The organism is Streptomyces sp. NPDC127092 (assembly GCF_042722475.1).
In the GTDB taxonomy this organism is placed as follows: Bacteria; Actinomycetota; Actinomycetes; order Streptomycetales; family Streptomycetaceae; genus Streptomyces.
Map to the genome: position 1 here is coordinate 56,057 of NZ_JBHXFE010000009.1, position 54,734 is coordinate 110,790.

Below are 54,734 nucleotides of genomic sequence, written 5' to 3' on the forward strand. Positions count from 1 at the left end.
GGCACGGGGGGCGCCGAGGTGGACGAGGAAGTCGTTGTAGCGGCGGACGCCGTAGAAGGCGTCGCGCACGACGAGGAGGGTCCACCGCTCGCCGACGACTTCGAGGGCGCGGGCGATGGAGCAGTGCTGGTTCGCGTAGTCCTTGCCGAGGGCCATGGGGACGAGTGTAGCGGGATGGGTTCAATGAATGAACCTGAGCTGTTACGGTGACCCGCATGCAAGGTTCAGTGAACGAACCCTCCGCACCTCCGCGGACTCACCGAAGCCGAGGTCCCGCTATGCCCAAGGCCGCCACCGACGCCACCGGCCCTGCTGACGCCACGGGCCCCGCTGACGCCACCGACGCCACGAATGCCGCTGCTGAGGGCGCAGGGGCAGGGCCGGCCGCAGGGAAAAGGCCCGGCCCCGGGTCAGGTCGTCCCGGGGCGGGTCGTCCCGAGGCAGGTCGCCCCGGCGCGACGCTCGCCGTCACCAGCGCCGCCACCACGCTCGCGCTGATGAACTACACGGCGCCGATGCTCGACCTGCCCGCCCTGGCCCGAGCCTTCGGCACCCCCGCCTCCGCGCAGGCATGGCTGCTCAACGGCACCCCGCTCGGCCTCGCCGTCGTCCTCCTCGTCGCCGGCAGCCTCGCCGACGACCACGGGCGGCGCCGGGTCTTCCTCCTCGGCACCCTCGGCCTCGGCCTCACCACCGCTCTCGGCGGCCTCGCCGGTTCCACGCTCACCTTCACCCTCGCCCGTATCGCCCAGGGAGCGGCGAGCGCCGCCGTGCTCGCCGCGAGCCTCGGGCTGATCGCCCACGCCCATCCCGGCGGCGCGGCCAGGATCAGGGCCACCGGGGTGTGGGGCGCGTTCGTGAGCGCGGGCATCGCGCTCGGTCCGCTGCTCGCGGGCGGGCTGGGCGGGCTGGCCGGCTGGCGGTGGACGTACGAGGCACTGGCGGCGGGCACCCTGCTCGTGGCCGCGTTCGGCGCCCGTACCCTCGCCGAGTCACGCGCCCCGCGCGCGGGGCGGCCCGACCTGGCCGGCGCGCTCACCCTCGGGCTCGCCCTGGCTGCCCTCCTCACCGCGCTGACCCTGGGCAGGGACGGCTGGCTGCGCCCGTCCGTGGGCCTGCTGCTGCTCGCCGCGGTGGCGCTGACGGCGGCCTTCGCGCTGGTCGAGCGGCGCGGCGCGGCGCCGATGATCGACCTGGCGCTGTTCCGGCGGCCGGCGTTCCGGGCGGCGACGGCGGGCGCGCTGTTCACGGGCCTCGCCGTGATCGGCTTCTTCAGCGTGCTGCCGGCGCTGCTCCAGCGAGGCACCGGCATGGCGCCGCTGACGACGGCGTGGCTGTTCCTGTTCTGGTCGGGCACCGCGTTCATGGTGGCGCTCCAGGTCCGGCGGCTCGCGGGCCGGATCCCGGCCGCGTACCAGCTGGCCCTGGGCTTCGTCCTGTCGACGGCGGGGGTGCTCGTCCTGTTCGGTGCGGTGGAGGGCACGGCGGACTGGCCGCGCCTGCTCGTCGGCCTGCTGGTCGCGGGGGCAGGCAGCGGCCTGCTGAACGCCGCCCTGCCCCGCCTCGCCGTCGACTCCGTACCGCCGGAACGGGCCGCGATGGGCTCCGGCGCGAACAACACCGCCCGCTACATCGGCTCGTCGGCGGGCGTGGCGCTCGCCCTGGCCCTGTCGACGGCGGGCCCGGACACGGCGCTGGTCGCGTCGGCGGCGCTGGGCCTCGCGGGGGCGGCGGTCACCCTGGCGGCGGCCAGGGGCTGACGGCTAGGAACCGGCGGCTAAAGGCTGACGGCCAGGGACCGACGGCTGGGCCTGACGGCTAGGGGCCGACGACGAGCCTGGCCCAGACGACCAGCCGGTAGGTGGAGGTGTACTCGGGCGTGCAGGTGGTGAGGGTGAGGTAGGCGCCGGGCCGGTCGTACCCGTAGGACGGCTTGTAGAGGGAGCGGGGCACGGGTGCGATGACGCCGGTGTCGCGGGGCGAGGTCTGCGGCAGGATCCGGTCGACGCGGTAGGTGTGGGTGCCCTGGCGGGTCCGCACGGTGATCCGGTCGCCGGGCTGGAGCCGGTTGATGTACCGGAAGGGCTCGCCGTGGGTGTTGCGGTGCCCGGCGAGTGCGAAGTTGCCGGTGCGGCCGGGCTGGGCGGTGCCGGGGTAGTGCCCGGCGTAGCCCTTGTCGAGCACGCTGCGCTTGCCGACACCGGGGGCGACGGGGACGGAGAGCCCGAGGCGGGGGATGCGGAGGACGGCGTAGGCGGAGGGGCTGTTGCGACCGGAAGAAGCGTCTCCGGACGGGAACGCGCCCGGAGAGGACAGCCCAGGGGACGCCCCCGAGGCCGAGTCGCCTCCTGGCGACGCACCTGGGGACGGGCCACCGGGAGGTGACTCCCCGGGAGGCGACTCACCAGGAGATGACTCGCCGGAAGATGACGGGACCGGAGGTGAGGAGTCCCACTGGCGCTCGAGGTTGCGCACCTGCTCGACCGCCCCGGCGCGGGCCTGCTGATTGGTCCACCACAGCTGGTGCACGACCAGCAGGAGTACGAGAACGCCGCAGGTGACGAGGGCTTCGGCGGAGGTCCACAGGACGCGGGTGACGGCCCCGCGCCGCCGGCGCGTCTGGACGACGACCGGAACCGGGCCGCGCACTCTCGCTCGCACGGCGGGCACGATAGGCGCTGGAGCGCCAACTCTCCAGGGCCGTACAGCAGTACGGTGTCGACATGCGCCCCAACACGCCTGCCGACCACACCACCGAAGCCGAGCGCCTGCTCCGCACCGCGGGGCGGTACCCGGAGGACCGCGAACCGCTGCTGCTGCGCGCGGCGGCCCACCTGGAACTGGCGGGCGAACGCGAACGGGCGACGACGCTGTACGACGACCTGCTCGCGGCCCCGTCCCCGACCGCCCCCCACCTGATCAGGGCCCTGAAGGCGGCGAACCTGTGGGAGTACGGCCACGAGGCCGAGGCGCGGGCGATCATCGAGGGCGTGCGGCGCGCCCGCCCGGAGGAGCCGGCGCCGTGGGAGATCGTGGCGGAGACGCTGGAGGCGCACGACGAGCCGGCGGAGGCCGAGGCGACGTTCACGGAGGCGGCACGCCTGCTGGTGGCGGGCGACGAGGTGCCCTACGCGGTGCAGTCCCTCCTGTCGGGCCGCCACCGGGTCCGCCGCGCGATGGGCCTGCCGCACGACGAGTGGGACACCCTGGCGGACCGCCTCCACACGGCGGACGTCCCCCTGGACGAGCTGCACGACCCGAAGCGCCTGTGGGCCCTGGGCTCGTCGGACCCGGCGGAACTCCGGGCCGAGATCACCCGCCTCCGCTCGGAGCTGGGCTCCTACCGCACGGCGCTCTCCCGCCCCTTCCCGGTGGCGGTCCTCCACTGGCCGGAACGGGAACTGGACGAGCTCCTGGCGGCGTACCCGGAACTGGAGGCGGAGTACCCCACCTACCGCGCCCACCTCACGGACATCGAGGCCTCCCTCCGCGAACTCGCCCAGTCGGGCACCCCGAACCTGGGCATCGTCCCGGCCACGGTCCCCTCCTACGAAGCCTTCGCCGCCTCGGAATCCTCCACCCCGGCAAACCCGGACCTCCTCCCCCAGTACGCAACAACCCTGGCAGCCCGCGGCCGCGCCCTGCCCTGGCCCCCGGGACGGACGGAGGCGTGCTGGTGCGGATCGGGTCGGACTTACGGGGAGTGCCACGGGGGCGAGGCGGGCTGAGACGTAGCAGTGCGGGGCAAGCTCGCTGCCGAGATGCCCCGTACTGCGCATCAGCAGAGCGAGAGGGTCAACGCTCTTCCAGCGATTCGATGATCTTCCAGAACCGGCGGTGAGCGCGAGCAAACCGCCCCTTGATGTCGTGCTCGGGATGTATCCATAGCGGGCTTGCCGCGGACGTCTCAGGCGTCGAAAACCGGTCAACAACCTGGAAGGTATCGGTCAGGTATATGGCCCCACGGTCAAGGCGGACATGACAGTTGGGGCACAGGCAGAGCACGTTGCCTTCGACGTCCGGACCGCCTGCCGGGCCAAGAGCCTGAATGTGGGCCCCTTCTGCGTAGCTCTTACCGTCGGGGCCTACAGGCAGCGCCAAGCGGCAGATTTGGCAGCGATGGCCGTACCACTGCTTCACACGGCGCCCAACTGCCGTATCCCGCACGATGCGCTCAACCGTCGCAGTCTTGCGCGGCGCCGCACCGTGAACGAGGTCGTCAACCTGCTGTTCAAGCGGGGTCAGCTCCTGCTGGTCATCCAGCAGCCGACGCAACTTGAACCTGAGGATCCGAAAGCCGGCACTGCCCGTCTCCTCAGCATGATCCGTCAGCCGATACAGCCCGTCATAGCGGTAACCAGACGCAGGTGAGTAGTCACGGTTTCCCTCCGATCCTCTGATCACTCGCACGGGGTGACCGAGTAACTCGCTGTTTCGGAGTCCGTCGTTCCCTGCGTTATCCCAGGTCTGGTCGGACTCCTGACGCCCCGTGTTGGGATTACGCCCGCCGGCTCCCGTATAGAGGATCTCGTCCCAATCGTCGCGATCGTCCTCGTATCCGTTGTTCAGAACGATTGCGTCGGCAACACGGCGGTGTTCACCATCCCGCCCCCACGAGATGCCCGCTTGCTCTTCCTTATGAAGGCCGGCCGCCTTGACGTGCTTACGCGACTCGAAGTGTGTGCCGGGAAGGATGTCACCGATGTGTCCGAAGACAGCTCTATAGGCAGCCATGCGAACATGTTGCCAATAAAGTGAACCCATTTGGTCGACTCATCGATCATTCGGCCATCCCTGGCCAAATATTGATCAGTCAGTGACGTTCGACCCTCCCGGCGAAAGGCGCCACCCATGCCCCGCACCCTCTCCCCCGTCATCGCCGCCGCCGGTCTCGTCGGTGGGTACGCCGTCGCTCGGTGGACCAAGAAGCGGCCGCTCGGGGGTGCGGTGCTCGCTGTGGCGGGTGGGGTGGCTGCGCGGGAGTGGCAGCAGGTGGCTGGTGGGAAGGCGGCGGCCGGGCTCACGGCCGCGTACGTGGGTGCCTTCGCCGGGTCGCACCCGCTCGCGAAGAAGATCGGGGCCTGGCCCGCGGTGTTCTCCGTGGCCGGGGCCATGGCGGGGACCGCGTACGCCGTGACGCGTAAGGCAGGCTGACGCGGGCCGTGGCGCCCTCGTCTCCCAAGCCGGGTCGCCCCACGGCCACCGAGGCCACTGAGGCCGCTCTAGCCCCCCGCCACCTTGCTCACCGTGTAGATCAGCAGCCCCGCCAGTGCGCCCACCACCGTGCCGTTGATGCGGATGAACTGGAGGTCGCGGCCGATGTTGGCCTCGATCTTCTTCGAGGTCTGGGTGGCGTCCCAGCCCGCGATCGTGTCCGTGATCAGGGACGTGATCTCGGTGCGGTAGGTGGTCACGACATAGGCCGCGGCCTCTTCCGCCCAGCCCTCGACCTTCGTCTGCAGGCGGTCGTCCGAGGAGAGGCGCTGGCCCAGGGAGATCAGGGAGGCGCGGGCGCGGCGGCGGAGTTGGCTCTGGTCGTCCTCCGCCGCGGCCAGGATCAGCCCGCGGACCGACGACCAGGCCGAGGCGATGATGTCCTGCACCTCCGGGCGGGCCAGCATGTCCGACTTGAGGCGTTCGACGCGGGCCCGCGTGTCCGTGTCGGCCTGGAGGTCGGCCGCGAAGTCCGTCAGGAACCGGTCGATGGCACCCCGCGCCGGGTGCGCCGGCATGTCCCGCATCTCCGTCACGAAGCGGAGGAGCTCCTTGTAGACGCGTTCGCCCACCCTTCGGTCCACGAAGCGCGGGGTCCAGCCCGGCGCCCCGCCCTCGATCGCCTCCATCACCGACGCCCGGTGCGTCACCAGCCAGTCGTGCCCCCGCGCACAGATCAGGTCCACCGCCCTGCGGTGCGCGCCGTCCACGACGATCTTCTCCAGCGTCTTGCCCAGGCCCGGGCCCACCTCCGCCGCCTCCGCCCGGCGGGTGATCGCCTCCCCCACCACCGCCTGGACGTCGGAGTCCCGCAGGACCGTGAGCGCCCCCCGCAGCGCCGTCGCCAGCTCCGACGTGACCCGGTCCGCGTGGGCCGGGTCGGCCAGCCACTCCCCCAGACGGCGCGCGATGCCGAAGCCGCGCAGCCGGCCCCGTACGACGTCGGCGGACAGGAAGTTCTCGCCCACGAAGTCGCCGAGCGACGCGCCCAGCTGGTCCTTCTTCGTCGGGATGATCGCGGTGTGCGGGATCGGCAGCCCGAGCGGGCGCCGGAACAGCGCCGTCACCGCGAACCAGTCCGCCAGCGCGCCCACCATGCCCGCCTCCGCGGCGGCCGCCACATAGCCCGCCCACGCGCCCGCGCCGGCGTTCTCGCCCCAGGTCGCCAGGGCGTACACCGCCGCCACCAGTGCCAGCAGGCCCGTCGCCAGGCGCTTCATCCGGCGGACGCCCCTGCTCCTCTCCTCGTCCGCCGCCGTGTACGTGAAGGTCACCATCGCGTCGCCGTCGCCGTCGCCGTCGCCGTCGCCGTCGCCGTCACCGTCTCCGTCGACCTCGATTTCGGCCTCGACCTCGACATCGACCTCGGCATCGCCCTCGGCATCGCCAACCCCATCGCCATCACGACCACCTCACCTCCTTACCTGACTGACTCCCCGGCCGCACGCGAAGTTCCTCCGTACATCTTCGCGATCACCGTCTCGATGTCCGGCTCCCGCACCGACAGGTCCACCAGCGGGTACGCCGCGGCCACCGCCGCCACCACCGGGGCCGCCGAGGAGGAGGACGGGAGGGCGAGGAACTGGCGCGGGCCCTCCGCCCGTACGAAACGCGCGCCCGGAACCTCGATCGGCGGCGTCTCGCGGGCCAGGTCCACCACGAGGACGCGTTCGCTGCCGCCGCCCGCCTCGTGCAGGCCGGCCGGCTCGCCGTCGTACATCAAGCGGCCGTGGTCGATGACCATCACCCGGCGGCACAGCTGTTCGATGTCCGTCAGATCGTGGGTGGTCAGCAGCACCGTCGTGCCCCGCGTCGCGTTCAGCTCCCGCAGGAACTCCCTCACCTTCGCCTTCGACACGACGTCCAGGCCGATCGTCGGCTCGTCGAGGTACAGCACCTCCGGCTCGTGCAGCAGCGCCGCCGCGATGTCGCCGCGCATCCGCTGGCCGAGGGAAAGCTGGCGCACCGGCACGTCGAGCAGGTCGCCCAGCTCCAGGAGGTCCACGCAGCGGGTCAGGTTCTCCCGGAAGCGGGCGTCCGGGATGCGGTACATACGGTGCGCCAGCGTGTACGAGTCCCGCAGCGGCAGGTCCCACCACAGAGTCGTGCGCTGGCCGAAGACCACGCCTATGCGGCGGGCGAGGCGCGTCCGCTCCCGCGACGGGTCGATGCCCGCGACGCTCAGCCGGCCGCCGCTGGGCGTGAGGATGCCGGTGAGCATCTTGATGGTGGTGGACTTCCCGGCCCCGTTCGGGCCGATGTAGCCGACCATCTCCCCCTTCTCCACGGCGAAGGAGATGCCGTCGACGGCCCGGACCTCCCGCCGCTCGCGCCGCAGGAACCCGCTCCTGCGGCGGACCGTGAAGGACTTCCGTACGTCGTCCACCTCGATGAAGGGCATCTCAGCCATCTCCAGTCGCCTCAGTCACCTCAGTCGCCTCAGCCATCTCCACTCACCTCAGTCGCCTCAGTCGCCTCAGCCGTCTCCAGTCGCCTCCATCACCTCAGCCATCTCCAGTCGCCTCAGTTCCCTCACTCACCTCAGTCGCCTCCTCATCCGCGCCGTCTCCGCCCCCCTCCTCAGCTTCCCGTCGAGCGGTACGAACGCAGGCCCCTCCGCCACGCCCAGCCCGCCACCGCACAGCACACCGCCGCCACCAGCGGTGACGCGAACGCCGTCCACCCCGGCACTCCCTCCGGCGTCGGCCGGCCGAGGACGTACAGGGCCGGCAGCCAGTTGACGAAGGCGAGCGGTACGACGAAGACGACGCCCCGCACCAGGTCCTGGGCGAAGATCGTCGGCGGGTACTGGAGCAGGTTGTTGCCGCCGTACGTGAACGAGTTCGTCACCTCGGCCGCGTCCTGCATCCAGAACAGCACCGACGCGCCGAGCACCATCACCGCGGCGAAGATCACCGCCCCGCTCAGCAGCATCACCGGCACCAGCAGCACCTTCACCGGCGTCCACGTCACCTCGTCGAGCAGCACCAGGCTCCAGACCAGGACGATCAGCCCCTGGGTGATCCGGCCCAGCCGGCGCAGCGCGAAGCGGTCGGCCGCGACCTGCGCGAGGACGGGCGCCGGGCGGAGGAGGAAGGTGTCGAGCGTGCCGTCGCGCACCCGCTTGCCCATCTTCGGCAGCGAGCCCATCACGAGGTCCGCCAGACCGAAGGCGGTCCCGCTCGTGCCGTAGAGGAACGCGACCTCGGCGAAGCAGAAGCCGCCCAGGCCCCGCACCTGACCGAACATCAGGAGGATCACGACGAAGTCGAAGAAGGTGACGACGAGGTTGGAGAAGAGGGTCAGCACGAAGGACGTGCGGTAGGTCAGGGTGGAGCGGATCCACATCGCCGCCACCATCCGGTACGTGCGCCAGCCCTCGGCCGCCGTACGGTACGGGCGCCAGGACGGGGACACCTCACGGCTGTTCGGGCGCCACGCCTCACCCGCCGTACTCAGCGGCTCAGCCACCCTGCACCACCACCTTCCGCGTCGCCGCCGCCTGCGCCACCCGCCCCGCCGCGAGCAGCACCAGCGCCCAGCAGGCCTGGAACCCGAACGCGCCGAGCAGCGCCCAGCCCTCGTACCGCCCCAGGTACACGTCCGCCGGCACCTGGAGCAGCGACGCCCAGGGCAGCACCCGCGCGACCTCGCCGAGCGTTCCCGGGAAGACGGCCAGCGGGAGCAGCATCCCGGAGAAGAACAGGCCGCCGAGCCAGGCGACCTGGACCACGCCCTGACCATCGAGCAGCCAGAAGGCGCTCATCGCGACCAGATACCAGACGGCGAAGCTCACGATCGAGCCGAGGGCCACGGAGCCGAGGAAGGCGAGCCAGGTCCAGGGGCTCGACGGGAGGGTGAGGTCGAAGGCGAGGGCGCCGAAGACCATCGGAAGCACGCCGCGGCCGAGCAACTGGTAGGCCGAACGGCCCAGATTGGCCGAGAACCACCAGGTCTGGAGGTCGGCAGGGCGGTAGAGGTCGACCGCGATGTCACCCGTTCGGATCCGCTCTATCAGCTCGTCCTCGAAGCCCCCGCCCATCAGTCCGCAGACGGTGATGAGCGCCTGGCCGATCCACACGTACGCGAGGGCGTCGGACATCGTGTATCCGCCGAGCGAGGGACGGGCGTCCCAGAGGGCTATGTATGTGTACGACAGGATGAAGCCGAAGACGGTGTTCGTGAACACTCCTGCCGCCGTGGCCACCCGATAGGTGGCATGGCGCCGGAAGCCACCCGCGGCGACGGTGGCGTACAGCCGCAGCATGTTCCGCTCCTTCTTCCTCGTCCAACCGCTGTTCCGCTCGTTCCCAGCCAGTGCATCCGCCGGCCCCTGGCACCCGGGTCCCGGCGCCCCCGACCGACGTACCCGCACCCCCCGCCCCCCTCACCCGCCCGTCGCCCGCCCGTCCGTCCGTCCGCCGTCCGCCCGCTCGTCCGTCCGCCCGCTCGTCCGCCCGTCGTCCGTCCGCCCGTCGTCCGTCCGTCCGCCCGCACCAAAGCGCCCGACCTTAGTGGGACGGACCCCGCCGAGTCGAGTCGTTTTGCAGACTTTCGACGTCGCACATGCAGGATGTAGTGTTATGTCCCCTTCATCCGGTATGCCCTCCGACACGAGCGAGGTCCTGCCACCCGAGCCGGCCGCCTGGGAGCCACGGGACCCGACCGTTCCCGCCACGCCCCCGAACCGCCGCCGCGGACGCGGACCCGGGCGCCCGCGCCGCGGCGGGCGCGTACGGCGCCTGCTGCGGCGGCTGTTCGGGCTCGCCCTGCTCGGCGCCCTGCTCCTGCTCGGCGGCCTCGTCGCCGGCTACCTCCTCGTGGACATCCCGGCCGCCAACGCCACCGCGGTCGCCCAGTCCAACCTCTTCCTCTACCGCGACGGCACGCAGCTCGCCCGGGCCGGCGAGGTCGACCGGCAGAACGTGAGCCTGGCGCGGGTCCCGCTCACCGTGCAGCGCGCCGTGCTCGCCGCCGAGGACCGCGACTTCTACACCTCGCCCGCCGTCGACCCCCGCGCGATGCTCCGCGCCACCTGGAACACCCTCACCGGCAAGGGCCGCCAGTCCGGCTCCACGATCACCCAGCAGTACGTCAAGAACTACTACCTGGGCCAGGAGCAGACCCTCACCCGCAAGGCGAAGGAGTTCTTCATCGCGCTCAGACTGGGCCGCGAGAAGGACAAGTCCGAGATCCTCGAGGGCTACCTGAACACCAGTTACTTCGGCCGCAACGCCTACGGCATCCAGGCCGCCGCCCGCGCCTACTACGGCAAGGACGCCAAGGACCTCGACACCGCCGAAGGCGCGTACCTCGCCTCGCTGCTCAACGCGCCGAACGCGTACGACGTCGCCACCCACCCCGAGAACCGGGCGCGCGCGCTGGCCCGCTGGCACTACGTCCTCGACGGCATGGTCACCGAGGGCTGGCTCTCCCCGGCCGAGCGCGCCGCCGCCGTGTTCCCCGCCCCGCAGCCGGCGCGCGCCTCCGCCGGCCTCTCCGGGCAGCGCGGCTACCTCGTCCAGGCCGTCGAGCAGTACCTCACCGAGACGGGCGTCGTCGACGAGAAGACGCTGGCCGCGGGCGGCTTCCGGATCACCACGACCCTGGAACGGGCCCGGCAGGACGCCTTCGTGAAGGCCGTCGACGAGGCCGTGACCTCGAAGCTCGACCCGGAGGGCAACCCCACCGACCGGTTCGTACGGGTCGGCGGCGCGGCCGTCGAGCCGGCGAGCGGCAAGGTCGTCGCCCTCTACGGAGGCATCGACTACACCCGGCAGTTCGTCAACAACGCGACGCGCCGCGACTACCAGGTCGGCTCCACCTTCAAGCCCTTCGTGCTCGCCGCGGCGCTCCAGCACGGCGCCCAGACCCAGGAGGGCGAGCGGATCACCCCCAACACCGTGTACGACGGCGACAACCGCCGCCCGGTGCAGGGCTGGAGCGGGGGCTACTACGACCCGGCCAACGAGGACGACACCAGCTACGGCCCCATCACCGTGCGCTCCGCCACCGACGAGTCCGTGAACGCCGTCTACGCGCAGATGGCGGTCGACGTCGGCCCGGCCCGGGTGCGGGACACCGCGGTGGCGCTCGGCCTGCCGCGGCGGACGCCCGACCTCACCGCCTCGCCCTCCATCGCGCTCGGCCCCGCCACCGCGAGCGTCCTGGACCTCGCGCAGGCGTACGCGACGCTCGCCAACCACGGCCGGCACGGCCCGTACACCCTCGTCGAGAAGATCAGCCGGGACCAGGAGGAGTTCGAGCTGCCGGGCGCCGAGGACTACGAGGGCACCGAGGGCTCCGACGGCGGCGACGGCTCCGACGGCGGCGAGCGCGGTACCCGGCAGGCCGTCACGCGCGAGGCCGCCGACACCACGACCTCCGTGCTGCGCAGCGTCGTCCAGGGCGGTACGGGCACGGCGGCCCTGGCGGCCGGGCGGCCCGCCGCGGGCAAGACGGGCACGGCGGAGGACGACAAGGCGGCCTGGTTCGCAGGTTACACACCGGAGCTCGCGACCGTCGTCGCGATGATGGGCCAGGACCCGGAGACGGGCCGGCAGCTGCCGCTGTACGGGGCGCTCGGACAGCCCCGGATCAACGGCGGCGGGGCGCCGGCGGAGATCTGGGCCCGGTTCACCCGCGAGGCGCTCGCCGGCATTCCGCCGAAGGAGTTCGACCTGAGGCTGATGGAGGGCGCCGAGGAACTGCCGCCGGAGCCGCCGCTGCCGAACGACCCGGACGCGGCGGAGGGGTACGAGGGGCCGGGCGCGGGCCTGCCGGGGCGCAGGCCGGCGCGGCCCCGCCCGACGGGCCCGCGGGCGACGGGGCCGGAGATCCGGGAGGCCGTTCCCGTACGCGAGGACGCCGCCGTACGGGAAGCGGTGCGGGAGTCCGTACGGGAGGCCCCGCGGCTCCCGGCCCAGGCCCCCGCCCCGGTGGGCGCCCCCGTGGGCGGCCCGGGAAACGGCCCGGCGGCGGGCCCGGCCGCGGGCCCGGAACAGGACCCGACCGCGGCGGCCGGGGCCCCGCAGCCGATGCGGCCCGCGGAACCGGGATGGCCGGGCGGACCGGGCGGGCCGGGCGGGCCGGGCGGGCCGCCGCCGGACGCGGCGCCTCCGGCTCCGCTCAGTGACCCGAGGTCGCCTTGAGGCCCACCACGGCCACGAGCAGCAGACAGACGAAGAAGATCCGGGCGGCGGTCGCCGGCTCACCGAGCACCACCATGCCGAGCACCGCCGCACCGGCCGCGCCGATGCCGACCCACACGCCGTAGGCGGTACCGATGGGAAGGGTCTTGGCGGCCTGCGAGAGCAGCATCATCGAGGCGACGATCCCGGCCGCGGTGAAGACGCTGGGCCAGAGACGGGTGAAGCCCTCGGTGTACTTCATGCCGATCGACCAGCCGACCTCGAGCAGACCGGCGACGAGGAGAAGAACCCAGGCCATGACGACGAACACCTCCGCGAGACGGATCAACAGGGGTGCGTCGTCTTGTCGTGAACCCGGTACGGCGCGTCTCGTCGGGGTGGCTCCAGAGTAGCAAAGAACGGGCAAAGGGCCTGGTGACGGCAGTCACCAGGCCCTTTGCCGTGCGGCTCGGAGCCGCGGATCTACAGATACAGACCGGTCGAGTCCGTGGCGCCCTGGAAGCGGTCCGCGGCGACCGCGTGCAGGTCGCGCTCGCGCATCAGGACGTACGCCACGCCCCGCACCTCGACCTCGGCACGGTCCTCGGGGTCGTACAGGACCCGGTCGCCGATCTCGACGGTCCGGACGTTCTGTCCGACCGCGACGACCTCGGCCCAGGCAAGGCGGCGGCCGACCGCCGCGGTCGCCGGAATCAGGATGCCGCCGCCCGAGCGCCGCTCCCCCTCAGGGGTGTCGGAGCGGACCAGGACGCGGTCGTGGAGCATCCGGATGGGCAGCTTGTCGTGGGTGTTCTCGCTCACGGTTCGAACCTACCTGCCCGGGCGTGTCGTCCGTACGCCGGACGGGTCATCCCTTGCCCTTACGGGAGGACACGGCGAGCAGCCCGACGAGCGCGACGGCGACCAGCGCCACCGGCACCACGCGCTCCAGGCGCGGCGCGCCGTCCTCGTGGGTGAAGCGGACCTTCACGTCGGACACGACGCGGTTCACGGCGACGAACGCGCGACCGGCGGTGTGGTCGACGTGGGCGGCCACCTTGGCCTTGGCGTCGCCGATGATCGTCTTCGGATGCATCCGAATGCCGATCTCGTCGAGCGTGACGGCGAGCTGCTCGCGCCGGCGGACGATGTCCGCCTCGATCTGCGCAGGGGTCCTGGCGTCCGACACCGCGCTGCCTCCGTAGTCGTGTTTCCGGTCGTTGACAGACAGTCTGTCAGCTTCCTCCCCCGCGGGTCGTCCCCGACCCCCATTAGGCTCTCATCGCGTAAGCGAGATTTCCCGAGGAGAGCCAGCCATGAGCGAGCGACTGCAGCCCGGCGACACCGCCCCCGCCTTCACCCTTCCCGACGCGGACGGCAACGAGGTCTCGCTCGCGGACCACAAGGGCCGCAAGGTCATCGTCTACTTCTACCCGGCCGCGCTGACGCCCGGCTGCACCAAGCAGGCGTGCGACTTCACGGACAACCTGGAACTGCTGGCCGGCGCGGGCTACGACGTCATCGGCGTCTCCCCGGACAAGCCGGAGAAGCTGGCGAAGTTCCGCGAGAAGGAGAACCTCAAGGTCACGCTGGTCGGCGACCCGGAGAAGAAGGTCCTGGAGGCGTACGGCGCCTTCGGCGAGAAGAAGCTCTACGGCAAGACGGTGACGGGCGTGATCCGCTCGACTGTCGTCGTCGACGAGGAGGGCAAGGTCGAACGCGCCCTCTACAACGTGAAGGCGACCGGCCACGTCGCCAAGATCATCAAGGACCTGGGGATCTGAACCCGGATCTGTGAGACCGGCTGCCCGGCCAGTAGCATGACCGGGCAGCGAGCGGCCGTGGTGGAATTGGCAGTCACGCTGGGTTTAGGTCCCAGTGGGGTAACACCCGTGGGGGTTCGAGTCCCCCCGGCCGCACTTATGAGAGCAGCTCCCGCACCACCGGTACCAGTGCCCTGAAGGCCTTGCCTCGGTGGCTGATGGCGTTCTTCTGCTCGGGTGTCAGCTGGGCGCAGGTCACGTCGTAGCCGTCCGGCTGGAGGATCGGGTCGTAGCCGAAGCCGTTCGTGCCGACCGGGGCGTGGCGGAGGGTGCCCGGCATGCGGCCCTCGACCACGCGTTCCGTGCCGTCCGGGAGGGCCAGGGCGGCGGCGCAGGCGAAGTGGGCGGCGCGGTGGGCGTCGTCGATGTCCGAGAGCTGGGCCAGGAGGAGTTCGAGGTTCGCCCGGTCGTCGCCGTGGGTGCCGGCCCAGCGGGCGGAGAAGATGCCGGGTGCGCCGTTGAGGACGTCGACGCAGAGGCCGGAGTCGTCGGCGACGGCCGGCAGTCCGGTGGCCTGGGCGAGGGCGTGGGCCTTGAGCAGGGCGTTCTCGGCGAAGGTGACGCCGGTTTCCTTGACGTCGGGGATCTCGGGGTACGCGTCCGCGCCGACGAGTTCGAGGTCGAGGCCTGCGTCGGCGAGGATCGCGTGGAGTTCGGTGATCTTGCCCGCGTTGCGGGTGGCGAGGATCAGACGGGTCATGCCCCGATTATCCGGGCCTGGGCGGGGTGCCTCCGGGCCTGGCGTGGGGTGCGCACGGGCCTGGCCCAGATACGTCCAGGCCTTGCCGGGGTGTGTCCGGGCCTAGCCGGGGGTGCAGACCTTGCCGATTTCGGTGGCCGCGTCCGTGACGGGCTTGATGTCCGGCGTGGTGTCGCCGTTCTTGACCGCCGTGCGGACCGAGTCGACGCCCTTGTTGAGGTCGTCGACGGCCTTGGAGAGGTCGGCGTTGTCCGTCGTGTTCTTGAGGTTGCCCAGCTCGGTGTCGATGCTGTTGAGGGCTTCCTCGATCTTCGTCGGGTCGTTGGAGGCGTCGTTGACGGCCTGGGTGAGCTTGTCGACGGAGGTGGCGATGGCGTCGGCGGTCTTGACGCAGTCCATGGCCTTGTCGAGCGCTCCGCAGCCGGCGAGCGTGCTGACTGCGAAGGCTGCCGTGGCGGCGGCGACGGCTATGGTGCGGCGGCGCTTCACGTTCGGGTCCCCCCTGTGTACGGACGTCGTGGCACTGCTGGAATGGACGGGGCGCACGGTTCGACCCGTGCGCCCGTATGCGTAGAGACGCGGCAGCGCGTCAGAGAGTTCCTTCGAGGGCCCTGCGCTGGATCTCGGCGAGGTCGGCGCAGCCGCCGGAGGCGAGGTCGAGGAGGGCGTTGAGCTCCTTGCGGTCGAAGGGCTCGGCCTCGGCGGTGCCCTGGACCTCGACGAAGCGGCCGTCGCCGGTGCAGACGACGTTCATGTCGGTGTCGGCCTTCACGTCCTCCTCGTAGCAGAGGTCGAGGAGGGGCACTCCGCCGACGATGCCGACGGAGACGGCGGCGACCGTGCCGGTGAGGGGCTTGCGGCCGGGCTTGACCAGCTTCTTGTTCTGGGCCCAGGCGACGGCGTCGGCCAGCGCCACGTACGCGCCGGTGATGGCGGCGGTGCGGGTGCCGCCGTCGGCCTGGAGGACGTCGCAGTCGAGGACGATGGTGTTCTCGCCGAGGGCCTTGTAGTCGATGACGGCGCGCAGGGAGCGGCCGATGAGGCGGGAGATCTCGTGGGTGCGGCCGCCGATCTTGCCGCGGACGGACTCGCGGTCGCCGCGGGTGTTGGTGGAGCGCGGGAGCATGGAGTACTCGCCGGTGACCCAGCCCTCGCCGCTGCCCTTGCGCCAGCGGGGCACGCCTTCGGTGACGGAGGCGGTGCAGAAGACCTTGGTGTCGCCGAAGGAGATGAGGACGGAGCCCTCGGCGTGCTTGCTCCATCCGCGTTCGATGGTGACGGGGCGGAGCTGTTCGGGGGTACGGCCGTCGATACGAGACATGCCTTGAGCGTAGTCCCATGACGGAGGGGCCCGTTCCCCTGCCGGAACGGGCCCCTCGTCGATGTGGGCGGCTGGTGTCAGCCGGTCACATCATGTCTTCGATCTCGGCGGCGATCGGGTCGGCGTCGGTGCCGATGACGACCTGGATGGCGGTGCCCATCTTCACGACGCCGTGTGCGCCGGCGGCCTTGAGAGCGGCCTCGTCGACGAGGGAGGCGTCGCTCACCTCGGTGCGGAGGCGGGTGATGCAGCCTTCGACCTCTTCGATGTTGTCGATGCCGCCGAGGCCGGCGACGATCTTCTCAGCCTTGCTGGCCATATGTCTCTCCCTGTCCGTTCTGCGCACCGATGGTCCGCGTTGTCACGGTAACCCACGGTTGGCCCAACCTCGCGAGCGGATGCGGCCGTTCTGCCGAATGATGACGATCACCGGCGGGCTGCCCCCGCGCGACCACCGGGACCCTACCGCAACTGGTCTACACCAGTATGCATCCGCAGACCCAGGGAGGACGCCGATGAGCAGCGCCAGCGCCAGCGCCACCGCCGGATCCAGGAGACCGACCTGGGGCGGTTTCTTCCAGGGGCTGCAGAAGATGGGGCGCAGTCTCCAGCTGCCCATCGCGGTCCTCCCGGCGGCCGGCATCATCAACCGGCTCGGCCAGCCGGACGTCTTCGGCGCGGACGGGCTCGGCTGGGACAACGTCGCCAAGGTCATGGCGGGCGCGGGCGGCGCGCTGCTCGACGGCAGTCTCGGTCTTCCGCTGCTGTTCTGCATCGGCGTGGCGATCGGCATGGCGAAGAAGGCGGACGGCTCGACCGCGCTGGCGGCGGTGGTCGGCTTCCTCGTCTACTACAACGTGCTGCGCCAGTTCCCGAAGGACTGCCCGACCGGTACGAAGGACATCAGCGGCGGCTGCCTCGGCGCGGACGACTCCTTCGCCGGTTACACGTACCAGAACCCGGGCGTCTTCGGCGGCATCATCATGGGCCTGTTCGCGGCCTATCTCTGGCAGCGGTTCCACCGCACCAAGCTGGTCGACTGGCTCGGCTTCTTCAACGGCCGCCGGCTCGTCCCGATCATCATGGCGTTCGTCGGCATCGCCTTCGCCTCGCTGTGCCTGTGGATCTGGCCGCCCATCGGCGACGGCCTGGAGAGCTTCAGCGACTGGCTGGTGGGGCTGGGCGCCTGGGGCTCGGGCATCTTCGGCGTCGCCAACCGCGCGCTGCTGGTCATCGGCCTGCACCAGTTCCTCAACGTGCCGATCTGGTTCCAGTTCGGCTCGTACACGAAGCCGGACGGCACGGTGGTGCACGGCGACATCACCATGTTCCTGGCGGGCGACCCGGACGCGGGCCAGTTCACCACCGGCTTCTTCCCCATCATGATGTTCGCGCTGCCGGCCGCGGCCCTGGCGATCACCCACTGCGCCAAGCCGCACCGCCGCAAGGAGGTCGGCGGCATGATGCTGTCGGTCGCGCTGACCTCGTTCGTCACCGGCATCACCGAGCCGATCGAGTACTCGTTCCTCTTCATCGCGCCGCTGCTGTACGCGATCCACGCGATCCTGACCGGTGTGTCGATGGCGCTGACCTGGGCGCTGGGCGTGAAGGACGGCTTCAGCTTCTCGGCGGGACTGATCGACTACGTGATCAACTGGAACCTGGCGACCAAGCCGTGGCTGATCATCCCGATCGGCCTGGGATTCGCCCTCGTCTACTACGTGATCTTCCGCTTCGCGATCACCAGGTTCGACCTGCCGACTCCGGGTCGCGAGCCGGAGGAGCTGGAGGAGGAGCTGGAGCGGGACAAGACGAAGGCGTAGCGCCCGGCGCCCCCGGCCGGGTCAGGTCCCGCGCCCCGGCCGGGTCAGGTCCCGCGCCCCGCCCGTACGGGCCTTTCGGCCTCCCGCCGGGCCCTTCGCAAGGCCCCTGGACCTCACCGTCCGGGGGCCTTTTGTCGTCGCCTGTCCGGCTATGGCTGAGCGCACAGAATTCACAGGTTCCTTATCTAAGTCTCACGTGCTACAACTGGTCTACACCACTCATTGGTGTAGACCACGCGGTCCAGACCGCGTTCCCCCGAAGACGCCGCCGTCACCCCCTTTCACTGTCCTCTGGCGGCGCCTTGCCCAACTGGAGGAAGTTGATGAGTACGGCCACCGCCCAGGCCGCCGCTCCCGCGAAGAAGCGCGGATCCGGCCTGTTCCAGGGCCTGCAGAAGGTCGGTCGCAGCCTGCAGCTGCCGATCGCCGTACTGCCGGCCGCGGGTATCTTGCTCCGTCTCGGCCAGCCCGACGTGTTCGGCGCCGAAGGCCTCGGCTGGGGCAAGGTCGCCACGGTCTTCGCCTCCGCCGGAGACGCGGTCTTCGCGAACATGCCGCTGCTGTTCTGCGTCGGCATCGCGATCGGCTTCGCCAAGAAGGCGGACGGCTCCACCGCCCTCGCCGCCCTCGTCGGCTTCCTGGTCTACCAGAACGTCCTGAAGGCCTTCCCGGTCACCGAGGCCGTCGTCAACACGACCAAGAACAACGGTGTCGACGTCGCCGCGACGTACAACGACCCCAAGGTCTTCGGCGGCATCGTCATGGGTCTGCTCGCCGCCGTCGTCTGGCAGCGCTACCACCGCACCAAGCTGGTCGACTGGCTCGGCTTCTTCAACGGCCGCCGTCTCGTCCCCATCCTCATGGCCTTCGTCGGCACCCTGATGGGCGTCCTGTTCGGTCTCCTCTGGGAGCCCATCGGCGGCGTCATCACCGACTTCGGCAACTGGATGACCAGCCTGGGCGCGGCCGGCTCCGGCATCTTCGGCGCGATCAACCGCGGTCTGCTCCCCGTCGGCATGCACCAGTTCGTGAACACCGTCGCCTGGCAGGAGATCGGCACCTTCACCGACTCCACCGGCGCCGTCTGGCACGGCGACCTGCCGCGCTTCTTCCACGGTGACCCGTCCGCCGGCCAGTTCATGTCGGGCTTCTTCCCGATCATGATGTTCGCGCTCCCGGCCGTCGCCCTGGCGATCACCCACGCGGCCCGCCCCGAGCGCCGCAAGGTCGTCGGCGGCATGATGTTCTCGCTCGCCCTGACCTCGTTCGTCACGGGCATCACCGAGCCCATCGAGTTCGCGTTCATGTTCCTGGCGCCGCTGCTGTACGTGATCCACGCGGTGCTCACCGCCGCCTCGATGGTCATCACCTCGGCCCTCGGCGTGCACCACGGCTTCACCTTCTCCGCCGGCGCGCTGGACTACTTCCTGAACTGGACATACGCGACCAAGCCGTGGCTGATCATCCCGATCGGCCTGGTCTTCGCGGCGATCTACTACGTGGTCTTCCGCTTCGCGATCACCAAGTTCAACATCATGACCCCGGGCCGCGAGCCCGAGGAGGAGCTCGAGGACCTCACCAAGGCGTGAGCCTCCGCCCTTCCGGGGCATGACATGACGTCGGCCTTCAGGACCCTCCCCCGGTCCTGAAGGCCGATTTCCTTTTCCCCACGGCAGCCGTGGCGGAGCGCCGGCCGCGGCCGCGGCGGCTCGCTCAGATCTCGTAGACGGCGCCCGCGTACGCCAGTTCCGCCGGGCCTCCGTAGACCTCGCGGGCGTCCGCCAGGTTGCGTTCGCCGTCCGTCCACGGCGGGATGTGGGTCAGCACCAGCCGGCCCACCCCGGCGCGGGCGGCGTGGGCGCCGGCCTCGCGGCCGTTGAGGTGGAGGGCCGGGATGTCCTCCTTGCCGTGGGTGAAGGACGCCTCGCACAGGAACAGGTCCGCGCCCGCCGCGAGTTTGTCGAGGGAGTCGCAGACCCCGGTGTCACCCGAGTAGGCGAGCACCCGGCCGCCGTGCTCGATCCGGATGCCGTAGGCCTCGACGGGATGGGACACCTTCTCCGTGCGGACCCGGAACGGGCCGATGTCGAAGGTGCCGGAGGCCAGGGTCCGGAAGTCGAAGACCTCGCTCATCGAACTGGACGACGGCGTGTCCGCGTACGCCGTGGTCAGCCGCTGCTCGGCGCCCTCGGGGGCGTACACGGGCAGCGCGTCGCAGCGGCCGCCCTCGTGCCGGTAGTAGCGGGCGACGAAGTATCCGCACATGTCGATGCAGTGGTCGGCGTGCAGATGGCTGAGGAAGATCGCGTCGAGGTCGTAGAGACCGATGTGGCGCTGCAGCTCGCCGAGGGCGCCGTTGCCCATGTCGAGGAGCAGCCGGAAGCCGTCGGCCTCGACGAGGTAGCTCGAGCAGGCCGATTCCGCGGACGGGAACGACCCGGAGCAGCCGACGACGGTGAGCTTCATGGAGCGTGAACCTCCGTGGACGGGTGCGTAAAGCGCGCTGAGAGGGGAGGTCGTGCGGTCTGTCGAGCGTACGGCGCGTGGCGGCCCGTCGCTCCTCCGTGGCGGCCCGTTGTGGGCGAACTCACGGGCCCTGTCACCGGTTCGGATGGATGGCGGGGCGTCGCGGCGCCGTCCCGTGCGCGGCGGTACGGTCTTGAGGTATGGACACGTCGTGGTGGCCCGCGCTCGTCGCGGTGGTGGTGCTCGCGCTCGTCGTGGCGCTCGTCGACGGCCGGCGCCGCTCGGGCCGCCGGCCCGCGGGCCGGACCCGGCCGCCCGCCCGGCCGTCGAGGCCGGCGGCGCCGCGCGGGAGGGCGCCGGAGCGGCTGCCGCGGCCGGGTGAGATCTGGTGGGCGGACGTGCCGTTCGAGGACGGTCCGGGCTCCAAGGACCGGCCCTGCCTGGTCCTGGCCCTGCGCGGCGACTGCGCTCTGGTCGCCAAGATCACCAGCAAGTACCACGACGAGCGGCCGGGGGTGATTCCGCTGCCGCCGGGTTCGGTGGGTGACGCGCAGGGGCGGCCGAGCTTCCTGGAGACGGACGAGCTGCGGGACGTGCCGGTGTGGGAGTTCCGCCGGAACGTGGGAATGGCGGACCCGGTGGTCTGGGACCAGGTCCGCCATCTGGCGCGTTAGCCGCGCGCGGCGGCTGCCCTCAGCGGGCTTCCCTCCGCGGGCTCGCCCTGAGCGGGCTCACCCCGAGGGAGCTCGGGGCTCACGCCCAGAGCTGGCCCTGCAGGGTCTCGATGGCCTCTTCCGTCGTGGCGGCCGTGTAGACGCCGGTCGACAGGTACTTCCAGCCGCCGTCGGCGACGACGAAGACGATGTCGGCGCGCTCGCCCGCCTTGAGCGCCTTCTTGCCGACCCCGATGGCCGCGTGCAGCGCCGCGCCCGTCGAGACGCCCGCGAAGATGCCCTCCTGCTGGAGGAGCTCGCGGGTGCGGGTGACCGCGTCGGCGGAGCCGACGGAGAAGCGGGTGGTGAGGACGGAGGCGTCGTACAGCTCGGGGACGAAGCCCTCGTCGAGGTTCCGCAGGCCGTAGACGAGGTCGTCGTAGCGGGGTTCCGCGGCGACGATCTTGACGTCGGGCTTGTGCTCGCGCAGGTAGCGGCCGACGCCCATGAGCGTGCCCGTCGTTCCCAGGCCCGCCACGAAGTGCGTGATGGAGGGCAGGTCGGCGAGGATCTCGGGGCCCGTGGTGGCGTAGTGGGCGCCCGCGTTGGCCGGGTTGCCGTACTGGTAGAGCATGACCCAGTCCGGGTGCTGCCCGGCGAGCTCCTTGGCGACCCGTACGGCCGTGTTGGAGCCGCCGGCGGCGGGCGAGGAGATGATCTCGGCGCCCCACATGGCGAGCAGCTGGCGGCGCTCCTCGCTGGTGTTCTCCGGCATGACGCACACGATGCGGTAGCCCTTGAGCCGGGCCGCCATGGCGAGCGAGATGCCGGTGTTGCCGCTGGTGGGTTCGAGGATGGTGCAGCCGGGGGTGAGCCGGCCGTCCTTCTCGGCCTGCTCGATCATGTGGAGCGCGGGGCGGTCCTTGACCGAGCCGGTGGGGTTGCGGTCCTCCAGCTTGGCCCAGATGCGGACGTCGTCCGACGGGGAGAGCCGGGGCAGCCGGACCAGCGGCGTGTTGCCGACCGCCGCGAGCGGGGAGTCGTAACGCATCGGGATCCGGCCGCTCAGACCATCCCGCCGGCGACGGCCGGCAGGATCGTCACGTTGTCGCCGTCGGCGAGCTTGGTGTCGATGCCGTCCAGGAAGCGGACGTCCTCGTCGTTCAGGTAGACGTTGACGAAGCGGCGCAGCTTGTCGCCGTCGACGATGCGGGCCTCGATCCCGGCGTGGCGGGACTCCAGGTCGGCGAAGAGCTCGGCGAGGGTGTCACCGCTGCCCTCGACGGCCTTGGCGCCGTCGGTGTAGGTGCGGAGGATGGTCGGGATGCGGACCTCGATGGCCATGGCGTGGGCTCCTGTCGGAAGGTGCGGGGCAGGTGGCGTGGTGGGCGCGCGCGTGGGGCCCCCGCGCGGCAGGGGGTCGTGCTGAGGTGCGCTCGGGCCGGTCGTTCAGAGCGCAGCGCGGGAAGGACACATCGCGCTGGCGAGACGGCACAGGTCGACGTGCAGGCGTGCCGCTCCGCCTCCGAAGGCTCCGAGAAAAGCGGAGGCGAAGTGGGCGTCAGCGAACGAAGCGAGCAGGGCGGTGCTCGGCGTCTCTTCGCTCACGTCATGGGAAACCATGCGGTCATCGTATCGATTCCCGGTCCGGGTTTCGGAATGTGATCTCACATGGTGGACGGTTTGCGTTCGGCTGGCGGACTCGGCAGATAAACGACAAGCGGGGTTCCGGTGCGCGGATGCGGGATGACCTCGGCTTCCACTCCGTAGACCGCCCGCAGGAGCTCCGGCGTGAGCACGTCCCCCGGCGGCCCCTCCGCGACCACTCTTCCGCGCCGCAGCACGTACAGGCGGTCGCAGTAGGCCCCGGCGAGGGTGAGGTCGTGCAGGGCGAGGAGGTTGCTGGTGCCCAAACCGCGGACGAGGCCGAGCACTTCGAGCTGGTAGCGGATGTCGAGGTGGTTGGTGGGTTCGTCGAGGACCAGCAGGGCCGGATCCTGGACCAGGGCGCGGGCGACCAGCGCCCGCTGGCGTTCGCCGCCGGAGAGCCCGGGGTACGGGCGGTCGGCGAGGTGTCCGATGCCGACCCGGTCCAGGGCCGCGTCGGCCCGCGCCAGGTCCGCCGCGCTGTCGCCCTCCCAGAACCGCTTGTGCGGGGAGCGGCCGAGGGCGACCAGCTCGCGGACGGTCAGCTCGAACTCGGCGGCGCTCTCCTGCGGCACGGTCGCCACCCGCCGGGCTCGCGCCCGCGGCCCCATCGCGCGCAGGTCGTCCCCGTCGAGCAGGGCGCGCCCGGAGGTGGCGGCGAGGGTGCCGTAGACGCAGCGCAGCAGGGTGGTCTTGCTGCTGCCGTTGGGGCCGACGAGGCCGACGGTCTCGCCGGGCCGGACGACGAGGTCGGCCTCGCGCAGCCGGTCCTCGTACGACAGCGACTCCACGCGCAGTTCGGTCACAGGGCCGCTCCTTCGGGTCGGCGGCGCATCAGCCAGAGGAAGAACGGGCCGCCGGTGAGCGCGGTGAGGACGCCGACGGGGATGTCCTGCGGCGCGGCGACGGTACGGGCGGCCAGGTCGGCGAGGACCAGGGCGACCGCCCCGCCGAGCGCGGCGACCGGGAGCAGTCGGCGGTGCGGGGCGCCGACGACCGCGCGGGCGGCGTGCGGGACCATCAGGCCGACGAAGCCGACGGCTCCGCTCGCCGCGACGAGGACGGCGGTGACCAGCGAGGCGAGGACGAAGACGGCGGCGCGGAAGCGCGCGGTGTCCAGGCCGAGGACGGTCGCGCCCTCCTCGCCGACGAGCAGCAGGTCGAGCGGCCGGGCGAGGGTGAGGAGCGCGCCGATGCCGGCGGCGAGGACGGCCGCCGGCAGCACCAGGCTGTCCCAGCGGGCGCTGCCGAGGCCGCCGAGGGACCAGAACAGCGCCTCCTGGAACTGTTCGGGCCGGCCGGCGACGACCAGGAGCAGGGTGGTCAGCGCGGAGAGGATGTACGAGACGGCCACGCCGGCCAGGACGAGCCGCGGCCCGGTCATGGTGCCGCCGCGCCGCGCCAGGCCGTAGACGAGGGCGAGGGCGAGCAGCGCGCCCGCGAAGGCCCCGGCGGGCAGCGCGACGGTGGTGGTGATGCCGCCGCCGACGCCGAGGACGATCACGGCGACGGCGCCGGCGGAGGCCCCGGAGGAGATCCCGAGCAGGAACGGGTCGGCGAGCCGGTTGCGGACCAGGGCCTGGAGGACGGTGCCGACGACGGCGAGCCCGGCGCCGACGACCGCGCCGAGCAGCACCCGGGGCAGCCGGACGTCGAGCACGATCGTCCGGTACGGCGAGGGCGCGGCCCGGCCGGTCAGGGCCTCGAGCACCTGGCCGGGCGGGACGCGGACGGAGCCGAGCGCCAGCGAGGCCACGACGGCCGCCGCGAGCGCCAGGAGCAGTCCGGCGACCACGGTCGCGTACCGCTTCACCGGCCGGGGTGGAGCTGGGCGGCGAGCTTGCCGACGGCGGCGGGCGCCCGGACGCCGAGCACGGTGTCGGAGAGCGGCAGCACGGCGAAGCGGCGGTTCTTGATCGCGGGGACCTCGCGCAGGGCGGGGTCGTCGAGGAGGCGTCGCTTCTTCTGCTCGACGGTGGTGGAGCCGTAGTCGTAGATGACGACGACCTCGGGCCTGCGGGCGACGACCTGCTCCCAGGTGGCGTCGCCGAAGGTCTTGTCGAGGTCGGCGAAGACGTTGCGGCCGCCCGCCCGGGTGATCAGCTCGTTGCCGATGCCCTTGCCGCCGGCGGTGAACGCGGTCTTGTCGCCGCTGTCGTAGACGAAGACGGACACCGGCGGGGCGCCCTCGAGCCGCTGCCCGGTGGCGGTGAGGGCGGCGCGGGCCTCGCGGTTCCACTTCTCGGCGCGGTCGGCGACGCCGAAGGTGCGGCCGACCTCGCGGACCTCGCGGTAGAGGTCGTCGAAGGAGGTGGCGCCGGAGGGGCAGTACTCGGTGTTGAGCCGGGACGCGATGCCGGAGCGCTTCAGGTCGTCGCGGCCGCGGCCGGCCTTGGCGTCGAAGGCGGAGGCGTAACCGCCGTAGACGAAGTCCGGGTTCGCGGCGAGCAGCGCCTCCTTGGAGGGGTACTCCTCGGCGAGGACCGGGACGGAGTCGTAGGCCTTCTTGTAGGCGGGCAGGACCGCGTCGTCGAGGTAGGCGGTGCCGGCCAGCGACTTCTCCAGGCCGAGGGCGAGCATGACCTCGGTGACGTGCTGGTTCATGGTCACCGCGCGCTTCGGCGGGGCCTGGAAGGTGGTGGTCACGCCGCAGTTGGTGACGGTGTACGGGAAGCCCGGCGCGGAGGTGCCGGTGGGTGCGGTCCCGGTCCCGGGCGCCGGTGAGGAGCAGGCGGCGAGCAGGGGTATGAGGGCGAGCGCGGGCAGCAGCGGGCGGCGCCAGGTCACGGCGTTGGCCTCCTCCGGGGATTTCCACGTCCCCGATCGGTGGTGAGAAGGCGGCAGGTCAGTTCCTGGCTCGCGCCCCGGAGGGCCTGTCCGGCGGACAGACCTCGGGGGCGGTCACAGTGGCGGGACCGCGCCGGACTCGCACCGGCTTCCTGGGTCCTGCCGCCCTGAAAGGTCGGGCTCAGACTACTCGTAGGCCTCGACGATCTTGACCTCTTCCTCCTCCACGACTCCGTCGACGATCGTGTACGAGCGGAACTGGAAGGGGCCGGCGCCGTCGGTGTCGGCGGTGGAGACGAGGACGTAGTGCGCCTGCGGCTCGTTGGCGTAGGAGATGTCGGTCCGGGACGGGTAGGCCTCGGTCGCCGTGTGCGAGTGGTAGATGATCACCGGCTCCTCGTCCCGGTCGTCCATCTCGCGGTAGAGCTTCAGCAGGTCGCCGGAGTCGAACTCGTAGAAGGTGGGTGAGCGCGCCGCGTTCAGCATGGGGATGAAGCGCTCGGGGCGGCCCGTGCCGACCGGCCCCGCGACCACGCCGCAGGCCTCGTCGGGGTGGTCCGCGCGGGAGTGTTCCACGATCTGGTCGAACAGGGCTCGGGTGATGGTCAGCATGCCGACAGGATAAGCAGACGGGCCGCCCCGTATCGACGTTCGATACGAGACGGCCCGGATGCTGAGACCTTGCAGGTCAGAGGGGTTACGACCGCTTGGCGAAGGCGGCGCCCTCGGGGTTGCGGGCCTTGAGGACCAGATAGGCGACGCCGAGGAGCAGGCCCCACAGCGGCGCGCAGTACAGCGAGACGCGCGCACCCTCGTCGATGCCCATCATGACGATGACCATGCCGATGAAGGCGAGGGCGAAGAGGCTGGGCCAGATGCCGCCGGGCGCCTTGAAGGAGGACTCGGGCAGCTCGCCGCGGTCGGCCTTGAGGCGGTAGCGGACGTGGCAGGCCAGGATCATGATCCAGGCCCACATGCCGGAGATGGTGGCGAAGGAGACGACGTAGTTGAACGCGTCGCCGGGCCACTGGTAGTTGATCCAGACGCCCACCATCATCAGCGCGGCCGAGAAGGTGGTGCCGACGAGCGGGGTGCCGCTCTTCGTCAGCTTCGTGAAGAACTTCGGACCCTGGCCGTTGAGGGCGAGGTCGCGCAGCATGCGGCCGGTGGAGTACATGCCGGAGTTGCAGGACGAGAGCGCGGCCGTCAGGACGACGAAGTTGACGATGGCCGCGCCGATGCCGAGGCCCATCTTCTCGAAGGCGGCGACGAACGGCGAGACGCCCGGCTTGAACTCGGTCCACGGGACGACCGACAGAATCATGATCAGGGCGCCGACGTAGAAGACGGCGATGCGCCACGGCACGGTGTTGATGGCCTTGGGCAGGACGGTCTTCGGGTCCTTGGACTCGCCCGCGGTGACGCCGACCAGCTCGACGGCGAGGAAGGCGAACATGACCATCTGGAGGGTCATGAGGGTCGAGCCGATGCCGTTCTCCCCGGCGAAGAAGCCGCCGAGGTCCCACAGGTGGGTGATCGAGGCGGTGTCGCCGGCGTCGGAGAAGCCGATGGTGAGGATGCCGGCGCAGATCAGGATCATGCCGACGATGGCGGTGACCTTGACCATGGAGAACCAGAACTCCAGCTCACCGAAGAGCTTCACGGAGATCAGGTTGGCGCCGTAGAGGATCACGGTGAAGACGAGGGCGGAGATCCACTGCGGGATGTCCCACCAGTACGTCATGTAGGTGGCCGCGGCGGTGACCTCGGTGATGCCGGTGACGACCCAGAAGAGCCAGTAGGTCCAGCCGGTCACGAAGCCCGCGAAGGGGCCGATGAACTCGCGTGCGTACTCCGAGAAGGAGCCCGACACGGGGCGGTACATGAGGAGCTCGCCGAGCGCCCGCATGATGAAGAAGATGACGATGCCCGCGATGGCGTACGCGAGGATCAGGCTCGGTCCCGCGATGGAGATGCCCTTGCCCGCGCCCAGGAACAGGCCGGTGCCGATGGCGCCGCCGATCGCGATCATCTGGATCTGACGTGCGCCGAGTGCCCGGTGATAGCCCTCGCCGGCTGCGGTGTCCGCGGCCTCATTGCCGTCGTGCTGCTTGTCGACCTGCACTGAGGTCATGGTGGTGCGCCTTTCTCCATGCTGATCCGCGCACCGGCCGCTGGGCCGTTCGTGCTGCGGATCAGGTCCTGATCCCCCCGGATGTGGATGGAGTGCCACCGGCGGTCAGCCGGTCAAAGCGCCCCCGGGGACAGGGGTGGCGTCCCCGGGTGGTCGTGAAGATTTATCACGGTGTTCACAGTGATCGGCGGATACGCGTGTGACCCACGCCACTCGAAAATCCGGGCAAGCGTGATCCAAGAGGGCAAGAAAGGCACTTGGATAACGTATTCGTTATCCGGATTTGAGCGTCCGCTGAGCGAACACCCGCCAGTGGGGGCGTTTCTCTGCGGCGCCGGAGGGACTTCCCTACGGCATCAGGGTCTCGACGAGCGACTCCTGGAGCCCGCCGAGCCAGAGGTACGCCATCACCATCGGCTTGCGCGGATCGTCGTCCGGCAGCCGGTACAACCCCTCGCTCTGGTCGTCGTCCGTGACCTCGAGCCGGGTGCCGATGGTCAGCCGCAGGTCGTTCAGCGAGCCGAGCCAGGCGCGGGACTCGTCCGCGGTGAGCTTGAGGACACCGCCGCCCTCGCCGGCCGCCGCCGAGGCGAGCGCGTCCAGGCTGCGCACGACGGAGAGCGCGTCGTCGCGCTTGCGGGCCCGCAGGTCGTTCTCGGTGTAGCGGCGGAAGTCCGCCGCCGCCTGCCGCAGCTCGTCGGTGTCGTCCCCGTACGCGTCGGGGAAGAGCCGGCGCAGCGCCGGGTCGGAGGGCGGCTCGCTCGGACCCTCCGCGAACAGCGCGGCCAGCGGGTCCTCACCCTCGACCGGCTCGTCGCCGGGACCGATCAGCTCCATCAGCTGGACGGCGAGGGAGCGCAGGATGGAGATCTCGACCTCGTCGAGCGCGACGGCCGCGCCGCCGCCCGGGAGGGCTTCGAAGTGCCCCGCCATCAGCCGCGGTCCTGGGAGAGGGTCGCCCACAGGCCGTAGCCGTGCATCGCCTGCACGTCCCGTTCCATCTCTTCACGGGTGCCGCTGGAGACCACCGCGCGGCCCTTGTTGTGCACGTCGAGCATCAGCTTGTGCGCCTTGTCCTTGGAGTAGCCGAAATACGCCTGGAAGACGTAGGTGACATAGCTCATCAGGTTGACCGGGTCGTTGTGGACGATGGTCACCCACGGCACGTCCGGTTCGACGACGGCGGAGACCTCCTCGGCCGACTCGGTCCGCTCGATCTCGATAGGCGCAACGCTCACTCACCCCATGCTGCCACCCCGACCCGCCGGTCGCACAAACGGGTCACCCGCACGGCCAGGGTATTCGTCAGAGTGACGAATAGTGCGGTACGCTCATCGCATGAACGCTGCGGACCTTGGGCTGCCGGTGGACGTGCCGTCGACCGCGCTCTTCACCGACCAGTACGAGCTGACGATGCTCCAGGCGGCCCTCAGGGCCGGTACCGCGGACCGCAGGTCCGTGTTCGAGGTCTTCACCCGCCGGCTGCCCGAAGGGCGGCGCTACGGCGTGGTGGCGGGCGTCGGACGGGTCCTGGACGCCGTCGAGAACTTCCGCTTCGACAACGGCGTGCTCGGCTTCCTGCGCGAGCGCGGCATCGTCGACGAGCCGACCCTCGAATGGCTCGCCCGCTACCGCTTCTCCGGCGACATCTGGGGCTACCCCGAGGGCGAGGTCTACTTCCCCGGCTCGCCCCTCCTGCGGGTCGAGGGCTCCTTCGCCGAGTGCGTGCTCCTCGAGACCGTGATCCTGTCGATCCTCAACCACGACTCCGCGATCGCCGCCGCCGCCTCCCGGATGTCCTCCGCCGCGGGCGGCCGCCGGCTGATCGAGATGGGCGCCCGGCGCACCCACGAGCTGGCCGCCGTCGCCTCCGCGCGCGCCGCCTACGTCGGCGGCTTCGACTCCACCTCCGACCTCGCCGCCGGCTTCCGCTACGGCATCCCCACCGTGGGCACCTCCGCCCACGCCTTCACGCTGCTCCACGACACCGAGCGCGACGCCTTCCGGGCCCAGGTCGACTCGCTGGGCCGCGGCACCACGCTCCTGGTCGACACCTACGACGTGACCGAGGCCGTCCGGGCCGCCGTCGAGGTGGCCGGCCCCGAGCTCGGCGCCGTCCGGATCGACTCCGGCGACCTGCTGCTCGTCGCCCACCGGGTGCGGGCACAGCTCGACGAGCTCGGCGCGACGGACACCAAGATCGTGGTCACCTCCGACCTCGACGAGTACGCCATCGCCTCGCTCGCGGCCGCGCCGGTCGACGCGTACGGCGTCGGCACCCAGCTGGTCACCGGCAGCGGCCACCCGACCTGCTCCATGGTCTACAAGCTGGTCGCCCGGGCCGCCTCGGCCGACCCGAAGGCCCCGCTGGTCCCCGTCGCCAAGAAGTCCATGGGCGGCAAGGCCTCCGTCGGCGGTCGCAAGTGGGCCGCCCGCCGGGCCGACGCCGCCGGTGTCGCCGAGGCGGAGGTCGTCGGCACCGGCCCGGTCCCGCCGGAGCTGGTCGACCGGCAGCTCCTGGTGGAGCTGGTCAAGGGCGGCGACGTGGTGGCCCGCGAGCCGCTGGAGGCCGCCAGGTCCCGGCACATCGCGGCCCGCGCCGCGCTGCCGATGTCGGCGGTCCAGCTGTCGCGCGGCGAGCCGGTCCTGCCGACCGAGTACCTGTAGCACCCGTCACGCCCCAGAGCGCCCCCTCCCGAAGGGAGGGGGAAGTCTCTAGGCTCGAATCCGACCCAAGGCCGCCTCGCTAAGGACACCCGCCATGCACCGCGCATTGATCGTTGTGGACGTTCAGAACGACTTCTGCGAGGGCGGCAGCCTCGCGGTGGCGGGAGGCGCGGACGTCGCCGCCTCCATCACCGACCTGGTCAGCCAGGCCTCGGCCGGCTACCGGTTCGTCATCGCCACCCGCGACCACCACGTCGACCCCGGCGAGCACTTCTCGGACCGCCCCGACTACGTCGCCTCCTGGCCGCGGCACTGCGTGGCCGGAACCGAGGGCGTCGGCTTCCACCCGAACTTCGCGCCCGCCGTCGCCAGCGGCGCGATCAGCGCGGTCTTCGACAAGGGCGCCTACGCGGCGGCGTACAGCGGCTTCGAGGGGCGCGACGAGAACGGCACCCCGCTGGCCGACTGGCTGCGCTCCCGGGACGTCACGGAGGTCGACGTGGTCGGCATCGCCACCGACCACTGCGTCCGGGCCACCGCCCTGGACGCGGCCCGCGAGGGCTTCCGCACCCATGTGCTGCTCGACCTGACCGCCGGGGTCGCGAAGGAGACCACCGACCGCGCCCTGAAGGAGCTGCGCGAGGCGGGCGTGGAGCTGACCGGCACGCCGGTCGTCGCCCCGTAGGCCGGGCGGGGGCGCCCGGGCGGTGGGCGCCCGGGCCACGGGCCTCTCAGGCCGCGGGGGCCTTCGGCAGGGACCGTACGGGGTGCCACAGCTCCTGGGCGGTGCTCCGCCACAGCAGCCCGTCCGGGTGGTGCAGCACGGCCGTGATCTCGTCCGGGGTGGGCGGCTCGGTGTTGCCGCGGAGGTAGACCGCGCGCAGGCCCAGGTTCCGCAGCCGGGTCAGGGCGCGGGCCCGGTTCGCCGCGTGCACCAGGAAGCGCACGGTGGCGCCGTCACCGGCCGGACTGGGCAGTCCTATGGCGACGACGACACTGCCTCCGGGCAGTCTGCTGAACCCTCCGTTGGGCATGCGGAACCACTCCCCCGTGGAACTACTGTCAATAAGGTCGGGCGGCCGAGGCCGTAAGACGCACCTAAACACGATCGGCCGCCGCCCGCTAGAGGGCGACGGCCGATCATGCTCTGACCTGCGGTGATGCAGGAGAATTCGGTTTTACTTCACCGAGGGGCCGACCTGGACCGTGACGGTCTGGCCGTCCTTCGGCTCCTTGACGACCTGGATCTTGGTGTTGGTGTCAGTTACCTGGACACCGGCGCGCGGGTTCTCGGCGAACCAGTACACGCCCTTCTTGTCGTCGAAGACCGGGTTGCCGGCCTGCGACGGGACCCACGCCGCGACGTTCTTCAGGTGCAGCTGGAAGCCGTCGGTGCGGGCGATGGTGAACGGCGAGTCGTAGGCCTGGACGCGGTTGCGCATCAGGCTGCCGTCACGGAACTTCAGCGGGCTCGGGTGCGAGTCGATCGGCAGGATCAGACCCTGGCCCGGGTGCTGGGAGGTGTTGTTGTCCTTCTGGGACAGGTCCCACTTCCAGATCAGCAGACCGTTCTGGTACGGGTAGTGCTCGACCCAGCTGGCCTTGTCGCCCGTGAAGCCGAAGTTGTACGGGCCGACCTTGAGGGTCTTGTCGTACGACACGTACTGGCGGTTCTCCGCGATGTAGTACTGCTCGTACTCCTTCGTGAAGCCCTTGCCGATGCGCTCGAAGCCCTTGGCGGTCCAGCCGTTGGCACCGTTCTCGGCGTTGTCCGAGAAGACGGTGGCGCCGTCGGCGGTCAGCGTGATGGCGTCGGCCACGAAGCCCTTGCCGCCCGCGCCGCCATCCGTCTGGTAGCGGAAGCGGAGGTCGAACTTCTTGCCCGCGTAGGCGTTCAGGTCGTAGACCAGCTTCTGGTGCGCGCCGGAGACGTCGGTCAGCGCCGGGGCGCCGGACGCGTCGCGCGGGAGCGGCTTGCCGTCGGCGGTGCCGTCCACGGCGGTCCAGTTGGCGCCGCCGTCCGTCGACACCTCGGTGTAGAGGTAGTCGTAGTCCAGCTCGATGTCGTACCAGCCCTGGAGCTCCAGGGAGGCCGAGGTCTTGCCGGTCAGGTCGACGGGCCGGGTCAGGGTGTTCTTGAGGTCGTCACCCATGTTGCTCCACCACTGGGTGGCACCCTCGGCGGGGGCCACGATGTCGGTGGTGACGGCCTTCTTCGGCAGCTCGACGAGGAGCGCCTGCGGCAGCTTGGTGTTGTACTCCGAGACGCCCAGCTTGTGGGTGGTCTTGGTGCCGCGCTGCCAGTCGTTGACCTTGGCGTAGTTCAGCCAGCCGAGCTGGAGCTTGTCCCAGGCGTTCATGTCGCCCGGCATGTCGCCGATGGTGTCCTTGCCGGTGCCGAGCCAGGAACCGGAGGACATCAGGGTCCAGAAGCCGGTCGAGTTCTCGCCGCCCGCGGTGTCGTAGTGGTCCGGCAGACCGAGGTCGTGGCCGTACTCGTGGGCGAAGACGCCGAGGCCGCCGTTCTCCGGCTGCATCGTGTAGTCGCCGACCCAGATGCCGGTGTTGCCGATCTGGGTGCCGCCGGCCTTGTTGCCCTCGGGGCCGGTCTTGCCCGCGTCGGTGCCGTACGCGTACCAGCGGTGCGCCCACAGCGCGTCGGTGCCCTCGGCGCCGCCGCCGGCCGACTCGTCCTCGCCCGCGTGGACGATCTGGAAGTGGTCGATGTAGCCGTCGGGCTCGTTGAAGTTGCCGTCGGCGTCGAAGTCGTACCGGTCCCACTGGTCGTACTGCGCCAGGTCGGCCTTGATCTGGGCGTCGGTGCGGCCCTTGGCCTTCTGGTCGGCGGCCCAGGCGGTGACGCCGTCGCGGACGGTGTCCCAGACGTTGCCGCAGTTGTGCTGGCCGCAGTAGTTCGAGCCGTAGCGGGCCTCGTTGTACGGGACCTTGACCCAGTCGGTGACCGTGCCGTCGACCGAGTAACGGCCGGACGAGGTCTTCTCGTAGTAGGTCTTCAGGGACTCCTTCGGCTTGCCGTCCTTGTCCTTGCCGGTGCCGAAGTAGAGGTCCTGGAAGTGCTGCCGGTCGTAGTCCGCCTGCCAGGCGGTCGAGTTGTCCTTCGACCGGTCGGGCTCGGCTATCCGGTTGTGCAGCGGCCCGGGCTGGCCGCCGTACTTCGGCTTCAGCTCGTCCGTGTCGTCGTCCTTGCGGTCGACGAGGGTGGTGTTGTCCACCTGGTCGCCGAACTCGACCAGGATGGTGAAGATCTTGTCGGTCTTCTCGCGGGCGAGCTCGACGTACTTCTTGTTGTCGAGCTTGACCACCTGGGAGCCGTTGCGGCGCTCGACCTTGGTCTCGCCGTTGAGCACCTGCTCGATGGCGGCCTGGCGCTGCTGCTCCTGCTGCTTGCTGAACGGACCCTCGAGGTCGTGGTCGACCGTGGTGGCGTCCACCGCGTTCGCCCTGGCAGCCGCCGCGGCGGCCGGCGTGGAGTCGTGGTCAGCGGCCCACGCGGTACCGAGGGTCGAGGCGGTGGCGGCCGTGGCGGCGAGCGCCACGACGATCGCGGACGTCCGGATCGCCCGTCGTCTGTTGTTCACTTGTTTCTGTCCTCCCCGGCGCACCTCGCAGCGGCGGATCGGTGGTGGGGTGTCCGCCGAACGGGTGACGCGTCACAAGTGACGACATTCGACCGGAGTTGAAGCAGAAAAGACAGATCTTGACTTGGACAGGCCAACTGCACTATGCGGGAGTCGGTTTCCGATAGTCGAACATGGAACTAACTTTCGTCGGCCGCATATTCGGCGCGACTGTGCGCCCCTGCGCCCCCCGTGCATCGGCGACGTGGGTTAGGTCACGCTTACTTCCGGTGCGGCCGGGCATCCACCGTCGTAGAGTCGCACTCGCCACGCGCCCCGAGGGACGGTAACCGCCATGCAGCGACCGAACGCCGCACAGTACGCCTACGGTTCGGCCACCGTCGTGCTCTCGACCGTCGCCCTGCTGCTGCTCTCCGGCACCACCACGGCCCTCGGCATCACAGCCATCTCCGCCGCGGGCCTGATGCTCGGAGTGCTGGTGGCGGTGACGATGCCGGTGCGGGCACGGCACGTCAAGACCTCGGCCGCCACCGCTCCGTCCGGCCCCGGGAACGAGGAGATCCGGGTGCCCGCCGCGCCCGTGGGGGCCGGGGCGGACACCCGGATCGGTTCGTAACCGCGCGCCCCTTTCGGGAGGTTGGCGCCTACTGCGGTACGGACACCACCACCGTCCTGGCCGCCTTGTCGTGAAGGCCCTGCTTGTACGGCTTGTCCACGAGGATCAGGATCAGCAGGAGCAACGGCCACAGACAGGCGCAGCAGATCAGCGCGGGCAGCCAGAGCACGATCGCGCGGATGAGGGAGGCGTTCATCGGCGGCGTCGAGCCGTCGTTGAGCATCGCGACCCGTAGCTTCATCCACTTCTTGCCGAGGGTCTGGCCCTTGTTGGCGGTCATCACGGTGTCGTACGCGACGTACGCCACGATCGTGATCAGCTGGAAGACCAGCTGCCCGCCGCCGTTCAGGCTGTTGACGGTGTCGTCCCAGTCGCTGCCGTCGCCTGCGCGGTCGTACACCTTGAACGGGATGCCGATGATCGCGAGTGGCACGGCGACGATCAGCCAGTCGATGACACGGGCGGCGATGCGCCTGCCGGAGTCGGCGAGCGGCGGCATCCCGGCGAGCGGATCGCCGCCGTAGGGACCGCCGCCGTACGGGTCACCGCCGTACGGCCCGCCGCCGCCGTAGGGTCCGCCTCCGCCGCCGTAGGGTCCTCCGCCTTCGCCACCGCCGTAGGGTCCTCCGCCTTCGCCGTAGGACGGTGGGGGTGGTGGAGGTGACCCGTACGGGTTACCCGGCGGGGGCTGGTCGCCCGACGGCGGGGGCTGGTCCGGCGGCCTCTTCCGGAAGGGGTCGTCGTCGGGCGGCTGACCTGGGGGCGGCGGCGGCTGATCGTTGCTCATGGGGGCAGTGCATCCCGGGCACGGGACCCCCGCAATCGATCGCCCGCCGTTCGGGGGACGGCGGGCGGACCGGTGGAGGGGTGGCCTAGGCCGTTTCTTTCGGACCCGGCCAAGACCGGAAGAGACGGCCTAGCGGGCTACGAAGGTGCCGGCCGCCTTGTCGTGCCAGCACTGGCGCCAGGGCCGGTCGAACACGCACCAGAGGACGTTGAGCAGCCCGACGCCGAGCAGCCCGAGCACCGCGTAGAGGAGCCAGCGGCGCAGCGCGGCGCCGAAGGTCGGCGGCTCGTGCGCCTCGATGTCCCGGACCTCGATCCCGCACAGCTTCTTGCCGAGCGTGCGGCCCCACCGCGACGTGGGCAGCGCCTCGTACAGCGCGCCGAGCACGAGGAAGGCGGCGAGCACGATCCCGAACTGCACGGAGGTGGTGCCGTCGACCAGCCAGACCTGGACGGTGACGCCCGACTGCTTGGCGGCCTCGATCTTCTCGTCGATGTGCTGGAGCGCGGCCGTGACGAAGGGGTACGACACGGCGCCGACCAGCGCCCCGAGCACCAGCCCGTCGACGAGCCGCGCCAGCAGGCGCCGTCCGAGTCCGGCGGGCTTCGCCGCGGCCTGCGCCCGGGCGGCGGACAGGAACACGTCCTCGACGGGCGGCTTCCACGGCACGACGGGCTGGTCCTGTGCCGCCGACGCGGACGGCTGGGGCTGAGCCGGGGCCTGGGGCTGGACCGGGGCCTGGGGCTGGGCCTGGACCGGGGCCTGGGGCTGCGGCCGGGCGGGGGCGGGAGGCTGCGGGGCCCAGGAGGCCGGGGCGGGCGCCGGGTTGACGGGCATGCCGCCGAGCCGCTGGCCCGGGAGACCGGTCTGCGCGGGCGGCGCCTCGGCCGCGGGGGCGCTGCCGCCGGCCTCGGGCCACGCGGGAGCGGGAGCCGGGGCCGGACCGGGGGTGGGCGCCGGAGCGGGGAGAGGTGCCGGGACGGGGAGAGGTGCCGGGGCGGGGGCCGGGGCGGAGGTCGCTGCCGCGGCCGGTGCGGCCGGTGCGGCCTGCTGCGCGGGCGGCGCCGCGGCCGGAGGCGTGGCGGTCGGGGGCGTGGCCGCCGGTTCCGGCTGCTCGGCGGCGGGAGCCGGCGCCTCGCGTCGCATCGAGACCCCGCCGCTCGCGGGCCGACTCTCGGGCTTCGGTGCGCCCGCCGCCGGCCAGGCCGTCGCCGCGCGCGGGTCCTCCGCCGCGCCCCACGACACCCTCTGGTCGCGCTCGCCGCCGAAGCCGGTCTGCCGGGAGGTGCTGGCCTGCCACGCCGAGGCGGGCTCCTGCGGTGCCGGCGACTGCTGCGGCTCGGGCGCGGGCTGCGGCCCGGACTGAGGCCCGGACTGGGGTCGGGATTCGGCGGGGGCCGGGTCCTCGTCGAAGAAGACCGGCCCGGTCTCCTCGACGGCGGGGACGGCGGGGACGGCCGGAGCCGAAGGCACGGACGGGGCCGGAGCCGGGCTCGGGGCCAGCTGGGGCGCCACGGGGACCGGCGGGGCCGGAAGCGCCTCGCCCTCCTTGGGCGCGGGGCGGCTCGTGCCGGGCACCCAGGCGCCGCCGTTCCAGAAGCGGATGTACCCCGGAATCGACGGATCCGGGTAGTAGCCCGCCTGCGGTACGTCTCCGCCGCCTCCAGGAGGAGTAGCCACTGCCCCGACTCCGTTCAGTCACAACGCCTTTGGTCCGCCCGGGCCGCGCGTCGACCGCGCCGACCGCGCCGAGCCCAAGGAGGACAGTAACGAAGAACGCCGCCGCAGGGACAAGGAGCCCACCAGAAAGCCCGCCTTCGAGGGACAGCCCCGGCGTTTCGTCACAGAGGGTGATCCTCGGGCCTCGGGAACCTCCCCGAAAAAATTCCTCGGAAAGTTTCCCGAAGTCGCGTAATGGATCCGCCCGACCCCTCTCTCCCTACGTGAAGGCCCACCGCGGGCCCGTACTGAGAGAGAGGCAGCAGCACCATGCAGAACACCGAGAACAACGTCGTCGAGCGCGAGCTCGAGCTGAAGCTCGTCCTCTCCCCCGAGCGCTCGATCCCGGTCCCGGCCCGGCTCGCGTACCGCGTGGACGACCCGTACGCCGTCCACATCACCTTCCACGTCGGCTCCGAGCACCCGGTCAACTGGACCTTCGCCCGCGAACTGCTCGTCGAGGGCGTCTTCCGGCCCTGCGGCCACGGTGACGTCCGGATCTGGCCGACCAAGGTGGAGGGCCGCAACGTGATCCTCATGGCGTTGTCGTCGCCGGACGGCGACGCGCTCCTGGAGGCGCCGTCCGCGCAGGTGTCCGCCTGGCTGGAGCGGACCCTGCGCGCGGTCCCGCCGGGCACCGAGACCGAGCAGCTCGGCATCGACGACGGTCTGGCCGAACTCCTCGCCACCACGGTCGTGGCGGACGAGCTGTGGCTGAGCGACCCGTGGCCGTCGGACGAGTCCACCGAGGGCGAGATGTGAGCCCGGTGCGAGGCAGCTCCGTGCGCGGCAGAGCCGTACGAGACAGCCCCGAACGTGACGGCCCCGCACGAGGCAGCTCCGTACGAGAAGGGGCGCGAGTGTCAGAAGAGCTTGCCCGGGTTCAGGAGGCCCAGGGGGTCGAAGGTCTTCTTGATCCCGCGCTGCAGCTCCACGCCCACCGGCCCGAGCTCCCGCGCCAGCCACTCCTTCTTCAGCACGCCCACCCCGTGCTCACCGGTGATCGTGCCGCCCAGCGCGAGCCCGAGCGCCATGATCTCGTCGAAGGACTCGCGCGCCCGGCGCGACTCGTCCTCGTCGGCGTGGTCGAAGCAGACGACGGGATGGGTGTTGCCGTCGCCCGCGTGCGCGCAGACCCCGATGGTCAGCCCGTACTTCTCCGCGATGTCCGCCGTGCCCGTGAGCATCGCGGCGAGCTTGGTGCGCGGCACGCACACGTCGTCGATCATCGTCGCCGTCTTGATGGTCTCCAGGGCGGTGAGCGAGAGCCGGCGCGCCTGGAGGAGCAGTTCGGACTCTGCGGCGTCCTCGGCCGGTACGACCTCGGTCGCCCCGGCGGCCCGGCACAGCTCACCCACCGCGGCGAGGTCGGCAGCCGGGTCGGGGGTGTCGAACGCGCACAGCAGGAGCGCCTCGGTGCTGTCGGGCAGGCCCATGTGCGCGAGCCGGTTGACGGCGCGGACGGTGGTGCCGTCCATGAGTTCGAGGAGCGACGGCGTGTGGCCGCGCTCCATGATCGCGCAGACGGCCTCGCAGGCGGCCTCCGCCGAGGGGAACTCGGCGGCGAGCGCGAGCTGCGCCGGCGGCTGCGGCTTCAGCGCGAGCACGGCCCCGACAACGATGCCGAGGCTGCCCTCGGAGCCGACGAAGAGCCGCGTCAGGTCGTATCCGGCGACGCCCTTCGCGGTGCGCCGGCCGGTGCGCAGCAGCCGCCCGTCGGCGAGGACGACGTCGAGGCCGAGCACGTACTCGGCGGTGACCCCGTACTTCACGCAGCACAGGCCGCCGGACGCGGTGCCGATGTTGCCGCCGATGGTGCACATCTCCCAGCTGGACGGGTCCGGCGGGTAGTACAGGCCGTGCTCCGCGACGGCCCGGGAGAGGACGGCGTTGATCACGCCCGGCTCGACGACGGCGATCCGGTCGACCGGGCTGATCTCCAGGATGCGGTCCATCTTGACGAGGGAGAGCACGACGCAGCCGTCGGAGGCGTTAGCGGCGCCCGACAGACCGGTCCGGGCGCCCTGCGGGACGACCGGGACGCGCAGCTCGGTCGCCGTGCGCATGACGTGCTGGACCTGTTCGACGGTGCGCGGGAGCACGACGGCCGCGGGGGTGCCGGCCGTGCAGAAGCTCGCCATGTCGCGGGAGTAGGAGGCCATGACGTCCGGGTCGGTGAGCACGGCGTCGGCGGGCAGCCCGGCCCGGAGCATCGTGTGGAGCCGCGCGACGAGGCCGGCCCCCTGAGGGTCGCCCGGCTGGGGGTGGCCCTGCTGGGGGTGGCCTTGCTGGGAGTCGTCCGGCTGGGAGTCGTCCGGGTGCGGGTGGTCCGGCCGAGGATCGTCCTGCTGAAGATCGTCCATGCCTCCAGCGTGGCACCCGGGGCCATCGGTGTGAACCCGCCGGAACGGGCGGCTCGTGTGCTCTTCGTACAGCCGCGTACGGGCGCACAGTGAGCGCCATGAAGACCGAGAACGTGTCGAGGGCGGTCCTCGCCGGCGGGGCCGTCGCGGTGCTCGCGGCGGCGGCCCTTCTGTACGTGCCCGAGCTGGCCGGCCGGACGCCGCCGCCCGCGCCGGGTCCTGCCGAGCGGGCCGCGGAGGCGGCCCACGCGGGCGCGCAGGCGGCGCTGCCCGATCTGGTCGCGCTGATCGGCGACCGGGAGAAGTGGCTGAAGGCCCATCCCGGTGACGAGGCGTCATGGACGGTGCTCGGCGCGGCCTACACGGAGCGTGGTCTGCGGCGCGCCGACCCCGCGGACCTGCCGCGCGCGGAGGCGGCCCTGAAGCGCTCCCTCGCGGTGCGGCCGGCCGCCCGCGGGAACCTGGACGCCCAGCTGGGCATGGCGGCGCTCGCGAACGCCCGCGGCGACTGGAAGTCGGCCAGGGAGTGGGGCGAGCGGGTGCGCACCGCGGATCCGAAGCGCTGGCCGGCGTATCCGGTGCTGATCGACGCGTACAACGGCCTCGGCGACTACAAGGCGGCCGCCAAGGCGACGGAGACGCTGACCGAGCTGCACTCGGGCGCGGCGGTCAGCGCGCGTTCGGCGCAGCTGTACCGCAACCGCGGCTGGCGCGAGGACGCGGGCGCGGCGGCCGCGGACGCGGTGGCGCTGGCCGCGACGGACGCGGAGAAGGCGGCGGCGCTCGCCCGGCTCGGCGACCTGGCGTGGGAGCGGGGCGAGCCGGAGGAGGCGCTGGCGCAGTACGGGGCGGCGCTCGGGCTCGTACCGGGGCACGGCCCCTCGCTCGCGGGCCGGGCGCGGGCGCTCGCGGCGCTCGGCCGGACGCGGGAGGCGGTGCGCGACTGGCGGGCCGCGCTGGAGCGGCTGCCGCTGCCGGAGTACTTCCTGGAGGCGGGCGAGCTGCACGAGGCGCTGGACCGGGACGAGGAGGCGCAGGCGCTGTACGAGCGGCTGCGGACCGGCGCCTGGCCGGGCGCGGAGGTGGTGCTCGGGCTGCTCGACGCGGACCACGGCGACCCGGCGGCGGCGGTGCGGCGGCTGCGCGCGGAGTGGGCGCGGGGGCACCGTTCGGTGCAGGTCGCGGACGCGCTCGGCTGGGCCCTCTTCCGGTCGGGCGAGCCTAAGGAGGCCCTGGAGTTCGCGAAGCGGGCCACCGACGAGGGGCTGCGCAGCGCGCTCTTCGCGTACCACCGCGGTGAGATCGAGCGGGCGCTGGAGGACTACGGCCCTGCGCGCCGCCACCTCGCGGAGGCGCTGCGGACCAACCCGTCCTTCTCGCCGCTGTTCGCGCCGCGCGCGCAACAGGCCGTGAAGGCGCTCGGCGAACCGCCGGACGAACTGCCCAAGGACGTGCGGACTGATGACGTACGGCCGGGGGACGCGCGGGCTGGGGAGGCCCGGCCCGGGGAGGCTGAGAAGCCGGGGGCGGCGGTGGAGCCGGAGGGGGCGGTGACGCCGGAGGCGGCGGTGAAGCCCGACGTGCCGAAGGCCGGCGGGGGTGGTGGCGCGGGGGCCGTTCCGGGAACCGCGTCCGGGACTGCATGATTTACGGCGCGGTCTGGTCCGGAAGACGTGCGGGCGCGGTCTCCGCGCCACAAATCACGCGTCACGTCCCGAACGCGGTTCCCTCCACGTCCCCCGCTCCTGTCCGTCGTGCGTCCGACGGCCCCCGGGCGAGCCCCCCGTAACCCGCCCGGGGTGTCACCGGGGATGCCCCTGGCGCGGTCGGCGTGCGCCGGGGCGTGACAGGGGCCCGGCCCCGGGGTGTCGCCCCTGGACCGGGCCCCTCGTGTCGGGGGATGCGCGGCTACAGGTTGCCGCGGCGCTCCTGCTCGCGCTCGATCGCCTCGAACAGGGCCTTGAAGTTGCCCTTGCCGAAGCCCATGGAGCCGTGACGCTCGATCATCTCGAAGAAGACGGTCGGGCGGTCCTGCACCGGCTTGGTGAAGATCTGCAGCAGGTAGCCGTCCTCGTCGCGGTCCGCGAGGATCTTCAGCTCGCGCAGCTCGTCGATCGGGACGCGGGTGTCGCCGACCCACTCGCCGAGCGTGTCGTAGTACGCGTCCGGGACGGAGAGGAACTCGACGCCCGCGGCGCGCATGGCGCGCACGGTGGCGACGATGTCGTTGGTGGCGAGGGCGATGTGCTGGACGCCCGGGCCGCCGTAGAACTCGAGGTACTCGTCGATCTGCGACTTCTTCTTCGCGATCGCCGGCTCGTTGATCGGGAACTTGACCTTCTTGGTGCCGTCGGCGACGACCTTGGACATCAGGGCCGAGTACTCGGTCGCGATGTCGTCGCCCACGAACTCCTTCATGTTCGTGAAGCCCATGACCTTGTTGTAGAAGGCCACCCACTCGTTCATCTTGCCGAGCTCGACGTTGCCGACGCAGTGGTCGATGGCCTGGAAGGTGCGCTTGGCCGGCGGCTCGACGAGGGGGGCGGCGGCGGTGTAGCCGGGGAGGTACGGGCCGTCGTAGCCGGAGCGGTCGACGAGGGTGTGGCGGGTCTTGCCGTAGGTGGCGATGGCGGCGAGGACGACGGTGCCGTGCTCGTCCTTGAGCTCGTACGGCTCGACCAGGCCGGTGGCGCCCTGCTCGACGGCGTGGGCGTAGGCGGCGCGCGCGTCCGGCACCTCGATCGCCAGGTCGATCACGCCGTCACCGTGCTGGGCGACGTGCTCGGCGAGGAAGTGGCCCCAGTCGGTGGAGGCCTTGATGACGGAGGTGAACACGAAACGCGCGGCGCCGTTGGTGAGGACGTACGACGCCGTCTCCCGGCTGCCGTTCTCCGGTCCGGAGTAGGCGACGAGCTTCATGCCGAAGGCCGTGGAGTAGTAGTGCGCGGCCTGCTTGGCGTTGCCGACGGCGAAGACGACCGCGTCCATTCCCTTGACCGGGAAGGGATCGGCCTCACGCGCGGTGGAAGGGGTGTGATCGATGGTCTCAGTCATGGGAGCAGAGTCGCGCTGGTCGGCAGGCTGCGCAATAGTTTCTTGTTCCCCTGGTCAATGTGTACAGCGACTGGGCAGTATGGGCGGGCGACTTGTACATCATGACCATCGGGAGGCCCCTGTGGCGATCGATCATCTGGACGGCCGCCTGATCGCGCTGCTCGCGCGCGAGCCCCGGATCGGGGTCCTGGAGGCCTCGCGGCGGCTCGGGGTGGCGCGCGGCACGGTCCAGGCGCGGCTCGACCGGCTTCAGTCGAACGGGGTCATCCGCGGTTTCGGCCCCCAGGTCGACCCCGCGGCCCTGGGCTACCCGGTCACCGCCTTCGCGACCCTGGAGATCAAGCAGGGCCAGGGCGCCGACGTACGGGGGCACCTGGCGACCGTCCCGGAGGTCCTGGAGCTGCACACCACGACCGGCCACGGCGACATGCTGTGCCGGCTCGTGGCCCGCTCCAACGCCGATCTCCAGCGGGTGATCGACCGGGTCGTCGGTTTCGACGGCATCGTCCGGGCCTCCACGGCGATCGTCATGGAGAACCCGGTCCCGCTGCGGATCATCCCGCTGGTGGAACAGGCCGCGGAGGACCGCGAACCGCCGCGGTAGCCGTCGGGGTCCTTCGTCGAGTTGCAAAGAAGTTCTGCAAAAAACCCTTGCAGCGGTCTCTTTGCAACTCTACGGTTGTGTCATGCCCGAGAACGAGAACGAGAACGAGAGCGGGAACGAGAGAGCGCGCGAGAACGAGGGCGCGAACGCAGGCGAGCGTGCAGTCGCGGCGGCCGGCCCTTCCGGTAGCCGCGTCCTCGACCCGCGCTCCTTGCGTGCCCTGGCCCACCCGCTGCGCATCCAGATGCTCCGCGCCCTGCGCCACCACGGCCCGGCCACCGCCTCCCGACTCGCCGAGCGGCTGGGCGAGTCCAGCGGCGCCACCAGCTACCACCTGCGCCAGCTCGCCGCCCACGGCTTCGTCGAGGACGCGCCGGAGCTCGGCAAGGGCCGGGAGCGCTGGTGGAAGGCCTCCCAGCAGGGCACCTCGTTCGACGCGTCACTGCACAAGAACCCGGACCCCGAGGTCCAGGGTGCCGTCGAGGTCTTCCTCCACGAGATCGCGAACATCCACACCCAGGAGCTCAACACCTACCTCGGCACCCGCCACCAGTTCGACGAGGTCTGGCAGGACTCCTCCGACATGAGCGACTTCACGCTCCACCTCTCGCCGGAGCGCGCGCACGAGCTCAACACGAGGATCCACGACCTGATCGAGGAGTACCGCGCGAACGCCGAGCCCGAGGGCACGCAGACGCAGCGGATACGGATGCACCTGCACGCCTTCCCGCAGCACGGCGCCAACTGACGCCGCTCTTCCCGAGATCCGACAACCGGATACGGGAACCGAGCACCGAGCACCGAGCACCGAGCACCGAGCACCGAGACGCTACTCAAGAGCCGCTGACCGAACCGGGGGGAACCGCCATGTCCGCGCGCGAACCGTCACGTCCGCCGAAACTCACCGACCCGCACGCGGATTCGCGCTCGCGGTCGCCCCTGGCCGCCGTCCTGTCGGCCAACGCCGTCTCCATCAGCGGCAATTCGCTCACCCTCATCGGCGTGCCGTGGTTCGCCCTGGAGACCACCGGAAGCGCCGGCAAGGCCGGCCTGGTCGCCTTCTGCGCCGCCGCGCCCGTCGTCGTGTCCGCCCTCGCGGGCGGCCCGGTCATCGACCGGATCGGCCGCCGCCGGGTCTCCGTCGTCTCCGACCTGGTCTGCGCCCTCGCCCTCGCCGCGATCCCGCTGCTGAGCCGGGCCGGTCTGCTGCAGTTCTGGCTGCTGTGCGCGCTGATGGCTGTCACCGGCCTCTTCCACGCGCCCGGCGAGACCGCCCGCCACGTCCTCGTCCCCGACCTCGCCCGGCACGCCGGCACTCCGCTGTCCCCCGCCGCCAGCCTCTACGACGCCGTCTCGCGCGGCGCACGGATGGCCGGCGCCGCCGTCGGCGGCCTGCTCGTGGCGCTGATAGGCGCCGACACTGTGCTCTACGTCGACGCCGCCACCTTCTTGGTCTCCGCGCTGCTCGTTCTCGCGGGCCTGCGCGGTGTCCCGGCCGCCGAACCCTTGCGCGACGCACCGGCGTTGAGCCTGGCCTCCTACCGGGCCGACCTGCGCGAGGGCTACTCCTTCCTGCTGCGCACCCGGCTGCTGCTCGCCGTCAACCTCATGGTGATGGTCACCAACGGACTCGCCCTGAGCTGGAGCGCGGTGCTGCTGCCGATCCACGCCCGCGAGGAGCTCGGCGGCTCGGCTGCTCAGGGTCTGCTGGTCGCCGTCTTCGGCGGAAGCGCCCTCGCCGGCGCGCTGCTCTACGGCGTCATGGGCCACCGATTCCCGCGCCGGCCGGTCTTCACGGCCGGCTTCCTGATATCCGGCGCGCCCATCGTCACGGCCGCGCTCACCGACACCGTTCCGCCGATGCTCGTGGCGGCGGCGCTCGGCGGGCTGGGCGCCGGGGTGCTCAACCCGATCCTCACGACCGCCTTCTACGAGGTGGTGCCCGAGGAGCTGCGCAGCCGCGTCGGCGGCGCCAGCACGGCCTCCGTGCTGCTCATCAATCCGCTCGGCGCCCTCATCGCCGGCTTCCTGGTGGAGAGCGTGGGGATCACCGCGGCGCTGCTCACGGTCGGCGGGGCGTTCGTCTTGGCGACACTGTCGCCGGTGCTGTTCCCCGTCTGGCGGGAGCTGGACGCCCCGGCGAGGACGAAGACAGCGGCCGCGACCGGCGCGCAGGTCCCGGCGGCGGGGGCCGGGCTCGGCGGGCCGACGGACGGGGTACCGCCCGTGACGGGCCCTAGCAGCTCGGGACCTTCGACTCCTGGCCCTGCTCCAGTGCCCGGAGGGACGACACCGCGTCGCTGAGCGTGGTCACCGGGACCAGCCGCAGCCCCTTCGGCTGCTCGGCCTGCGCGTCGGAGCACTCGGCCTTCGGCACCAGGAAGACGGTGGCACCGTCCCGGGCGGCGGCCTGCGTCTTCAGGGACACGCCGCCGACCGCGCCGACCGTGCCGTCCGGCTCGATCGTGCCCGTCCCGGCGACGGCCCGGCCGCCGGTCAGCTCGCCGCCGTCGCCGTCCCCGTCGATCTTGTCGACGATGCCGAGGGAGAACAGCAGCCCGGCGCTGGGGCCGCCGACGTCGGCGAGGTGGAGGGTGACCTTCACCTTCTTCGGGTCCAGCTTCAGATAGCCGAGCGCGGCGAGGGTCGCCGCGTCCTGCGACTCCTTCATCTGGCCCAGGTTGCGCTGCTCGATCTCCTCGTCGGACTTGCCCGTCGGGTAGACGGAGGACTTCGGCAGCACGGCCCGGTCGGTGCGGAACCAGGCGTCGGCCACGTCCGCCAGGTCGAGCGAGGCCGACGGCCCGGTCGCCAGGATCGTCGTCATCCGCAACTGGCCCTCGGTCGGGCGGACCGGGACGCCGGTGACGGTGATCACCTCGCGGCCCTGGTCCTTGCCGAGCACGTCGACGGTCGTGCCGGGCTGTGCGATGGCGTACGGCAGCGGTGCGAGCCCGGCGACGGCGAACAGCGCGGCGACGGGCAGGGCGCAGAGCGCGAGGGCACGGGTGCGCGGGAGACCGGCGAGACGGGAGAGCACGCCCCCAATCTACTGGGCGCCCGCCCGGCCGCCGTCGCGCCGGTCCTCGCGCAGGTGGCGCGCGAAGAAGGTCCCCACCTCGCGCCGCAGCGTCGCGAGCGTCGCGGCCGGGTCGCCGGTGCCGACGAGGGCGGCACGGGCCTCGGCCGTCACCAGGCCGGCGGCGTGCAGGGGCGGGACCAGCGAGCCGTAGTCGGTGAAGGCCCAGTGGTTCGCGGCGGCGAGCAGTGCGCGGCGGCCGGGCAGGCCCGCCCAGGAGGACTCGACGCGGGCGGCTTCCGCGAAGCCGTCGGTACGGAACAGCAGCAGCGGCCTGTCGAAGCCGAGCGGCGGCGGTTCCCGGTCGAGGTAGCCCTCCAGGTTCGCCACCGCGCCGATCCGGCGGTCGCCGTGGGCCGCGTACACCACCGCCGTGCCGCCCGCGGAGTGCCCGTACATCCCGATCCTGGCCGGGTCCATGACCCGCGCGAGCGCCGGCTCTCCCAGACTGCCCCGGACGAGCCGGTCGACGACGAAACGGAGGTCGGCGACGCGGGTGTCGGTCATCGTCCGGAAGGTCGCCGGGTCCGGCGGCCCGGCGAGGACGGTCGTCCGCATCCCGGTCGGCAGCTCCACCTGGGTGGCGTCGCCGGGGTGGTCGACGAGCACGACCACCCGGCCGCGACTGGCCAGGTCCTCGGCGAGGGTGCTGCCGAGGGTGCGGGAGTCGCCGCCGCCCGGCGAGTACAGGAGCACCGGCCGACGCCCGGGCAGCGGCGGTGCGCCGACGTGCCCGTGGGTGAGGACCGCGCCCCAGTCCACCGCGCCCGGCCCGGGCAGCCCCGGGTGGACGTGCGGCGCGTACTCGGCGAAGACCTCGGCCTCGGCCGGAGTGAGCTGGGGTGCCCGGCGGAAGCCCCGTACGGAGCACGCCGGGTACAGGACGGTCAGCATCAGCTCCCGTACGCCACCCACCCACGGGTCGGTACGGCCCGGGTCGGTCAGATGGACGGTGCGCAGGCCCACGGGATACGGGCCGCTGGGCGCGGGCAGCCGGAGGAGCGGGCCGCGGTCGGCGACGGCGGCGTGCCTGGCCCCGGCTCCGTTCGCTGGCCCGGGCCAGGCCGGTGCCTCGGCAGCGGGCAGCAGAGCGGCGGCGGTCCCGAGCAGGGCGCCCTTGAGAAGAATGCGTCGAGAGGTCATACGGGCATGCTGGGCGCGGGGCCCGTGGCGTCGCGAAGCTTCAGGCCCTGCCCGAAAGGCTGGCGGAAGACGAGGAGTCGTGGGTTCTGTGCGGACACGGGGAACGGCGCTGCGCCTCCACTTCACGGCGGACGACCTCACCCGCGTCCGCTTCGCGCCCCGTCCGGCCCCGCTCCAGGAGCTGCACGCGGCCCTGACGACGGCCGTGACCCCGCCCGGCGGACCGCTTTCCGGACCGCCCGCGCCGTTGTTCGGGCCGTGGCGCGGCCGCGTCCTGCGCTCGCTCCCGGGAGGCGCCGCGCCACTCGCCGACCTGGTGCCGGCGGGCCGCCCGCCGTCGTTCCTCGACGTGCTCGCCGACACGCTGCCGGACGCCTTCGCGCTGATCCGCGGCACCGCCCCGGGCCTCGTCCGCTCCGAGCTGGAACGGGTGTACGGGGCGACCCCGGCGCCCTCCTGGGTCCGGGGCCTGCACGCGGGCGAGGAAACGGCCTGGCGCACCGTGCTGCGCGCCCAGCGGGCCGCGTACGAGACGGTGCTGGCCCCGGTCTGGCCCGTCGTCCAGGACCTGCACCGCGAGGAGTTCACCCGCTACGCCCTGGCGGCGGCGGAGCACGGCACGGCAGCCGCGCTGACGGCCCTGGCTCCGGGCAGCACACTGCACGCAGGTGTGTGGGAATGGAGCTGCGAGGCGAACCAGGGACAGCAGCAGGGGCAGGAGGGCGAACGCGAGCGGACACCGGGACGAGCCGGGGAGCAGGACCCGGACCGAGCCGGGAGGCAAGAGCCGGCCCCGAGCCGGGAGGCGGAGCAGGGCCGGGAGTGGTTTCGCGGGCGAAGCCGGGGCCGAGGCGGGGAGCAGGCGTGGCACCGGCCGGGCGGGGCGGTCCGGGAGGTCCGCCTCGACGGCCGCGGTCTCGTTCTGCTGCCGACCTTCCACCACCCGGCGGGCCCGCTCGTCCAGGACCTGCCGGGCCGCCCGGTGGTCCTCACCTACCCGGCGGGCCCGGGCCTCCCGCCCGTACCGGACGGCCCGGCGTCCCCGGACGAGGCCCTGGCCGCCGTCCTGGGCCGCACCCGCGCCGAACTCCTCCGGCTGCTCACCGAGCCCCACACCACGACGACCCTGGCCCGCGCACTGAGGGTCAGCAACGCGACGGCCTCGGCCCACACGGCCGCCCTGCGGGCGGCGGGCCTGCTGACGACGACCAGGACGGGCCGCTCGGTGACCCACGAGAGAACGTCCCTGGGCACGCTGGTCGCGGGCGCCGGCGGCCCCGAAGCAGAAGCGCCCGCGCCGCAGCGGTAGCCGGCCGCCGACCATGGGCCAGCAGGCCACGGGCGCGCCGGCCACGGGCCCGAGCCCGCGACCTGGGGGCGGTCTGCCGTCGGCGGGCGTCGACCCGCGCCCCCTCGGCCTACCTCAGTGCGTCGGCGACCTCGCGTGCCGCGTCGACGACGCGGGGGCCCACGCGCTCCGGGACGGCGTCGGCGAGCATGACGACGCCGACGCTGCCCTCGATGCCGGTCACGCCGACCAGCGGCGCGGCGGCGCCGCTCGCGCCCGCCTCCAGCTCGCCGTGGGTGAGGGTGTAGCCGGGTTCGATGAGTTCGCCCTGGCGGGCGGCGAGGATCGCGCGGCCGGCCGCCCCGCGGTCCAGCGGGTGCCGGAAGCCGGCGCGGTAGGCCACGTGGTAGTCGGTCCAGGTGGGTTCGACGACGGCGACCGCCAGTGCCTCCGCCCCGTCGACGAGGGTGAGGTGCGCGGTGGCGCCTATGTCCTCGGCGAGCGAGCGCAGCGCGGGCAGCGCGGCCTCCCGTACGAGCGGGTGCACCTGCCGGCCCAGGCGCAGCACGCCGAGCCCGACCCGGGCGCGGCCGCCGAGGTCACGGCGGACCAGGGCGTGCTGCTCGAGGGTGGCGAGCAGTCGGTAGACGACGGTCCTGTTCACACCGAGTCGGTTGGACAACTCGGTGACGGTCAGGCCGTGGTCGGTGTCGGCGAGCAGCTTGAGGACTCGAAGTCCCCGGTCGAGCGTCTGGGAGGTCTCCGCGGTCACGACGCCCTCTCCTTCGGAGTGAGTGACAGCGGACTCGTACGAGAGCTGCGACACCGGTCCCATCGGCGACGCACGTCAGAGGCCGCCGGCAGGACGGGGTACACCGGCTGCGCTCCGCGGCGGCGCTGCCACGGGGCGTTTGCTTGAGCCGGGACAGTAGCGGCGTGCTCCGCTCAGCGGAAGACCTCGTCCAGAATCCGGGCGCGTGCGACCGGATACGGGCGGTTCGGGACCTAAGTCGGCCGAACGCGGGACTTTGGCGGACAAGACAACCCGCGGGGAGCTCGTAGCGTGGAGGAAGCGAGGTACTGCCGTGGGGGCTGGTTCCTCGCCGCCATGTCCCGCTTCCCCGCGGGATGGGAAGAGGCCCGTACGCCGCCTGCGTACGGGCCTCGATCACTTCTCGCGGGGGTGCGTCACGCGGTCACGGCTGCGGCAACGGCCGGGTCCACGGTCGCGGATCACGGCCGGGGCCACGGGCGCGGCCCGCGGCTACGGCTCCGGCCACGGCCCCACGGCGACGCCGACGCCGACGCTACGGCTACGGCTACGGCTACGGCTACGGCTACGGCTACGGCTACGGCTACGGCTACGGGTTGCTCACCCGCCGGACCCGCCGGACCCGCCGCCCGGCCACGACCGGGCTCGCCCCGGCCGGCCGCCCCGCCGGGCTCACCGCATCCGGGTGGCCCACTCCTGCACCTTTTTGATCCGCTCGCGGATCTGCCCGGCGGTCGCCTCCGCGCTCGGCGGGCCGCCGCACACACGGCGCAGTTCGGTGTGGATCACGCCGTGCGGCTTGCCGCTCTGGTGGACGTACGCGCCGACCATCGTGTTGAGCTGCTTGCGCAGCTCCAGCAGCTCCTTGTGGGAAACGACGGGCCGCCGCTCCGCAGGAAGCTCCAGCAGATCGGCCTCGCTGTCCGGCTTCTTGCGGCTGTGCGCGATCTGCCGGGCCTGCCGCTTCTGCAGCAGCAGCTGCACCTGGTCGGGTTCGAGGAGGCCCGGGATGCCGAGGTAGTCCTGCTCCTCCTCGCTGCCGGGGTGGGCCTGCATGCCGAACTCGGCAGCGTTGTAGAGGACGCGGTCGAAGACGGCGTCGGACTCCAGCGCCTCGAAGGGCAGCATGTCCTGCTCGCCGGTGTCCTCGTCCTGCTGCTTCTCCGCCTCCGCCATCTCCTTCTCGGACTCGGCGTACGGGTCCTCCTCGCCCTCCTTCTTCGGCCGGTCGAGGACGTGGTCGCGCTCGACCTCCATCTCGCTCGCGAAGCCGAGGAGGTTCGGGATGGTGGGAAGGAACACGGACGCCGTCTCGCCGCGCCTGCGGGATCGCACGAAGCGGCCGACGGCCTGCGCGAAGAACAGCGGCGTCGAGATCGTCGTCGCGTACACGCCGACGGCGAGCCGCGGTACGTCGACGCCCTCGGACACCATGCGGACCGCGACCATCCAGCGGTCGGTGTTCGCGCTGAACTCGTCGATGCGGCCGGAGGCGCCGGCGTCGTCGGAGAGGACGACGGTGGCCTTGGTGCCGGTGATCTCGCGGATGAGCTTGGCGTACGCGCGTGCCGAGTCCTGGTCGGAGGCGATGACGAGTCCGCCGGCGTCCGGGATGGACTTCCGCACCTCGGTGAGCCGCTGGTCGGCGGCGCGCAGCACGTTGGGCATCCAGTCGCCGCGCGGGTCGAGGGCGGTGCGCCAGGCCTGGGAGATCGCGTCCTTGGTCATCGGCTCGCCGAGGCGGGCGGCGACCTCGTCACCGGCCTTGGTGCGCCAGCGCATGTTGCCGCTGTAGGAGAGGAAGATGACGGGCCGGACGACGCCGTCGCTGAGGGCGTTGCCGTAGCCGTAGGTGTAGTCGGCGGAGGACCGCCGGATCCCGTCGTTCCCCTCCTCGTACGTGACGAAGGGGATGGGGTTGGTGTCGGAACGGAAGGGCGTGCCGGTGAGGGCGAGCCGGCGGGTGGCGGGCTCGAAGGCTTCGAGGCAGGCCTCGCCCCAGGACTTGGAGTCTCCGGCGTGGTGGATCTCGTCGAGGATGACGAGGGTCTTGCGCTGTTCGCTGCGGTTGCGGTGGAGCATGGGCCGTACGCCGACGCCGGCGTACGTGATGGCGATCCCGTCGTACTCCTTGCTGAGCGGCCCGGCGCTGTAGTCGGGATCGAGCTTGATCCCTATCCGCGCGGCGGCCGCCGCCCACTGCTTCTTCAGGTGCTCGGTGGGCGCGACGACCGTGACCTGCTGCACCACGTGGTGGTGCAGCAGCCAGGACGCGAGGGTCAGCGCGAAGGTGGTCTTGCCGGCGCCGGGCGTGGCGACCGCGAGGAAGTCACGGGGCTGCTCCTGGATGTACTTCTCCATCGCGCCCTGCTGCCAGGCTCGCAGCTTGTTGGCGGTGCCCCAGGGGGCGCGGCCGGGGAAGGCGGGAGAGAGGTGGTGTGAGGAGGTGGCGGTGGTAGTCACGATCTCCGGTTCGACGCTCGTCCAGATATGACAACCGGGCCACCTTACCGGTGCGACCGCCGCGACCCGGCAGCATCACCGCCGCGCCACCGCCTCGTGAGAGAGTCCTCACAGCTCGCGCAAACGCCCCGCGATGTCGCGAATGTCCCCCACTTCGCCGGCGGCCACGCCCACGACCAGCTCGTATGCCCGGTCGTGGTCGACGTCGGCGAGGTCGACTCCGTTGACGGCGAGGAAGACGGCGGAGGAGAGCCAGGCGGCGCGCTTGTTCCCGTCGACGAAGGGATGGTTGGAGGCGATCGCGTGCAGCAGGACGGCGGCCTGCTCGTACACGTCCTGATACGCGCTCTCGCCGAACATCCGGGCGCGAGGCCGATGCACGGCGGACTCCAGAAGCCCGGGCGCACGCAGCTCGGGCACGCCGTCGCCGGTGAAGGCGGTACGGGCGATGGCGACGACCTCGGCGACGGTGAGGAACCGGCTGGGCCGGGCGAGGGGGGCGGAGCCGCCGCCGTGCGCCCGAGCGTCACGGGCCGAGCCTCCTTCGGCCGCCGCTCGCGTCACCGCGATAACCCCACTCATCCCACTCATCCCGCCCGTCCCGCCCATCCCACTCGCCTGACTCATTCTCCGAGCCTCCTCAGCAGAGGGTTGTGCTTCAGGGCGAGCCGCATGGCCTCGTGCTGCACGAGGGTGGCCTGGAGCTCCACGTACCGCCGCACGGCTTCGACGGCGAGCTCCTCGACGGAGACGCCGCGCGCGTCGGCAAGATCGGCGATCTCGGCGGCCAGATCGTCGCCGAGGGGCAGGGTGAGGGTGCGGGCGCGGGTGTCGTGACGCATGCGAGGACGGTAGTGGGGGGCGAAGGCGGGGGCGAGGGGTTTTGGGGGCAGGCGGGCGGGGCGAGGGGTTACGGGGGGGGCGGCAGACGGCGGCCACGGACCTACCAGGCCGACAGACGGCGGCCACCGGCTTACGGGCCGACAGACAGAGGGCACGGGCTTACGGGCCCGGCAGGCGCTGGGCCACCTCAGGCCGGTGCGTCCCCTCTCGCCCGCCGCCCGCCCGGCCGGTCAAGCCTGCTGCCGATCCCCTGTGCCCCTGTCCCTGCCAGCGCCAGCGCCTGCGCCTGCGCCTGCGCCTGCGCCCATGGCCGTGGCTGAGGCCGTAGCGGGACTCCCCAGCCGGGTGGCGACCCAGCCGCCGATCGCGGCGACGCCGGCCATCGGCAGGAAGACGGCGGCGAAGGCGGCGGGGTGTGACCCGGCGCCGGCGCTCGCACCGGCACTCGCGCCGGCTTCCACGACGGCGTGACCCACCGCTCCTCCGCCGAGCGCGGCGAAGGCGGCGCCGCCCGCGGCGAGCAGCAGGACGTTGGAGAGGCCGTCGGAGATCTGCAGGGCGGCGGAGTTCGCGCCCGCCTCCTCGGGTGCCGACAGCTTGAGGAGCAGCACGCTGGTCGAGGCGATGACCAGGCCCATGCCGAAACAGCCGAAGGCCCAGGCCACCGCGACCACCCATGCCGGGACGCCCTCGATCAGGACGCTCGGGGCGGCCGCGATCGAGGCGGCGACCAGCACCATGCCGACGACGACCAGGCGCTCGCGGTACGGCTCGGTGCGCGGCTGGGACTGGACCCAGGAGCCGAGTGCCCAGGTCAGGCCACCGACGGCGAGCGAGAGCCCGGCGAGGGTGGGGCTCAGGCCGCGCTGGGTGACGAGCATCAGCGGGACGAAGGACTCGGCGGCGATGAACGATCCGGCGGCTATTCCGCGCAGCAGGACCACGGACGGCAGGCCGCGCGCCGCCCGGTACGTGCCGCGGGGTAGCAGCCCGCGTACGGCGGGGACGAGCAGCGCGGCGCCGACGGCCGCCGGCAGCAGGGACAGCCAGCGCAGCTCCTGGCCTGCGTACTGGAGGAGGGCGGCGCCGGAGGAGATCCCGAGCGCCAGCCGGATACGCCGCCGGTCCCAGGGGGCGACGGGCGCCTCGGGGTCGGCGGGGCCGGAGGCGGTGCGTCGGATGGCGGGCAGGGCGAGGGCGAGCGGGAACACGACGAGGGCCGGGATGCCGACGAAGACCCAGCGCCATCCCAGGTGCTCGGTGATCGTTCCGGACGCGAGCGGCCCGACGACGGAGGGGACGATCCAGCTCGCGGCGAACGCGGCCATGATCGCCGGCCGGAGATGTTCCTCGTAGGCGCGGCCGATCACCACGTACAGCGCGACGATCACCAGCCCGCCGCCCAGGCCCTGGACGCCCCGCCCCAGGATGAACAGCCACATGGCGCCGGCAGTCCCGGAGAGCAGCAGCCCGGCCGCGAAACAGCTCATGCCGACGGTCAGCGGCGCGAGCGGCCCGTTGCGGTCGGACCACTGCCCGGAGAGCACCATGCCGAAGAGGCTGGTGGTGAAGTACGCGGAGAAGGCGAAGGCGTAGAGCGGCACGCCGTCCAGCTCCCGGGCCGCGACGGGCATGGCGGTTCCGACGGCGGTCGCCTCGAAGGCGATGAGCAGGACGACGGAGACGATGCCGATGCTGAGCGCCCGGTGCGTCCGGTCGAGCACGGATCCGCCGCCGGAGACGACGGACGCTGCGGCGGCGGGCTGCTGCGCGACGACGTCGGCGTCGGCGTCGCGCGGTTCGAGGGCACTCATACGCTCCAGAGTAAGGGCCGAATCGGGATATGACCCCTGTCGCGAGTCGCATCCGCCCTGCCCCGCTGGTCCTACGACCATGAACGCCACATGGCAGTCATGTTGCAGCCCCACCGAAACCGTTGAGCCCGCGCTCGCCCACCGCCTAACGTCTTTCTCGTCACCACCGCAACACCACCACGACCGTGTGCCCGAGTGGTTGAGGGGCTCGCCTGCAAAGCGAGT

55 protein-coding genes, 2 tRNA genes and 2 riboswitches (2 of these 59 running past the window's edge) are annotated in these 54,734 nt (G+C 71.9%); of the genes, 19 read left to right on the top strand and 38 right to left on the bottom strand.

Going from position 1 to position 54,734, the window contains the following annotated elements; translation table 11 throughout:
• A protein-coding gene (locus tag ACFWJO_RS10125; RefSeq protein ID WP_386864261.1) for a winged helix-turn-helix transcriptional regulator crosses the window boundary here: on the bottom strand, nt 1-156 show its 5' end (the start). Its footprint begins 390 nt before the window's first position; the window shows 156 of its 546 coding nt (coding positions 1-156); the start codon lies at nt 154-156; the stop codon falls past the left edge of the window.
• Nucleotides 157-278: 122 nt separating this feature from the next.
• Here ACFWJO_RS10125 and ACFWJO_RS10130 point away from each other — a divergent pair, with 122 nt between their 5' ends.
• On the top strand, nt 279-1,760 hold the full coding sequence (locus ACFWJO_RS10130; protein WP_386864262.1) for an MFS transporter: 1,482 nt from the start codon (nt 279-281) through the stop codon (nt 1,758-1,760).
• 58 nt (nt 1,761-1,818) lie between these two features.
• Here ACFWJO_RS10130 and ACFWJO_RS10135 read toward each other — a convergent pair whose 3' ends face one another.
• Nucleotides 1,819-2,661 (bottom strand): class E sortase, encoded by an 843-nt coding sequence (locus tag ACFWJO_RS10135; RefSeq protein WP_386864263.1) that lies wholly within the window; start codon nt 2,659-2,661, stop codon nt 1,819-1,821.
• Between the two features lie 62 nt (nt 2,662-2,723).
• Between ACFWJO_RS10135 and ACFWJO_RS10140 the strand changes: the two genes are divergently transcribed.
• The gene (locus ACFWJO_RS10140; protein ID WP_386864264.1) at nt 2,724-3,728 is read left to right on the top strand and encodes an SEC-C metal-binding domain-containing protein; all 1,005 of its coding nucleotides are present in this window, start codon (nt 2,724-2,726) and stop codon (nt 3,726-3,728) included.
• 67 nt (nt 3,729-3,795) lie between these two features.
• Here ACFWJO_RS10140 and ACFWJO_RS10145 read toward each other — a convergent pair whose 3' ends face one another.
• Entirely contained in the window at nt 3,796-4,734 is a 939-nt protein-coding gene (locus ACFWJO_RS10145; RefSeq protein WP_386864265.1) for a YDG/SRA domain-containing protein, read from the bottom strand.
• 117 nt (nt 4,735-4,851) lie between these two features.
• Here ACFWJO_RS10145 and ACFWJO_RS10150 point away from each other — a divergent pair, with 117 nt between their 5' ends.
• Nucleotides 4,852-5,154: a hypothetical protein gene (locus ACFWJO_RS10150; RefSeq protein WP_384409056.1), complete on the top strand. Its 303-nt coding sequence runs from the start codon at nt 4,852-4,854 to the stop codon at nt 5,152-5,154.
• Between the two features lie 68 nt (nt 5,155-5,222).
• On the opposite strand, the gene ACFWJO_RS10155 is transcribed toward ACFWJO_RS10150, so the two are convergent.
• From ACFWJO_RS10155 to ACFWJO_RS10170, 4 genes are all read right to left on the bottom strand, one after another.
• Nucleotides 5,223-6,491: a DUF445 domain-containing protein gene (locus ACFWJO_RS10155; protein WP_386864266.1), complete on the bottom strand. Its 1,269-nt coding sequence runs from the start codon at nt 6,489-6,491 to the stop codon at nt 5,223-5,225.
• Between the two features lie 143 nt (nt 6,492-6,634).
• Nucleotides 6,635-7,624, bottom strand: a complete 990-nt coding sequence (locus ACFWJO_RS10160) for an ATP-binding cassette domain-containing protein (RefSeq protein WP_386864267.1) — start codon at nt 7,622-7,624, stop codon at nt 6,635-6,637.
• A 170-nt stretch (nt 7,625-7,794) separates the two neighbouring features.
• Nucleotides 7,795-8,574, bottom strand: coding sequence for an ABC transporter permease (locus tag ACFWJO_RS10165; protein ID WP_386864355.1), 780 nt, complete (start codon nt 8,572-8,574; stop codon nt 7,795-7,797).
• Nucleotides 8,575-8,677: 103 nt separating this feature from the next.
• Nucleotides 8,678-9,478, bottom strand: coding sequence for an ABC transporter permease (locus ACFWJO_RS10170; RefSeq protein ID WP_386864356.1), 801 nt, complete (start codon nt 9,476-9,478; stop codon nt 8,678-8,680).
• Nucleotides 9,479-9,797: 319 nt separating this feature from the next.
• On the opposite strand from ACFWJO_RS10170, the gene ACFWJO_RS10175 reads away from it, so the two are divergent.
• Nucleotides 9,798-12,365, top strand: coding sequence for a transglycosylase domain-containing protein (locus ACFWJO_RS10175; protein WP_386864268.1), 2,568 nt, complete (start codon nt 9,798-9,800; stop codon nt 12,363-12,365).
• Here the strand turns inward: ACFWJO_RS10175 and ACFWJO_RS10180 are convergent.
• The 3 genes from ACFWJO_RS10180 to ACFWJO_RS10190 form a co-directional block, all read right to left on the bottom strand.
• Nucleotides 12,343-12,663, bottom strand: coding sequence for a DMT family transporter (locus tag ACFWJO_RS10180; protein WP_376637475.1), 321 nt, complete (start codon nt 12,661-12,663; stop codon nt 12,343-12,345). The two genes, ACFWJO_RS10175 and ACFWJO_RS10180, sit on opposite strands and share 23 nt — an antisense overlap.
• A gap of 34 nt (nt 12,664-12,697) precedes the next feature.
• Nucleotides 12,698-12,763: riboswitch (guanidine-III (ykkC-III) riboswitch) on the bottom strand.
• Between the two features lie 64 nt (nt 12,764-12,827).
• Nucleotides 12,828-13,166 (bottom strand): GroES family chaperonin, encoded by a 339-nt coding sequence (locus ACFWJO_RS10185; RefSeq protein WP_384409048.1) that lies wholly within the window; start codon nt 13,164-13,166, stop codon nt 12,828-12,830.
• Nucleotides 13,167-13,212: 46 nt separating this feature from the next.
• The gene (locus tag ACFWJO_RS10190) at nt 13,213-13,533 is read right to left on the bottom strand and encodes a DUF3618 domain-containing protein (RefSeq protein ID WP_386864269.1); all 321 of its coding nucleotides are present in this window, start codon (nt 13,531-13,533) and stop codon (nt 13,213-13,215) included.
• Nucleotides 13,534-13,660: 127 nt separating this feature from the next.
• Here ACFWJO_RS10190 and bcp point away from each other — a divergent pair, with 127 nt between their 5' ends.
• Together bcp and ACFWJO_RS10200 are read left to right on the top strand one after the other, a co-directional pair.
• On the top strand, nt 13,661-14,128 hold the full coding sequence (bcp, locus tag ACFWJO_RS10195) for a thioredoxin-dependent thiol peroxidase (RefSeq protein ID WP_384409044.1): 468 nt from the start codon (nt 13,661-13,663) through the stop codon (nt 14,126-14,128).
• A gap of 51 nt (nt 14,129-14,179) precedes the next feature.
• Nucleotides 14,180-14,263 (top strand) — tRNA-Leu (locus ACFWJO_RS10200).
• A 1-nt stretch (nt 14,264) separates the two neighbouring features.
• Here ACFWJO_RS10200 and rdgB read toward each other — a convergent pair.
• From rdgB to ACFWJO_RS10220, 4 genes are all read right to left on the bottom strand, one after another.
• Complete coding sequence (gene rdgB, locus ACFWJO_RS10205) at nt 14,265-14,867, bottom strand: RdgB/HAM1 family non-canonical purine NTP pyrophosphatase (protein ID WP_386864270.1); 603 nt, start codon at nt 14,865-14,867, stop codon at nt 14,265-14,267.
• Between the two features lie 102 nt (nt 14,868-14,969).
• A complete protein-coding gene (locus tag ACFWJO_RS10210) occupies nt 14,970-15,356 on the bottom strand; it encodes a hypothetical protein (RefSeq protein WP_386864271.1) in 387 nt (128 codons plus the stop codon).
• A gap of 100 nt (nt 15,357-15,456) precedes the next feature.
• Nucleotides 15,457-16,188: a ribonuclease PH gene (gene rph, locus ACFWJO_RS10215; protein ID WP_386864272.1), complete on the bottom strand. Its 732-nt coding sequence runs from the start codon at nt 16,186-16,188 to the stop codon at nt 15,457-15,459.
• A gap of 85 nt (nt 16,189-16,273) precedes the next feature.
• A complete protein-coding gene (locus ACFWJO_RS10220; protein WP_093720813.1) occupies nt 16,274-16,507 on the bottom strand; it encodes a glucose PTS transporter subunit EIIB in 234 nt (77 codons plus the stop codon).
• Between the two features lie 196 nt (nt 16,508-16,703).
• On the opposite strand from ACFWJO_RS10220, the gene ACFWJO_RS10225 reads away from it, so the two are divergent.
• Together ACFWJO_RS10225 and ACFWJO_RS10230 are read left to right on the top strand one after the other, a co-directional pair.
• Nucleotides 16,704-18,011, top strand: a complete 1,308-nt coding sequence (locus tag ACFWJO_RS10225) for a PTS transporter subunit EIIC (protein ID WP_386864273.1) — start codon at nt 16,704-16,706, stop codon at nt 18,009-18,011.
• Nucleotides 18,012-18,334: 323 nt separating this feature from the next.
• On the top strand, nt 18,335-19,600 hold the full coding sequence (locus ACFWJO_RS10230; RefSeq protein ID WP_384409032.1) for a PTS transporter subunit EIIC: 1,266 nt from the start codon (nt 18,335-18,337) through the stop codon (nt 19,598-19,600).
• Nucleotides 19,601-19,724: 124 nt separating this feature from the next.
• On the opposite strand, the gene ACFWJO_RS10235 is transcribed toward ACFWJO_RS10230, so the two are convergent.
• Nucleotides 19,725-20,477, bottom strand: a complete 753-nt coding sequence (locus ACFWJO_RS10235; protein WP_386864274.1) for an MBL fold metallo-hydrolase — start codon at nt 20,475-20,477, stop codon at nt 19,725-19,727.
• Between the two features lie 200 nt (nt 20,478-20,677).
• Here ACFWJO_RS10235 and ACFWJO_RS10240 point away from each other — a divergent pair, with 200 nt between their 5' ends.
• Entirely contained in the window at nt 20,678-21,151 is a 474-nt protein-coding gene (locus ACFWJO_RS10240) for a type II toxin-antitoxin system PemK/MazF family toxin (RefSeq protein ID WP_386864275.1), read from the top strand.
• Nucleotides 21,152-21,230: 79 nt separating this feature from the next.
• Here the strand turns inward: ACFWJO_RS10240 and ACFWJO_RS10245 are convergent, their stop codons facing one another.
• The 10 genes from ACFWJO_RS10245 to clpS all read right to left on the bottom strand — a co-directional run bounded on the left by ACFWJO_RS10245 (nt 21,231) and on the right by clpS (nt 28,936).
• Nucleotides 21,231-22,181: a PLP-dependent cysteine synthase family protein gene (locus ACFWJO_RS10245; protein ID WP_386864276.1), complete on the bottom strand. Its 951-nt coding sequence runs from the start codon at nt 22,179-22,181 to the stop codon at nt 21,231-21,233.
• Between the two features lie 14 nt (nt 22,182-22,195).
• A complete protein-coding gene (locus ACFWJO_RS10250) occupies nt 22,196-22,474 on the bottom strand; it encodes a MoaD/ThiS family protein (RefSeq protein WP_384409024.1) in 279 nt (92 codons plus the stop codon).
• A gap of 105 nt (nt 22,475-22,579) precedes the next feature.
• On the bottom strand, nt 22,580-22,753 hold the full coding sequence (locus ACFWJO_RS10255; protein WP_386864277.1) for a putative leader peptide: 174 nt from the start codon (nt 22,751-22,753) through the stop codon (nt 22,580-22,582).
• Between the two features lie 44 nt (nt 22,754-22,797).
• Entirely contained in the window at nt 22,798-23,583 is a 786-nt protein-coding gene (locus ACFWJO_RS10260) for an ABC transporter ATP-binding protein (protein WP_386864278.1), read from the bottom strand.
• A complete protein-coding gene (locus ACFWJO_RS10265) occupies nt 23,580-24,590 on the bottom strand; it encodes a FecCD family ABC transporter permease (protein WP_386864279.1) in 1,011 nt (336 codons plus the stop codon). The genes ACFWJO_RS10260 and ACFWJO_RS10265 overlap by 4 nt, the downstream gene beginning before the upstream one ends.
• Nucleotides 24,587-25,564, bottom strand: a complete 978-nt coding sequence (locus tag ACFWJO_RS10270; protein WP_386864280.1) for an ABC transporter substrate-binding protein — start codon at nt 25,562-25,564, stop codon at nt 24,587-24,589. Before ACFWJO_RS10270 ends, ACFWJO_RS10265 begins: the two co-directional genes overlap by 4 nt.
• Nucleotides 25,565-25,602: 38 nt before the next feature.
• Nucleotides 25,603-25,773: riboswitch (cobalamin riboswitch) on the bottom strand.
• Nucleotides 25,751-26,176, bottom strand: a complete 426-nt coding sequence (locus ACFWJO_RS10275; RefSeq protein ID WP_386864281.1) for a Mov34/MPN/PAD-1 family protein — start codon at nt 26,174-26,176, stop codon at nt 25,751-25,753. (Overlaps the previous riboswitch by 23 nt.)
• A gap of 85 nt (nt 26,177-26,261) precedes the next feature.
• Nucleotides 26,262-27,698, bottom strand: coding sequence for an amino acid permease (locus ACFWJO_RS10280; RefSeq protein WP_386864282.1), 1,437 nt, complete (start codon nt 27,696-27,698; stop codon nt 26,262-26,264).
• Nucleotides 27,699-28,046: 348 nt separating this feature from the next.
• Nucleotides 28,047-28,631, bottom strand: coding sequence for a DUF2017 domain-containing protein (locus ACFWJO_RS10285; RefSeq protein ID WP_384409010.1), 585 nt, complete (start codon nt 28,629-28,631; stop codon nt 28,047-28,049).
• Nucleotides 28,631-28,936, bottom strand: coding sequence for an ATP-dependent Clp protease adapter ClpS (clpS, locus tag ACFWJO_RS10290; RefSeq protein ID WP_128981538.1), 306 nt, complete (start codon nt 28,934-28,936; stop codon nt 28,631-28,633). Before clpS ends, ACFWJO_RS10285 begins: the two co-directional genes overlap by 1 nt.
• A gap of 100 nt (nt 28,937-29,036) precedes the next feature.
• Between clpS and ACFWJO_RS10295 the strand changes: the two genes are divergently transcribed.
• Together ACFWJO_RS10295 and ACFWJO_RS10300 are read left to right on the top strand one after the other, a co-directional pair.
• Complete coding sequence (locus ACFWJO_RS10295; protein WP_386864283.1) at nt 29,037-30,365, top strand: nicotinate phosphoribosyltransferase; 1,329 nt, start codon at nt 29,037-29,039, stop codon at nt 30,363-30,365.
• 94 nt (nt 30,366-30,459) lie between these two features.
• Entirely contained in the window at nt 30,460-31,050 is a 591-nt protein-coding gene (locus ACFWJO_RS10300; RefSeq protein WP_386864284.1) for an isochorismatase family protein, read from the top strand.
• A gap of 46 nt (nt 31,051-31,096) precedes the next feature.
• On the opposite strand, the gene ACFWJO_RS10305 is transcribed toward ACFWJO_RS10300, so the two are convergent.
• On the bottom strand, nt 31,097-31,399 hold the full coding sequence (locus ACFWJO_RS10305; RefSeq protein ID WP_384409004.1) for a hypothetical protein: 303 nt from the start codon (nt 31,397-31,399) through the stop codon (nt 31,097-31,099).
• A 144-nt stretch (nt 31,400-31,543) separates the two neighbouring features.
• Nucleotides 31,544-33,964 carry an immune inhibitor A domain-containing protein gene (locus ACFWJO_RS10310; protein ID WP_386864285.1) on the bottom strand — a complete coding sequence of 807 codons (2,421 nt, stop codon included), beginning with the start codon at nt 33,962-33,964 and terminating at the stop codon, nt 31,544-31,546.
• Between the two features lie 334 nt (nt 33,965-34,298).
• Here ACFWJO_RS10310 and ACFWJO_RS10315 point away from each other — a divergent pair, with 334 nt between their 5' ends.
• On the top strand, nt 34,299-34,580 hold the full coding sequence (locus ACFWJO_RS10315; RefSeq protein ID WP_386864286.1) for a hypothetical protein: 282 nt from the start codon (nt 34,299-34,301) through the stop codon (nt 34,578-34,580).
• Between the two features lie 28 nt (nt 34,581-34,608).
• On the opposite strand, the gene ACFWJO_RS10320 is transcribed toward ACFWJO_RS10315, so the two are convergent.
• Together ACFWJO_RS10320 and ACFWJO_RS10325 are read right to left on the bottom strand one after the other, a co-directional pair.
• Nucleotides 34,609-35,367: an RDD family protein gene (locus ACFWJO_RS10320; protein WP_386864287.1), complete on the bottom strand. Its 759-nt coding sequence runs from the start codon at nt 35,365-35,367 to the stop codon at nt 34,609-34,611.
• A gap of 129 nt (nt 35,368-35,496) precedes the next feature.
• The gene (locus ACFWJO_RS10325) at nt 35,497-37,047 is read right to left on the bottom strand and encodes an RDD family protein (protein ID WP_386864288.1); all 1,551 of its coding nucleotides are present in this window, start codon (nt 37,045-37,047) and stop codon (nt 35,497-35,499) included.
• 309 nt (nt 37,048-37,356) lie between these two features.
• Here ACFWJO_RS10325 and ACFWJO_RS10330 point away from each other — a divergent pair, with 309 nt between their 5' ends.
• Nucleotides 37,357-37,848 (top strand): SsgA family sporulation/cell division regulator, encoded by a 492-nt coding sequence (locus ACFWJO_RS10330; protein WP_386864289.1) that lies wholly within the window; start codon nt 37,357-37,359, stop codon nt 37,846-37,848.
• Between the two features lie 101 nt (nt 37,849-37,949).
• Here ACFWJO_RS10330 and ACFWJO_RS10335 read toward each other — a convergent pair whose 3' ends face one another.
• A complete protein-coding gene (locus ACFWJO_RS10335; protein ID WP_386864357.1) occupies nt 37,950-39,299 on the bottom strand; it encodes an FAD-binding oxidoreductase in 1,350 nt (449 codons plus the stop codon).
• A 248-nt stretch (nt 39,300-39,547) separates the two neighbouring features.
• Between ACFWJO_RS10335 and ACFWJO_RS10340 the strand changes: the two genes are divergently transcribed.
• Entirely contained in the window at nt 39,548-41,095 is a 1,548-nt protein-coding gene (locus ACFWJO_RS10340; protein WP_386864290.1) for a hypothetical protein, read from the top strand.
• A 262-nt stretch (nt 41,096-41,357) separates the two neighbouring features.
• Here ACFWJO_RS10340 and hppD read toward each other — a convergent pair whose 3' ends face one another.
• Complete coding sequence (hppD, locus tag ACFWJO_RS10345; protein WP_386864291.1) at nt 41,358-42,503, bottom strand: 4-hydroxyphenylpyruvate dioxygenase; 1,146 nt, start codon at nt 42,501-42,503, stop codon at nt 41,358-41,360.
• A gap of 121 nt (nt 42,504-42,624) precedes the next feature.
• Here hppD and ACFWJO_RS10350 point away from each other — a divergent pair, with 121 nt between their 5' ends.
• From ACFWJO_RS10350 to ACFWJO_RS10360, 3 genes are all read left to right on the top strand, one after another.
• Entirely contained in the window at nt 42,625-43,107 is a 483-nt protein-coding gene (locus ACFWJO_RS10350; protein ID WP_384408988.1) for an Lrp/AsnC family transcriptional regulator, read from the top strand.
• A gap of 82 nt (nt 43,108-43,189) precedes the next feature.
• Complete coding sequence (locus ACFWJO_RS10355) at nt 43,190-43,855, top strand: ArsR/SmtB family transcription factor (protein WP_386864292.1); 666 nt, start codon at nt 43,190-43,192, stop codon at nt 43,853-43,855.
• A 119-nt stretch (nt 43,856-43,974) separates the two neighbouring features.
• Entirely contained in the window at nt 43,975-45,411 is a 1,437-nt protein-coding gene (locus ACFWJO_RS10360) for an MFS transporter (RefSeq protein ID WP_386864293.1), read from the top strand.
• Here ACFWJO_RS10360 and ACFWJO_RS10365 read toward each other — a convergent pair.
• Together ACFWJO_RS10365 and ACFWJO_RS10370 are read right to left on the bottom strand one after the other, a co-directional pair.
• Nucleotides 45,344-46,147, bottom strand: a complete 804-nt coding sequence (locus ACFWJO_RS10365) for a S16 family serine protease (RefSeq protein WP_386864294.1) — start codon at nt 46,145-46,147, stop codon at nt 45,344-45,346. The genes ACFWJO_RS10360 and ACFWJO_RS10365 overlap by 68 nt on opposite strands.
• A gap of 9 nt (nt 46,148-46,156) precedes the next feature.
• Complete coding sequence (locus ACFWJO_RS10370; protein ID WP_386864295.1) at nt 46,157-47,329, bottom strand: alpha/beta hydrolase family protein; 1,173 nt, start codon at nt 47,327-47,329, stop codon at nt 46,157-46,159.
• Between the two features lie 88 nt (nt 47,330-47,417).
• Between ACFWJO_RS10370 and ACFWJO_RS10375 the strand changes: the two genes are divergently transcribed.
• Complete coding sequence (locus tag ACFWJO_RS10375; protein ID WP_386864296.1) at nt 47,418-48,638, top strand: ArsR/SmtB family transcription factor; 1,221 nt, start codon at nt 47,418-47,420, stop codon at nt 48,636-48,638.
• A 109-nt stretch (nt 48,639-48,747) separates the two neighbouring features.
• Here the strand turns inward: ACFWJO_RS10375 and ACFWJO_RS10380 are convergent, their stop codons facing one another.
• The 5 genes from ACFWJO_RS10380 to ACFWJO_RS10400 form a co-directional block, all read right to left on the bottom strand.
• Nucleotides 48,748-49,389: an IclR family transcriptional regulator gene (locus ACFWJO_RS10380; RefSeq protein WP_384408976.1), complete on the bottom strand. Its 642-nt coding sequence runs from the start codon at nt 49,387-49,389 to the stop codon at nt 48,748-48,750.
• Between the two features lie 672 nt (nt 49,390-50,061).
• Nucleotides 50,062-51,855 (bottom strand): DEAD/DEAH box helicase, encoded by a 1,794-nt coding sequence (locus ACFWJO_RS10385; RefSeq protein ID WP_386864358.1) that lies wholly within the window; start codon nt 51,853-51,855, stop codon nt 50,062-50,064.
• 105 nt (nt 51,856-51,960) lie between these two features.
• Nucleotides 51,961-52,434, bottom strand: coding sequence for a type II toxin-antitoxin system death-on-curing family toxin (locus ACFWJO_RS10390; RefSeq protein WP_386864297.1), 474 nt, complete (start codon nt 52,432-52,434; stop codon nt 51,961-51,963).
• Nucleotides 52,435-52,475: 41 nt separating this feature from the next.
• Nucleotides 52,476-52,694, bottom strand: a complete 219-nt coding sequence (locus tag ACFWJO_RS10395; RefSeq protein ID WP_386864298.1) for a hypothetical protein — start codon at nt 52,692-52,694, stop codon at nt 52,476-52,478.
• Between the two features lie 231 nt (nt 52,695-52,925).
• Nucleotides 52,926-54,509, bottom strand: coding sequence for an MFS transporter (locus tag ACFWJO_RS10400; protein ID WP_386864299.1), 1,584 nt, complete (start codon nt 54,507-54,509; stop codon nt 52,926-52,928).
• 181 nt (nt 54,510-54,690) lie between these two features.
• Here ACFWJO_RS10400 and ACFWJO_RS10405 point away from each other — a divergent pair.
• Nucleotides 54,691-54,734, top strand: a tRNA-Cys gene (locus ACFWJO_RS10405) (it continues 31 nt past the right edge of the window).

Coding starts and splice junctions, on each gene's coding strand:
- ACFWJO_RS10130 (WP_386864262.1), top strand. CDS start 279: ATGCCCAAGGCCGCCACCGACGCCACCGGCCCTGCTGACGCCACGGGC.
- ACFWJO_RS10140 (WP_386864264.1), top strand. CDS start 2,724: ATGCGCCCCAACACGCCTGCCGACCACACCACCGAAGCCGAGCGCCTG.
- ACFWJO_RS10145 (WP_386864265.1), bottom strand. CDS start 4,734: ATGGCTGCCTATAGAGCTGTCTTCGGACACATCGGTGACATCCTTCCC.
- ACFWJO_RS10150 (WP_384409056.1), top strand. CDS start 4,852: ATGCCCCGCACCCTCTCCCCCGTCATCGCCGCCGCCGGTCTCGTCGGT.
- ACFWJO_RS10155 (WP_386864266.1), bottom strand. CDS start 6,491: ATGGTGACCTTCACGTACACGGCGGCGGACGAGGAGAGGAGCAGGGGC.
- ACFWJO_RS10160 (WP_386864267.1), bottom strand. CDS start 7,624: ATGGCTGAGATGCCCTTCATCGAGGTGGACGACGTACGGAAGTCCTTC.
- ACFWJO_RS10165 (WP_386864355.1), bottom strand. CDS start 8,574: ATGGTGGCGGCGATGTGGATCCGCTCCACCCTGACCTACCGCACGTCC.
- ACFWJO_RS10175 (WP_386864268.1), top strand. CDS start 9,798: ATGTCCCCTTCATCCGGTATGCCCTCCGACACGAGCGAGGTCCTGCCA.
- ACFWJO_RS10180 (WP_376637475.1), bottom strand. CDS start 12,663: ATGGCCTGGGTTCTTCTCCTCGTCGCCGGTCTGCTCGAGGTCGGCTGG.
- bcp (WP_384409044.1), top strand. CDS start 13,661: ATGAGCGAGCGACTGCAGCCCGGCGACACCGCCCCCGCCTTCACCCTT.
- rdgB (WP_386864270.1), bottom strand. CDS start 14,867: ATGACCCGTCTGATCCTCGCCACCCGCAACGCGGGCAAGATCACCGAA.
- rph (WP_386864272.1), bottom strand. CDS start 16,188: ATGTCTCGTATCGACGGCCGTACCCCCGAACAGCTCCGCCCCGTCACC.
- ACFWJO_RS10220 (WP_093720813.1), bottom strand. CDS start 16,507: ATGGCCAGCAAGGCTGAGAAGATCGTCGCCGGCCTCGGCGGCATCGAC.
- ACFWJO_RS10225 (WP_386864273.1), top strand. CDS start 16,704: ATGAGCAGCGCCAGCGCCAGCGCCACCGCCGGATCCAGGAGACCGACC.
- ACFWJO_RS10230 (WP_384409032.1), top strand. CDS start 18,335: ATGAGTACGGCCACCGCCCAGGCCGCCGCTCCCGCGAAGAAGCGCGGA.
- ACFWJO_RS10235 (WP_386864274.1), bottom strand. CDS start 20,477: ATGAAGCTCACCGTCGTCGGCTGCTCCGGGTCGTTCCCGTCCGCGGAA.
- ACFWJO_RS10240 (WP_386864275.1), top strand. CDS start 20,678: ATGGACACGTCGTGGTGGCCCGCGCTCGTCGCGGTGGTGGTGCTCGCG.
- ACFWJO_RS10245 (WP_386864276.1), bottom strand. CDS start 22,181: ATGCGTTACGACTCCCCGCTCGCGGCGGTCGGCAACACGCCGCTGGTC.
- ACFWJO_RS10250 (WP_384409024.1), bottom strand. CDS start 22,474: ATGGCCATCGAGGTCCGCATCCCGACCATCCTCCGCACCTACACCGAC.
- ACFWJO_RS10255 (WP_386864277.1), bottom strand. CDS start 22,753: ATGGTTTCCCATGACGTGAGCGAAGAGACGCCGAGCACCGCCCTGCTC.
- ACFWJO_RS10275 (WP_386864281.1), bottom strand. CDS start 26,176: ATGCTGACCATCACCCGAGCCCTGTTCGACCAGATCGTGGAACACTCC.
- ACFWJO_RS10280 (WP_386864282.1), bottom strand. CDS start 27,698: ATGACCTCAGTGCAGGTCGACAAGCAGCACGACGGCAATGAGGCCGCG.
- ACFWJO_RS10285 (WP_384409010.1), bottom strand. CDS start 28,631: ATGGCGGGGCACTTCGAAGCCCTCCCGGGCGGCGGCGCGGCCGTCGCG.
- ACFWJO_RS10295 (WP_386864283.1), top strand. CDS start 29,037: ATGAACGCTGCGGACCTTGGGCTGCCGGTGGACGTGCCGTCGACCGCG.
- ACFWJO_RS10300 (WP_386864284.1), top strand. CDS start 30,460: ATGCACCGCGCATTGATCGTTGTGGACGTTCAGAACGACTTCTGCGAG.
- ACFWJO_RS10305 (WP_384409004.1), bottom strand. CDS start 31,399: ATGCCCAACGGAGGGTTCAGCAGACTGCCCGGAGGCAGTGTCGTCGTC.
- ACFWJO_RS10315 (WP_386864286.1), top strand. CDS start 34,299: ATGCAGCGACCGAACGCCGCACAGTACGCCTACGGTTCGGCCACCGTC.
- ACFWJO_RS10320 (WP_386864287.1), bottom strand. CDS start 35,367: ATGAGCAACGATCAGCCGCCGCCGCCCCCAGGTCAGCCGCCCGACGAC.
- ACFWJO_RS10330 (WP_386864289.1), top strand. CDS start 37,357: ATGCAGAACACCGAGAACAACGTCGTCGAGCGCGAGCTCGAGCTGAAG.
- ACFWJO_RS10335 (WP_386864357.1), bottom strand. CDS start 39,299: ATGCTCCGGGCCGGGCTGCCCGCCGACGCCGTGCTCACCGACCCGGAC.
- ACFWJO_RS10340 (WP_386864290.1), top strand. CDS start 39,548: ATGAAGACCGAGAACGTGTCGAGGGCGGTCCTCGCCGGCGGGGCCGTC.
- hppD (WP_386864291.1), bottom strand. CDS start 42,503: ATGACTGAGACCATCGATCACACCCCTTCCACCGCGCGTGAGGCCGAT.
- ACFWJO_RS10355 (WP_386864292.1), top strand. CDS start 43,190: ATGCCCGAGAACGAGAACGAGAACGAGAGCGGGAACGAGAGAGCGCGC.
- ACFWJO_RS10360 (WP_386864293.1), top strand. CDS start 43,975: ATGTCCGCGCGCGAACCGTCACGTCCGCCGAAACTCACCGACCCGCAC.
- ACFWJO_RS10370 (WP_386864295.1), bottom strand. CDS start 47,329: ATGACCTCTCGACGCATTCTTCTCAAGGGCGCCCTGCTCGGGACCGCC.
- ACFWJO_RS10390 (WP_386864297.1), bottom strand. CDS start 52,434: ATGAGTGGGGTTATCGCGGTGACGCGAGCGGCGGCCGAAGGAGGCTCG.
- ACFWJO_RS10395 (WP_386864298.1), bottom strand. CDS start 52,694: ATGCGTCACGACACCCGCGCCCGCACCCTCACCCTGCCCCTCGGCGAC.
- ACFWJO_RS10400 (WP_386864299.1), bottom strand. CDS start 54,509: ATGAGTGCCCTCGAACCGCGCGACGCCGACGCCGACGTCGTCGCGCAG.